Source organism: Borreliella japonica (genome assembly GCF_900099615.1).
GTDB classification, from domain to species: domain Bacteria; phylum Spirochaetota; class Spirochaetia; order Borreliales; family Borreliaceae; genus Borreliella; species Borreliella japonica.
In genome coordinates this window covers 57672-115342 of the sequence record NZ_FMTE01000004.1, presented here as the reverse complement: position 1 = coordinate 115342, position 57671 = coordinate 57672, and the positions used below count along the sequence as shown (strand labels likewise).

The 57671-nt window shown below is 29.1% G+C and carries 53 protein-coding genes (2 of these 53 cut by a window edge); 9 read left to right on the top strand and 44 right to left on the bottom strand.

What is annotated here, in order from left to right; translation table 11 throughout:
- Positions 1-218, bottom strand: partial view of a ribosome small subunit-dependent GTPase A gene (gene rsgA / locus BLO14_RS03800; RefSeq protein ID WP_091973063.1) — the beginning only. Its footprint begins 706 nt before the window's first position; only the first 218 of its 924 coding nucleotides appear in the window; the start codon lies at positions 216-218; its stop codon lies off the left edge, out of view.
- Complete coding sequence (gene murI, locus BLO14_RS03795) at positions 215-997, bottom strand: glutamate racemase (protein WP_091973060.1); 783 nt, start codon at positions 995-997, stop codon at positions 215-217. The genes rsgA and murI overlap by 4 nt, the downstream gene beginning before the upstream one ends.
- 164 nt (positions 998-1161) lie before the next feature.
- On the opposite strand from murI, the gene asnS reads away from it, so the two are divergent.
- Both asnS and BLO14_RS03785 read left to right on the top strand, forming a co-directional pair.
- On the top strand, positions 1162-2550 hold the full coding sequence (gene asnS / locus BLO14_RS03790; protein ID WP_091973057.1) for an asparagine--tRNA ligase: 1389 nt from the start codon (positions 1162-1164) through the stop codon (positions 2548-2550).
- Between the two features lie 21 nt (positions 2551-2571).
- On the top strand, positions 2572-3096 hold the full coding sequence (locus BLO14_RS03785) for a hypothetical protein (protein WP_091973054.1): 525 nt from the start codon (positions 2572-2574) through the stop codon (positions 3094-3096).
- On the opposite strand, the gene BLO14_RS03780 is transcribed toward BLO14_RS03785, so the two are convergent.
- From BLO14_RS03780 to BLO14_RS03750, 7 genes are all read right to left on the bottom strand, one after another.
- Positions 3093-3686 (bottom strand): phosphoribosyltransferase, encoded by a 594-nt coding sequence (locus BLO14_RS03780; RefSeq protein WP_091973053.1) that lies wholly within the window; start codon positions 3684-3686, stop codon positions 3093-3095. The two genes, BLO14_RS03785 and BLO14_RS03780, sit on opposite strands and share 4 nt — an antisense overlap.
- A 182-nt stretch (positions 3687-3868) precedes the next feature.
- Positions 3869-5293 carry a DegQ family serine endoprotease HtrA gene (gene htrA / locus BLO14_RS03775; RefSeq protein WP_091973050.1) on the bottom strand — a complete coding sequence of 475 codons (1425 nt, stop codon included), beginning with the start codon at positions 5291-5293 and terminating at the stop codon, positions 3869-3871.
- A 64-nt stretch (positions 5294-5357) separates the two neighbouring features.
- Positions 5358-6113 (bottom strand): type I methionyl aminopeptidase, encoded by a 756-nt coding sequence (gene map, locus BLO14_RS03770; RefSeq protein ID WP_091973047.1) that lies wholly within the window; start codon positions 6111-6113, stop codon positions 5358-5360.
- Positions 6106-7773 carry a tetratricopeptide repeat protein gene (locus tag BLO14_RS03765; RefSeq protein ID WP_091973044.1) on the bottom strand — a complete coding sequence of 556 codons (1668 nt, stop codon included), beginning with the start codon at positions 7771-7773 and terminating at the stop codon, positions 6106-6108. Before BLO14_RS03765 ends, map begins: the two co-directional genes overlap by 8 nt.
- Positions 7760-8188, bottom strand: coding sequence for a transcription antitermination factor NusB (gene nusB / locus BLO14_RS03760; protein ID WP_091973041.1), 429 nt, complete (start codon positions 8186-8188; stop codon positions 7760-7762). Before nusB ends, BLO14_RS03765 begins: the two co-directional genes overlap by 14 nt.
- Positions 8189-8225: 37 nt before the next feature.
- Positions 8226-9236, bottom strand: coding sequence for a peptidylprolyl isomerase (locus BLO14_RS03755; RefSeq protein ID WP_091973038.1), 1011 nt, complete (start codon positions 9234-9236; stop codon positions 8226-8228).
- 79 nt (positions 9237-9315) lie between these two features.
- Positions 9316-10509, bottom strand: a complete 1194-nt coding sequence (locus BLO14_RS03750) for an acetyl-CoA C-acyltransferase (protein WP_200780498.1) — start codon at positions 10507-10509, stop codon at positions 9316-9318.
- A 141-nt stretch (positions 10510-10650) separates the two neighbouring features.
- On the opposite strand from BLO14_RS03750, the gene BLO14_RS03745 reads away from it, so the two are divergent.
- Positions 10651-12015, top strand: a complete 1365-nt coding sequence (locus BLO14_RS03745; RefSeq protein WP_091973031.1) for a hypothetical protein — start codon at positions 10651-10653, stop codon at positions 12013-12015.
- A 10-nt stretch (positions 12016-12025) separates the two neighbouring features.
- On the opposite strand, the gene dnaB is transcribed toward BLO14_RS03745, so the two are convergent.
- The 6 genes from dnaB to BLO14_RS03715 form a co-directional block, all read right to left on the bottom strand.
- Positions 12026-13393 (bottom strand): replicative DNA helicase, encoded by a 1368-nt coding sequence (gene dnaB / locus BLO14_RS03740; protein ID WP_091973028.1) that lies wholly within the window; start codon positions 13391-13393, stop codon positions 12026-12028.
- A gap of 24 nt (positions 13394-13417) precedes the next feature.
- Entirely contained in the window at positions 13418-13936 is a 519-nt protein-coding gene (rplI, locus tag BLO14_RS03735; RefSeq protein ID WP_091973025.1) for a 50S ribosomal protein L9, read from the bottom strand.
- Between the two features lie 16 nt (positions 13937-13952).
- Complete coding sequence (gene rpsR / locus BLO14_RS03730) at positions 13953-14243, bottom strand: 30S ribosomal protein S18 (protein ID WP_091973022.1); 291 nt, start codon at positions 14241-14243, stop codon at positions 13953-13955.
- 14 nt (positions 14244-14257) lie between these two features.
- Positions 14258-14713 (bottom strand): single-stranded DNA-binding protein, encoded by a 456-nt coding sequence (locus BLO14_RS03725; RefSeq protein ID WP_091973019.1) that lies wholly within the window; start codon positions 14711-14713, stop codon positions 14258-14260.
- Between the two features lie 19 nt (positions 14714-14732).
- The gene (rpsF, locus tag BLO14_RS03720) at positions 14733-15143 is read right to left on the bottom strand and encodes a 30S ribosomal protein S6 (protein ID WP_091973016.1); all 411 of its coding nucleotides are present in this window, start codon (positions 15141-15143) and stop codon (positions 14733-14735) included.
- 142 nt (positions 15144-15285) lie between these two features.
- Positions 15286-16977 (bottom strand): PTS transporter subunit EIIC, encoded by a 1692-nt coding sequence (locus tag BLO14_RS03715; RefSeq protein ID WP_091973013.1) that lies wholly within the window; start codon positions 16975-16977, stop codon positions 15286-15288.
- Between the two features lie 210 nt (positions 16978-17187).
- On the opposite strand from BLO14_RS03715, the gene trhA reads away from it, so the two are divergent.
- Positions 17188-17889 carry a PAQR family membrane homeostasis protein TrhA gene (gene trhA, locus BLO14_RS03710; RefSeq protein ID WP_091973009.1) on the top strand — a complete coding sequence of 234 codons (702 nt, stop codon included), beginning with the start codon at positions 17188-17190 and terminating at the stop codon, positions 17887-17889.
- Here the strand turns inward: trhA and rseP are convergent.
- The 16 genes from rseP to BLO14_RS03630 all read right to left on the bottom strand — a co-directional run bounded on the left by rseP (position 17886) and on the right by BLO14_RS03630 (position 33473).
- Positions 17886-19187 carry an RIP metalloprotease RseP gene (gene rseP, locus BLO14_RS03705; protein ID WP_091973006.1) on the bottom strand — a complete coding sequence of 434 codons (1302 nt, stop codon included), beginning with the start codon at positions 19185-19187 and terminating at the stop codon, positions 17886-17888. The genes trhA and rseP overlap by 4 nt on opposite strands.
- A 21-nt stretch (positions 19188-19208) precedes the next feature.
- Complete coding sequence (locus BLO14_RS03700; protein WP_200780512.1) at positions 19209-20054, bottom strand: phosphatidate cytidylyltransferase; 846 nt, start codon at positions 20052-20054, stop codon at positions 19209-19211.
- A 1-nt stretch (position 20055) separates the two neighbouring features.
- Positions 20056-20748 (bottom strand): polyprenyl diphosphate synthase, encoded by a 693-nt coding sequence (gene uppS, locus BLO14_RS03695; protein WP_091973003.1) that lies wholly within the window; start codon positions 20746-20748, stop codon positions 20056-20058.
- Positions 20749-20752: 4 nt separating this feature from the next.
- Positions 20753-21307, bottom strand: a complete 555-nt coding sequence (frr, locus tag BLO14_RS03690; RefSeq protein WP_091973000.1) for a ribosome recycling factor — start codon at positions 21305-21307, stop codon at positions 20753-20755.
- A gap of 37 nt (positions 21308-21344) precedes the next feature.
- Entirely contained in the window at positions 21345-22184 is an 840-nt protein-coding gene (tsf, locus tag BLO14_RS03685; protein ID WP_091972996.1) for a translation elongation factor Ts, read from the bottom strand.
- Positions 22181-22969, bottom strand: a complete 789-nt coding sequence (rpsB, locus tag BLO14_RS03680) for a 30S ribosomal protein S2 (protein WP_091972993.1) — start codon at positions 22967-22969, stop codon at positions 22181-22183. Before rpsB ends, tsf begins: the two co-directional genes overlap by 4 nt.
- A 188-nt stretch (positions 22970-23157) precedes the next feature.
- Positions 23158-23436, bottom strand: coding sequence for a hypothetical protein (locus BLO14_RS03675; protein WP_091972990.1), 279 nt, complete (start codon positions 23434-23436; stop codon positions 23158-23160).
- A 19-nt stretch (positions 23437-23455) separates the two neighbouring features.
- The gene (locus tag BLO14_RS03670; RefSeq protein ID WP_091973296.1) at positions 23456-24151 is read right to left on the bottom strand and encodes a hypothetical protein; all 696 of its coding nucleotides are present in this window, start codon (positions 24149-24151) and stop codon (positions 23456-23458) included.
- Between the two features lie 87 nt (positions 24152-24238).
- Positions 24239-24850, bottom strand: coding sequence for a tetratricopeptide repeat protein (locus BLO14_RS03665; RefSeq protein WP_091972987.1), 612 nt, complete (start codon positions 24848-24850; stop codon positions 24239-24241).
- Complete coding sequence (locus tag BLO14_RS03660) at positions 24850-26505, bottom strand: 30S ribosomal protein S1 (protein ID WP_091972984.1); 1656 nt, start codon at positions 26503-26505, stop codon at positions 24850-24852. The genes BLO14_RS03665 and BLO14_RS03660 overlap by 1 nt, the downstream gene beginning before the upstream one ends.
- Before the next feature lie 2 nt (positions 26506-26507).
- Positions 26508-27173: a (d)CMP kinase gene (gene cmk, locus BLO14_RS03655; RefSeq protein ID WP_091972982.1), complete on the bottom strand. Its 666-nt coding sequence runs from the start codon at positions 27171-27173 to the stop codon at positions 26508-26510.
- A complete protein-coding gene (locus tag BLO14_RS03650; RefSeq protein WP_091972979.1) occupies positions 27157-27906 on the bottom strand; it encodes a pseudouridine synthase in 750 nt (249 codons plus the stop codon). Before BLO14_RS03650 ends, cmk begins: the two co-directional genes overlap by 17 nt.
- Complete coding sequence (locus BLO14_RS03645; RefSeq protein ID WP_091972976.1) at positions 27893-28660, bottom strand: hypothetical protein; 768 nt, start codon at positions 28658-28660, stop codon at positions 27893-27895. Before BLO14_RS03645 ends, BLO14_RS03650 begins: the two co-directional genes overlap by 14 nt.
- A gap of 12 nt (positions 28661-28672) precedes the next feature.
- Positions 28673-29776 (bottom strand): recombinase RecA, encoded by a 1104-nt coding sequence (gene recA, locus BLO14_RS03640; protein WP_091972973.1) that lies wholly within the window; start codon positions 29774-29776, stop codon positions 28673-28675.
- A 13-nt stretch (positions 29777-29789) separates the two neighbouring features.
- On the bottom strand, positions 29790-32492 hold the full coding sequence (greA, locus tag BLO14_RS03635) for a transcription elongation factor GreA (protein ID WP_091972971.1): 2703 nt from the start codon (positions 32490-32492) through the stop codon (positions 29790-29792).
- Between the two features lie 36 nt (positions 32493-32528).
- Entirely contained in the window at positions 32529-33473 is a 945-nt protein-coding gene (locus BLO14_RS03630; protein WP_091972968.1) for a tetratricopeptide repeat protein, read from the bottom strand.
- Between the two features lie 183 nt (positions 33474-33656).
- Between BLO14_RS03630 and BLO14_RS03625 the strand changes: the two genes are divergently transcribed.
- Positions 33657-34784, top strand: a complete 1128-nt coding sequence (locus BLO14_RS03625) for a tetratricopeptide repeat protein (RefSeq protein WP_091972965.1) — start codon at positions 33657-33659, stop codon at positions 34782-34784.
- A 46-nt stretch (positions 34785-34830) separates the two neighbouring features.
- Here BLO14_RS03625 and hisS read toward each other — a convergent pair whose 3' ends face one another.
- On the bottom strand, positions 34831-36204 hold the full coding sequence (hisS, locus tag BLO14_RS03620; protein ID WP_091972963.1) for a histidine--tRNA ligase: 1374 nt from the start codon (positions 36202-36204) through the stop codon (positions 34831-34833).
- A 129-nt stretch (positions 36205-36333) separates the two neighbouring features.
- Between hisS and BLO14_RS03615 the strand changes: the two genes are divergently transcribed.
- Positions 36334-38223, top strand: a complete 1890-nt coding sequence (locus tag BLO14_RS03615; RefSeq protein WP_091972960.1) for a penicillin-binding protein — start codon at positions 36334-36336, stop codon at positions 38221-38223.
- Here the strand turns inward: BLO14_RS03615 and BLO14_RS03610 are convergent, their stop codons facing one another.
- From BLO14_RS03610 to BLO14_RS03590, 5 genes are all read right to left on the bottom strand, one after another.
- Positions 38224-40116 (bottom strand): AMP-binding protein, encoded by a 1893-nt coding sequence (locus BLO14_RS03610; RefSeq protein WP_091972957.1) that lies wholly within the window; start codon positions 40114-40116, stop codon positions 38224-38226.
- Positions 40117-40533: 417 nt separating this feature from the next.
- Positions 40534-40842: a PG0541 family transporter-associated protein gene (locus BLO14_RS03605; protein ID WP_091972954.1), complete on the bottom strand. Its 309-nt coding sequence runs from the start codon at positions 40840-40842 to the stop codon at positions 40534-40536.
- Position 40843: 1 nt separating this feature from the next.
- Entirely contained in the window at positions 40844-44053 is a 3210-nt protein-coding gene (locus BLO14_RS03600) for an efflux RND transporter permease subunit (protein ID WP_091972951.1), read from the bottom strand.
- 18 nt (positions 44054-44071) lie between these two features.
- Positions 44072-45019, bottom strand: a complete 948-nt coding sequence (locus BLO14_RS03595; RefSeq protein WP_091972948.1) for an efflux RND transporter periplasmic adaptor subunit — start codon at positions 45017-45019, stop codon at positions 44072-44074.
- 11 nt (positions 45020-45030) lie between these two features.
- Positions 45031-46266 carry a TolC family protein gene (locus BLO14_RS03590; protein ID WP_091972944.1) on the bottom strand — a complete coding sequence of 412 codons (1236 nt, stop codon included), beginning with the start codon at positions 46264-46266 and terminating at the stop codon, positions 45031-45033.
- A 158-nt stretch (positions 46267-46424) separates the two neighbouring features.
- Between BLO14_RS03590 and yidD the strand changes: the two genes are divergently transcribed.
- Complete coding sequence (yidD, locus tag BLO14_RS06220) at positions 46425-46715, top strand: membrane protein insertion efficiency factor YidD (protein WP_091972941.1); 291 nt, start codon at positions 46425-46427, stop codon at positions 46713-46715.
- Here the strand turns inward: yidD and BLO14_RS03580 are convergent.
- From BLO14_RS03580 to fliD, 5 genes are all read right to left on the bottom strand, one after another.
- On the bottom strand, positions 46704-47579 hold the full coding sequence (locus BLO14_RS03580; protein WP_091972938.1) for a glycine betaine ABC transporter substrate-binding protein: 876 nt from the start codon (positions 47577-47579) through the stop codon (positions 46704-46706). The two genes, yidD and BLO14_RS03580, sit on opposite strands and share 12 nt — an antisense overlap.
- A 14-nt stretch (positions 47580-47593) precedes the next feature.
- Positions 47594-48493 (bottom strand): ABC transporter permease, encoded by a 900-nt coding sequence (locus BLO14_RS03575; RefSeq protein ID WP_091972936.1) that lies wholly within the window; start codon positions 48491-48493, stop codon positions 47594-47596.
- 6 nt (positions 48494-48499) lie between these two features.
- On the bottom strand, positions 48500-49618 hold the full coding sequence (locus tag BLO14_RS03570; protein ID WP_091972933.1) for a glycine betaine/L-proline ABC transporter ATP-binding protein: 1119 nt from the start codon (positions 49616-49618) through the stop codon (positions 48500-48502).
- A gap of 152 nt (positions 49619-49770) precedes the next feature.
- Complete coding sequence (gene flaB / locus BLO14_RS03565; protein WP_091972930.1) at positions 49771-50781, bottom strand: flagellin FlaB; 1011 nt, start codon at positions 50779-50781, stop codon at positions 49771-49773.
- Between the two features lie 125 nt (positions 50782-50906).
- Complete coding sequence (fliD, locus tag BLO14_RS03560) at positions 50907-52904, bottom strand: flagellar filament capping protein FliD (protein ID WP_091972927.1); 1998 nt, start codon at positions 52902-52904, stop codon at positions 50907-50909.
- A gap of 164 nt (positions 52905-53068) precedes the next feature.
- Here fliD and nagA point away from each other — a divergent pair, with 164 nt between their 5' ends.
- Both nagA and nagB read left to right on the top strand, forming a co-directional pair.
- Positions 53069-54274 (top strand): N-acetylglucosamine-6-phosphate deacetylase, encoded by a 1206-nt coding sequence (gene nagA / locus BLO14_RS03555; RefSeq protein ID WP_091972924.1) that lies wholly within the window; start codon positions 53069-53071, stop codon positions 54272-54274.
- 26 nt (positions 54275-54300) lie between these two features.
- Entirely contained in the window at positions 54301-55107 is an 807-nt protein-coding gene (gene nagB, locus BLO14_RS03550; protein WP_091972922.1) for a glucosamine-6-phosphate deaminase, read from the top strand.
- Between the two features lie 60 nt (positions 55108-55167).
- Here the strand turns inward: nagB and BLO14_RS03545 are convergent, their stop codons facing one another.
- Both BLO14_RS03545 and secA read right to left on the bottom strand, forming a co-directional pair.
- Positions 55168-55779, bottom strand: coding sequence for a superoxide dismutase (locus BLO14_RS03545; protein ID WP_091972920.1), 612 nt, complete (start codon positions 55777-55779; stop codon positions 55168-55170).
- A 14-nt stretch (positions 55780-55793) separates the two neighbouring features.
- Positions 55794-57671: the 3' portion of a preprotein translocase subunit SecA gene (secA, locus tag BLO14_RS03540; RefSeq protein ID WP_091973294.1), read on the bottom strand. It continues 822 nt past the right edge of the window; 1878 of the gene's 2700 nt are visible here — the last part of the coding sequence; its start codon lies beyond the right edge, outside the window — the gene reads right to left on this strand; the stop codon is at positions 55794-55796.

Below are 57671 nucleotides of genomic sequence, written 5' to 3'. Positions count from 1 at the left end.
ATATTTTTTCTACTTAGTCGCTTATCAATATATACCTTACGAGAGCCATAAATATACCCTAAGACTATATCTCCCGGAACTAAAGGACTATACTCCTTACAACCCGTTTCTAATACCTTACCCTTAAAAACTCCTTCATAAATTAATTTACTGCCAAGTTCTAAAATAGAATATATATTGTTAACTCCCCAAATAACTTCAAATTCAAGATAATTCAAATTATCGTTCCTTTAAAGTGGAGATTATATTTTTTGCAAAAATTTTGATAAAAAGTCAAATTTTCATTTCCAGTTAAATAAAACTCATCTACGAAATCAACATCATTTTTATGATAATTACATTTATATTCAGAAAAATTCATTAATCTAATAAGACTTTGTGTCACCAATTCACGATTCTCATAAACAGGAATTTCTAAAAAATCTTCTATCATTGTCTTAAGATGCAAATAATGCGTGCATCCAAGAAAAACAATCTCTCTATCGGTGTTTACAACTTCAAACTTTAAAGCTTCCAAACATCTAAGAGCATCTTTTCTGTACTTATTTCCATATTCAACAAAATTAACAAGCTCTCCAGCAGCTTTAACAATTAAATCATCATGCATATTTACTTGATCCTTAACAAATTTACTTTCAATCGTAGTATTTGTCGCAATCAAAAGAACTCTTTTTAAAGCAAGATCTGAAACTGAACTTACCTCTGGCAAAGTATAGACTACTGGAAAAACAAAATTTAATTTATTGTATACGCTAACAGAAATCGTATTGCAAGCCAAAATTAATGCACCAATATTGTAAATTTTTTTAAATTTCTCAATTAAAAACAAAACTGCTTCTAAAAGATATTCAGAACTTTTCTCTCCATAAGGAAAATTTTTATTATCGGCAACATAAACATACTGACACCCTTCTATTTTACTTTTAATATATTTAAAATAAGAAAGTCCCCCTATTCCTGAATCAAAAACAATTATTACTTCTTTGAAATTTTTCATTACAAAATAATAATCACCCCTAAAAGGTAAAGTATAAATATTAACAAAGTTAATTTCAAGAATTAAAACAATAAAAATTGATAGAATGTTTTTTAAAAAAAAAGTTTTAAGCTATAATAAAATTGATTTAGCAATATTAATAAATATTTAGGATGATAAATAAAATGTTTGCAAGCATTAAAGATATTTTAAAAAATCCAATTTTAAACAGCAATGTTACAATAAACGGCTGGATTAGAACTAAAAGAAGTAATGGCAAGATTGGATTTATAGAAATTAATGATGGCTCAACGCTTAAAGGAATGCAAGCCATAATAAACGAAGAAGAAAATCAATTTGATGAAAAAGATCTAAAAAAACTAACAACAGGAGCAAGCATATCATTAACAGGTCTACTAGTAGAGAGTCCTGCAAAAGGACAAAATTATGAAATAAAAACACATAGTTTTCATATAATCGGAGAAACAGATCCAAAAACTTACCCATTACAAAAAAAAAGACATACTTTTGAGTTTTTAAGAGAAATACCTCATTTAAGAATAAGGACCAATACATTTGGAGCTATTGCTAGAGTAAGAAATAAAATTTCATACAAAATTCATGAATATTTCCAAAAAAATGGATTTTTTTATATCAATACACCAATAATTACATCAAATGATGGGGAAGGTGCTGGAGAAATGTTTAGAGTTTCCACACTAAAATTCAATGAATCAAACAATTCGCTTAGCAACATTGATTTTAAAAATGATTTTTTTGGAAAAGAAGCTTTTCTCTCTGTCACTGGTCAATTGCACGGGGAAGCATATGCAATGGCTTTATCTAAAATATATACATTCGGCCCAACATTTCGAGCAGAAAATTCCAACACCACACGTCACGCCTCAGAATTTTGGATGATAGAACCAGAAATGGCTTTTTGCAAGCTTAACGACAATATTATCCTAGCAGAAGATCTCTTAAAATATATTTTAAGTTCAATTTTAAACGAATGCTCACAAGATATGGATTTTTTAGAAAATTACATTGAAAAAGGCTTAATTAAAAAACTAGAAAACGTGATAAATTCAAAATTTGAAGTTATCACCTATACCAAAGCAATTGAAATTCTTGAAAGCTCAAAAAAAAATTTTGAAATAAAACCTTGCTGGGGAATAGATTTGCAAACAGATCACGAAAGATACTTAACAGAAGAGACTTTTAAAAAACCAGTGGTGATTATTGATTATCCAAAAAATTTCAAAGCATTTTACATGAAAATAAACAAAGACAATAAAACTGTCAAAGGAATGGACATACTTGTTCCAAGAATTGGAGAGATTATAGGAGGAAGCGAAAGAGAAGATGACTTGCAAAAATTAGAAAATAGAATAAAAGAATTAAACCTAAGCATTGAACATCTAGACTGGTATCTTGATTTAAGAAAATTTGGTTCTACTCCTCATTCTGGCTTTGGACTTGGACTTGAAAGATTAGTGCAATACTCAACAGGAATATCTAATATAAGGGATTCAATACCCTTCCCAAGAACTCCTAAAAATCTTTATTTTTAATCAGAAAAAAGGAACCGTAAAATGAGATTAACAAAATTCTACAAATTAATACTACTCCTTCTTTTTGCAACAAGATTATTTTCAGCAAAAGATGAAAAATTAAACAATAATAAATTAGAATTATTTTCGAACGTAGAAAAAAAAATAAAAAAAAATTCTAAGCCTTACGATTCAAGTTCAAACTTTAAGAAGACTAAAAAAGAATCAATTTTGAAAAAAGATACAAAAGATGAAAAAAATATAAATTCCAGCATATACATACAAAAATCAAAAAAAATTAATTACCCTAACGGAAATTTAAGTAATAATATCAATCAAAAAACTACAGATGATAGAAATTTCACAACAAATCATTATGTTAAAGTTTATCCTAGCTATAAAAATGATAACTTTGAAACAATTAAAAATACTATTAAATTCCCAGTTAAAACCGAAAAAACTCATGCGCTAATCGGTCCAATATTAAAAGATAATCTGGGAATTATAATTAAAATGTTAAAAACAAAAGGATTCAATTTAATAGAATATATAAAGGACAATAATTAAGATTTATTTTTTGACAAAAATTTGAAAATCTCATTAAGCTCATCATCTATATATTCAAAACTATTCTTATATTCACTTTCATTTAATCCTGTCAGTTCATGATTTCCATAATGAATCCAAGTATTTAGTTCTTCTTGATTGGAATATTTATTAACATAATAATCAGGAATATAATCTACAAACCCATGATCCTTGTAATCGTAAACTGCTATTTTAACATTTTTACTCTCTATACCCTTTTTTAAAACCTCGCCTCTCAAATAAACAATAGTACGACCAGTATCAAAAATATCATCAACAAATAAAACTTTATCGCCTGCCCTTAAATATTTTGGATCATAAGTCCAGCCATCTATCATTATCTTTTTTTGCTCATTGAAAATATCATAAGATCTAGCAACAACAGCAGCATATAAAAGGGGTTTATCTAATTTTACAAATTTAAAAAATTCGCTAATAATATTACCAAGATAGGCTCCCCCTCTCAAAGAGACATACATAATATCTGGAATAAATCCATCTTTATAAATTTTATAAGCAAGCTTAAACCCATTAATTCTTATCTCTTCATAAGAAATATATTTTTTCATAATTTAAACTTATTCCTTCCTAACAAAAATAAATTTTATTTAATCAAAATATTTTACTTGCAAATTAACACCATAAATATTTATATAAAATAAAAAAATTACAATCTAAAACAAAACTTAGCAAATTATACATAAAACAAAAAGAAGGCTAAGATCAGATCTTAGCCCAAAACTAAAATTTACTAAAACGAAACATCAAAAGAATCGTTTCCTCTTAAAATTTTATAAGTATTTTTTCCAATCTTGAGAGCATCATAAAATTCTCTTAAATTAGAAACACTTTTTGAATTTACAGAAAGAATTACATCTCCCGATTTCATCTTAATATTTGATGCTAAATTTTTATCAATATAATCAACAACAACACCTTTAATCCAATTTCTTAAATTAAGCTGAGCTTTAATGTCCTCAACTAATGGATATACAACAAAACCTGGAAACATTTTTGAAGAAGAAAGTTCTTTATCCTTAGGTCTAACAGCAAGAATAATTTCAATATTTTTTTTGACATTGCCTCTTAAAATTTCTACATCTACTTTCTCTCCAGCATAAAAATCACTAATATATGATGTGACATCTTGAAAAACACTCATAGGAACCCCATTAACCTTCACAATAATGTCTCCTGCTCTAAGCCCCGACTTAACAGCAGGCGAACCTGGATAAAGAGAGGCAATAATTGCAGATGAAACATCATTATCTTCAACCCCCAAGCTTTTTAGCACTTCAGAATCTTTTGTCTTTAGCGGATAAAAAGAAATCCCAAGCCATGCTGATTCAATTTTTTTACCTTTAAGGAAAAAATCTACAGTACCTTTAATATTGTTAACAGGAATTGCAAAACCTAATCCAATATTTCCACCAGAATTTGAAGCTATCCAAGCATTAATCCCAATAACTTCACCTTTTATATTTACAAGAGGACCGCCTGAATTACCTCTATTGATTGCAGCATCGGTTTGAATAAATAAATTCCTTGATTGCAAATTAGGATTTGCAGAGCGCTGCAATCCACTTACAATACCTGCTGTAACCGTAAAACTAAATTGAAAAGGACTACCCACTGCCATAACCCAATCGCCTATTTCAAGCTTATCACTATCCCCAAGATCAGCTACTTTGATAGTTGCGTCATCACTTTCAAAGCTAATAAGCGCAATATCTTTTTTTTCATCTTTGCCAATTAACTTAGCCTTGTGCTTTTTCTTATCATAAGATATAACTTCAAGTTCAATTGCCTTATCTACTACATGACTATTTGTAATCACATAAAATAACGATTTTTTTTGAGAATCTCTACCAATTATTACTCCAGACCCTGCCCAATTACTTTTTCTCTCAGTATCAAACTCTGGCATATCAAAAAAGAAAAATGGAATAGGAAAACTCTGCTTAACCACCCCTGTTACATGAACTTCTACAGACGACGGTAAAATTTTCTTGGAAACTTCCCTAAAAGAATCTTGTAAAGCTTGTACTGTATTACCTTTTTCTTCTGCAAAAACAATGTTACTTCTGCTAGAATCTAAATAATGAATTCCAATAAAAAATCCAATACCCAAAGCCAAAAAACTGAGAATAAATCCAGAAAAAAACTTTTTTTCCACTTTTATAACCTCCATATAATTACTTAATTTATAAATTAATATTTTAATTTGATTAATTTAAAATTTAAACTTCACTTAAAATTAAAGGCAATCCATCAACAACAGCAACTGTATGTTCAAAATGCGCAGAATAACTAAGATCAGATGCAAAAACAGTCCAACCATCATTTTTTATTGAAACCTTATGCCCCTTTAAGTTTACCATAGGCTCAATAGCTAAAACCATACCCTCTTGAATTCTAATGTTTTTAAAAAAAGGAGCATAATAATTTGGAACACTTGGCTCTTCGTGAAGTTGAAACCCAACACCATGCCCCGTATATTCTCTAACTATTCCAAAACCAAATGGTTTTATATAATCTTCTATTGCTTTTGATATATTTAAAATTCTATTTCCTACTTTCATCTCAGCAATACCTTTGTAAAGAGAAGTATTTGTAACTTCTAAAAGTTTATCAATACTAGAATCCACACTACCCACTTTAAAAGTTTTTGCCATATCACTATAAAACCCATCAAGAATAACTCCACAATCAATACTAATAATATCCCCGTCAGCTAGTTTTCTTTTCCCGGGAATACCGTGAATAACTTCTTCATTAACAGATGCACAAATAGTACCCGTAAATCCATGATATCCTTTAAAAGCAGGTTTAGCTCCATTTTTAATAATAAAATCATAGGCTATCAAATCAAGTTCCTTGGTGCTAATACCAGGAACAATATTTCTCTCAACTTCTAATAAAGTAAGCGCTAACAAACTAGCTGAAGCTTTTATTTTTTTAATCTCATCTTTAGATTTCAATCTTAGTTTAGTCAAAATTCAACTTCCTTTCTTCAAGTGTATCTACCATGTTTTTATAAAGCCTTCCTTCATCAGTTTCATAAAAAGAATAAGAAGCTAAAATAGATTCTTTGCCTTTTTCCATTTTTCCCAAATAAAGATAATTGATTCCTTGTTTTAAGTAGATTTTCGATACAAACTCACTCTCATAATGAGTAATAGCATCTTTATCGTAAAAACTACTAGGCAACAAAGATATTCCTTTATTAAAATATCCTTCTGCTTCTTTATAATTTTTCTCAGAAAAGCTTAAAACTCCAAGATTATAATAAATTCCAAACATATATTTTTGAGATTTATTGTCAAAAATTACCCTTTTTGAACCAATAAAATCTCTTTTAAGGAAATAATAATAAAATTTATAAAAATCATACCAATCTTGTTTATTTTCATAAAAATTATAAATTTTAAAAAATAAATCTAAATCCTTTAAATCTGAATAAAGCAACAAATTCCAAGCCAAAAATTGAGCAATACTAGAATTGTACTCTGTCTTGTAAAATAGTCGCCATAAATAAGATTTTTTTGCCTCATACTCAGAATCTGCATAATTTAATGCAAAATAAATTTTAAAAAATAAAGGATCTTCCTTATAATTAGCTATAATTTCATTAGCCTTAAAATAATTTTTAATTCTAAAGTATATATTTGCTAAATAATAATTTATTATCTTATTGTCTTTAAACACTTCACTAGCCTTATTTAAATAAGAAATTGCTCTTTTAAAATCATTCTCATTATTAGCTATAAGTGCAAGATTCAAATATACAAGAACATTATAATCGGGAAATTTTGTATAAAGCTTTAAATATTCATTCTTAGAATTCTTAATATCTCCTTTTTTAAAATAAGCATCAGCAAGCAAAAAAAGCAAAGCGGGGTCATCTCCATTTTCAATGGACTTAAGATTGGAAATTGTAAAATCTAAATCATTAAGACTGTACGAAATATATGCAAGCTCTTTGAAAAAGTTTTTGTCTTCTTTAATTTTAAAAAGTATACGCTTAGCAGCATCCATGTTTTTTTTCTCTATATATAAAAGCATTGCATTTACTAAAAATGCGTTATTTTTAAGATTTAAACCTATCTCTTCAAAAACACGAGCATCCTTTTCTCTGTAAATTTTATCAATAAATTTTCTAAAATCTAAAACCTTATTATCTGCACTTAAATTTTTCAGAAAAACTTCTTCATAAAGACCCCAATATTCTTCACTATTTAAAAGATATTGATTTGCAATTCTATAAGCATCTTTTAAAAATCCAACTTTAAGCTTAGAATAAACTTCTAAAGCTCTTAGTTTCAAATTGCCTGGTAAAACTTTAACACTAAAATTTACTATATCTCCCATAAGATGGAAGTCGCCTGTATTTAAAGCCCAAACCTTGGCTCTTTTAATAAGAGCTAGCCATTTAAATTCATTATTAGCATAATACGATGAAAATAGTATTGCTTTTTTAGCATCCGAAAATTTTTTTTTATCGATATAAAAATCAATTTCTACAATAAGCTTGCTAAAATCTTTCTCGCCTTTTAAGAAATATAAAATGTTAGGATTGAAATAGAAATAAAAACCACCTAAAAAACTCAATAATAAAAATAATAAAATGAATATTAAAGTTTTATTTTTTTTCAATACAATTCTCCATATTTTTCAACAAAGCATCAAGTATGCCATTTATAAATTTGTAAGAATTTTTACTGCCATATTTCTTGGCAATCAAAATCAACTCATCAATTACAGCACGACTTGAATTTTCAAAATTTTGAAATTTCAAAGAATAAACGCCCATTCTAAGTATTGCAAGATCAACCTTGTCCATTCGATCTAAAGACCAATTCCAAGAAATATTCCTAATCAAGCTATCAATATGCTCTAAATTATTAAAAGTACCATTTACCAAAGAAGAGTAAAATGACCTAACAGATTCATTTTCTATATCCAATCCTTTATCTTCAATATTGAAAATATCAAAAATATCGTCCATTGCACTTTGATTAATGTCAATACTATAAATCTTTTGAAAAGCCAAAACTCTAACTTCATGCATTAAATCCATACCAAAATTATATAAACAAAAATATGTTTTATTTTAGACTAGAATCCAAGATTTGTATATTTGCAGACTTATTAAGCTTGCCATACACATCTTGCTGCACTTGAACAACAATTTGCTGTTGCTGAACATTAACCATGTTATTTCTTATTGCATCTTTGACAATCAAATCTGTAGTAGGAGATACTTTATCATTCAAGCCCAAAAATCTTTGAGCATATTTTTCTGTAACTTTAATAATATGAAACCCTTCCTTTGAAGCAATAGGAGAAGATATATCGCCCTTATTAAAATTAAAAACCTCTTTTATAAAATCAGCTCCAAGAAGATTTTGAGCATTTTGATCGTCTCTTGACAAAAAGCCAAGATCGCCATTTTTGGCTTTAGAAGACTCATCATTAGAATATTTTCTTACAGCTTCTTCAAAAGTAATTTTTTTTGATCTTATTTGGCTTAAAATATTTCTTGCTTGATCTAAAACATCTGATCTTTTTTTATCCTTAGTAGAAAAAAATACATGACTAACTCTTGAAATATCTGGATTTACAAATCTAGTTTTATTAGCCTCATAATACTCAATAATTTCTTTCTCGCTAGGAGTTTTAACCTCAGAAAATTTAGGCTGAGCTTGCTTTAAAACAAGTTTTTGGGAAGACAAAGATCTTTTCATTGAAGACAAAAGCTCGTTCCAATTTGTACCTTGTTTTTCTATCATCTGCTTGATTTGCTCATCAGTAAGATTTAAAAGTCCAAATTGAGTTCTAATTGTTTGCATGACCTCATCATCTGAAATTTCAATTCCTTGCTTTAAAGCCTCTTGACTAAAAAGAACATCTGCTATTAAAACTTGCAAAACTTGCTTTTTCTCAGCATTAGTCAAATCTCGACCTTGAGTCTTTTTAAATATATCAACCTTAGAATCAAAACTGGTTTTAGTAATAATTTCATTTTTATATAAATTAATAATAGCAATAGGAGTATTTTGAGCAAAAGAGTTGATCCCCATAGTTCCCAATATTACCAAAAATAAAAAACTCTTCATAACATAACCTCTTATTAAAGAATCACTTACCCACTAATTTAACAAAATTTTACATTTAAATCTAGCTAATAAAACATTTTCATCTATACAAAAAACTAGAAATTCCTTGTCCACCGCCAACACAAACAGACGCTATTCCTTTTGTTTTATTCTTAATTTTCATAGAACGAGAAAGTGTTAATAAAATTCTTGAACCACTAACTGCAAACGGATGCCCCAAAGCAATAGCACCACCATTTACATTAATAATATCGCTAGTTATATTGTATTTTTTAAACAAGGCTTTTTCAATACTTAATGCTTGAGCCGCAAATGCTTCATTTATTTCAATCAAATCTATTTCACTAGGGTTTAAACTTAATTTACTAATAATGCCTTCAATAGCCATATAAGCTCCAAAACCCATATAAAGCGGATCAAGCCCCACACTTTTAAATCCCCCAATATAAGCTAATGGTCTTACCCCTAAGCTTTTTACTTTCTCTTCACTTGCTAAAATTAAAAAACAAGCCCCATCATTTAAACTAGAAGAATTTCCAGCGGTTACCGTGCCTGATTCTTTAAAAACAGGATTAAGGGATGCCAGTTTATTTAGAGTTAAATTATCTCTTATTTCCTCATCACTTGAGACAACTATACTAGAATTAGTCTTTTTGTCAAAAACAGTCAAAGGATAAATTTCATCTTCAAAATATCCAAGTTCTCTTGCCTTTAATGCCTTTACATGAGAATTATATGCAAATTCATCTTGCATCTCTCTCGTTATTCCATATTTTTCTGAAAGATTTTCTGCTGTAAGTCCCATGGAAATAAAATTTAGAGAATCTATTAAAGCATCTTTTTGAATTGAATCTTCAAGTCCAAAATTACCAAATTTAAGACCGCCAAATCTAATCTTCCTGGGTAATAAATAAGGAGAATTAGTTAGATCTTCTACTCCTCCGGCTAAAACAATATCATTGTTTCCAAGAACAATAGAATTAAATGCAAGCTCCAAAGCCTTAAGGCCAGAACCACAAACTTTATTAACGCTAAACGCGGGCACAGTATTGCCTAAACTAGACTTTAAAGCAATTTGCCTTGCAATATTTTGACCAAGTCCTGAAGATATTACATTCCCAATAATGACCTCATCCACTTCACATAACCTATTTCTTTCAAGCAAAGCTTTTACAACTTTTGAAGATTCATCAATAATGTCCAAACCCCTAAAAGAACCTCCGAACTTGGTATTGGGTGTTCGAAGTCCATCAATAATAGCTACCTTTTTCATCAAAACCACTCCTAAAGCCTTAGTAAACTTCATTGAATTATACAATATAATAGCTCGCTATAAAAACTAAGTTTATTAAATAAAAATAAATCATTTAGCCTGAATTGCTTAATAAATAAACTAAAATGTTATAATCTTAAAATGCACTTTAAAAAAATAATTTTCATAGTATTTATAATTTCTACTTTAAAAGCTTATTCTTATAATTATGCAATCCAATACAAAAATGAAGGTATTGACAAATACTATTTTGAAATACTAAATGATGGATTTGGATTTTCATTAAGCGATTTTTTTGATGATTTAAGAAGCGGTTCTCTAATTTTTACCTATGCTTCTAAATACAATTTTATAATGAATTTAGAAGCACACATGTTAACTTTTAGAGGCTATAAAGACTCACCAAAATCTTTAATTAGCAGAACAGACTTAATTGAAATAGGTTTTATGTATTACTTTCCAATCTTATTGCTAATTAATGGAAAAAATTTTGGAGAAATAGATTTAGGAGTTGGAATTAAAAACTTATTATTTGGAGACTGGGGGGGGCGCTTAACACAAGGTATAATACACCTCATTTTAAATCAACACCGTCCAATTCCAAGTATAAAAAGCTACGATAGCTACAATTACAGAGGATTTTTAAGCTTTGCTATAAATTACTCATACATGAATTTTTTAAATTTAGAAAATTATATAGATTTATCTTATTTTGCAGATTATTTTATCAAAAACAGTATTGGAATTACCTTAAAAAATGAAAATATTGGATTTGATATAAAACTTTACACCCAAATTCAAAATCAAATTAAAAGCCTTAAAACATATTCAAAAATACAAGAAGCAGAAACGGGAATTGGAATAAATTATAAACTTTACTCTAAAAACTTTTTCATAACAAACAATTTAAACATTAAAAATTTTTCAACCAAAGAAAATTTCTTAAGCGTTGGAGGATTTGGAATAATCATTACGCCTGAAGAATACACAAAAATATCGGAATTGAAAAATGAATTTAATATTTTAAGTAATAATTTTTACTTTGGATTTGATATCATGATTCCATTTAAAATAAGAAATTCAATATTTTATAAAATAAATGAAAATATTAACTATTACTTTTCAATAGAAACAAATTATTACACCAATTATAATGAAACTAATAGCTTTACAAATCGATTGTCATCGGGCATCATGTATGAATTTTTACCCCAAAATACATTCAATCCTTATCTCATTTCGGGATTATTTTTTGCCTATAATCAAAACAACCAAGATATTAAAAACATCTTCAGGCCAATAAGAATAAACAACATTATTCAAGGTGGAATTGAAAATGAATTTGGATTCTTGTTCAAAATGCTAAAATACCATAACACAGAATATATTTTCAAAATATATTCAAAAATCAGTTATGTCCCTCTAGCTTATAATCTAAATGAAAAAAAATTAGAAAAACATTCTATTAACTTTAATTATTTAGGAATTGGGATAGTTATTAAATAGCAACATTAAATTAATACTGATGGTCTTTATTAACAAACTTAGTAATGTGTGGTAAAAATAATATGTCCGCCCTACCTGTAGGGCCATTTCTATGTTTTGCTACAATGACCTTAGTTTCTATTGGCTCTATCTCAGCAGAAGACTCAAATTTAAAATCTTTATCTCTATGAAGTAAAATTACAATATCAGCATCTTGCTCTAATGCTCCTGATTCTCTTAGGCTAGCAAGATTAGGTTCACGCCCCTCTGTATCTCTTGTAAGCTGAGATAACGCAATAATAGGAATCTCAAGTTCTCTAGCAAGCTCTTTAAGAGATTTGCTAATCGAAGCAACTTGTTCATGCCTTGGAAGATTTTTTGTTTCAAAAGAAATCAGACTGATATAATCAACAAATATTATATCTATACCATAAAATCGCTTAAGCTTTCGAGCTTGAGTTGCTAAAGTTAGCAAGCTAATATTAGGAGTATCTTCAATATAAAGCTCAGAATCACTAATATCATTTACAATATCATTTAATGATTTTATCTCTTGTCCAGATAAAATGCTATTTTGAACTTTAAAGCTATCAATACAAGATTGAGACGATATTATTCTTTTTATTAAAGCATCCGCTGTCATTTCAAGAGAAAAAAATCCTACTTTTTTCTTTCCTTCTTTTCTCAATGCTATAGCAGACGCAATATTTAAAGCAAAAGCCGTTTTACCAATGCTAGGACGAGCTCCAACTATAATAAAATCACTGTTTCTAAACCCCCCAATAAGAGAATCAACCTTTCTAAAACCACTTGGAATGCCAAAATTTGCTTCCTTTTTCTTCATGCTACGTTCATATATCTCATTATGAACACGTTCTGCAATAACTTTAGCATGATAGAGGTTTTTACTAGAATAATCTAACTCAATTGAAAGAATCTTTTGCTGAGATTCTTCAACAATTTCATTAATAGTTTTTGTAGAATCATTTATATAGTCATTAAGCTCTTTAGACACATTTAAAATGCTTCTACGAACACTCTGTTCTTTTACAATTTTGGCATAAACATTTATAGTTCTATCTGTTGGCAAATAAACTGAAAGTGAATCTAAATAATCTGGCAAATTGATTAAATCTTTTTTAACCAAAAGCTGTGTTTTTGAAACATGCTTAGATACTTCTTCAAAAACAGTAATGGGATCAATATTTTCCCTTTTTTCATAAAGCGAAACCATTGCTTTGAAAATCAGCTTATGAGTTTCATTGTAAAAATCATCAGCTCTTACATGAAAAGCAATTTGCTCTAACTTATCTGAATTATAAAATATACTAGAAATTACCGCTTTTTCTGCACCATCATTAAAAAGAAGTGCAGAATTTGAAAAAGCTGCTAAAGCCACAAACTACACCTCGCCTCTTTCAGCTTACTCATCTACTTTATTTAACTTTTTATTTAAAGACTCTTTATTATCTTGCTTTTTTTCTTCCTCTTGCTTTTTTTCTTTTTTTATTTCTACTTTAATAATAGAGCTAATGCCTTCATAAAGCTTAATTGTCGCATCATAAGTTCCAAAAGTCTTTAAAGTTCCACGATGTATATCTATTTTTTTCCTCTCTATATCAAAACCAAGTTTAAAAAGTTCATCAGCAATATTCGAACTGTTAATACTATGAAATAACTTACCAGAATCATTAGATTTCATAAAAAATTCCAATCTAACAAGATCAAGCTTAGATTTCAGTTCGTTGGCAACTTGTTTTTTTGCTTCTTGCTTTTTTAATATTGATCTTCTTTTTTGATTAAAAATCTCCACATTATGTTTATTTGAAAAAACTGCAAAACCTTGGGGCAGCAAATAATTTCTTGCAAATCCATCCTTTACTTCTACAATATCCCCTTCTCTTCCAAGATTAACAAAATCTTCTTTTAAAATCACCTTCATAATTACCTCTAAACAACTATTTTTTCACAAAAGGCAACAACGCCATATATCTTGCCCGTTTAACTTCTAATGCCAAACGCCTTTGATGCTTAGCAGAAGTTCCAGTAATTCTTTTAGGTAAAATTTTACCTTGCTCGGTAATAAACTTTTTAAGAAAATCAAAATCTTTATAATCAGGATGTTTGCCAGAATCACAAAATTTACATGACTTTCTCTTAAAAAACCTGAAATTTGAATTTTTTTTAAAACCGTCCTGCTGATTTTCAAATCTTGAATCTCTTTGATTTGCATCTCTATCTTTATACATAAACTTAAACTCCATTAAAAAGGTATATCTTCATTAAATTTATCATCAACAATGTCAATATCCTTGATTGCATCTTCTCTTTTATATTTTGTAGAATTATTAATATCTGAATCTTGCATTTGAAAAGTATTAGAACCCAAACCTGAACTAAACATTTGCAAATTATCTACAAATATATTCACCTTACTCCTCTTATCACCCGTATTTCTATCTTGCCAGCTTTCATACTTAAGAGTTCCACTTACCACAACTTGTTTCCCCTTTTTCAAATACTCATTGAGACTTTCGGCTCTTTTTGAAAAAATAACACAATCAAAATATTGTGGATAATCAATCCATTCATCATTTTTCTTCATTTTTCTATTATTAGCTAAAGAAAACCTAAGAATGGCCATTCCACTTTCTGTATAAGAAAGCTCAGAATCTCTTGTAAGTCTGCCAGACAACACCAGTGAATTAATATCAGCCATTTAAAACCCTCTATTTTTCCTAAATATCTGTGCTTTCAGAACCTGTTGGCATTTCAACTTTAGAACCACCTTTAAAACTGTCTTTGTCAATATTATCTCTAAATTCCCTAAAATTTCTTCTTTTAATTTTTCTAGTATTGATCTTTCTAACTATTTTTACCAAAATCATATACCTAAGCAAATTTTTAATTAACTTAAGCTTCGATTCAAATTCTTTTAAATTGGCACCTTCCATACTAAATTCTATTATTTCATAACGACCTCTAGCTTGCTTTTTGATAGGATATTCTAAAGCTCTCTCTCCAATAAAATTGTTAACAATATCAGTTGCACCAAACAATTCTAAAGATTTTTTAACCTCTTCTAAAGAACCTTTATACTCAACTTCTTCACTTTTAAACAAAAAACATGCCTCATATCTTTTAATCATTACTAAAACTCCTCATGGTCCATCGCGTTGCAAAATATGCAACGAAGGTTAGTTAGTAGTATATAAAAGAGAATAATTTTTTTCAACAATAAAAACTTTATTTATAACAAAAAAGAAGATAACTAGAACATGATCTTAGCTCTTAATCTTCTTCTTCGCTAAGCTTATAAGTTTTTCCCGATTTGCCTTGCTTTTCAAGTTTTCTGTCTTCTTTCATTTCAATATAAGTCTTAAAGCCTTTTTTTACATTATCAACTGCAATCATAACGCTAGCTTCAAAAAGACTTTTTGGAGAATAGGTATCAATAGCCTTTTTAATATAATATACATTAGATCCACAAAAGAGCTGCACTTTATTATTAATAAGTCCCATCTTAAGAACTCCAGCCTCTTTAAGTAAATCATTGTCAACAAGCTCAGTATTAACAACATCTACATGCAATCTTGTAGAACAAGCATTAAGCTTTGTAATATTATCAAATCCACCAAGACCTTGAATTAAAAGATGAGCAATCCCAAGACTCTCTAGCTTGCCTTCTTGACCTTCAAAAAATGGATCGTCTGCAACAAATATCTGAAAATCAAAATATCTATAAAGCCAACTAAAAGTAAAATAATAAAGGATAAAAAAGACTACTCCTAAAGGTAATACACTAATCCAATTTGTCTTAGAATTCCCTTGAAGAATTCCAAACATAAAAAAATCCAAAAATCCCGTAGAAAAGGTATTGCCAATCGTAACATCAAAAAAATTAGCAATCAATAATGCAAATCCTGAATAAATAGCGTGAACAAAATAAAGCAAAGGCGCTGTGAAAATAAATAAAAATTCTAAAGGTTCAGTTATTCCTGTCAAAAAAGCTGTCAAGGCCCCAGAAAAAAGAAGTGCTGCAACCTTGCTCTTATCTTCATGAACAATGCCCTTGTAAACCCCTAATGCAGCTCCAGGAAGCCCGAACATAATAGAAAGATAAAATCCACTACCAATCTTAGCAAAACCTGATGAAAATTTAATAAGTGATGGATCTAATAACTGAGCATAAAATATATTCTTAAGACCTCTAAAAGTATTGCCATTGATTGTCTCCACCCCCCCTAAAGAAGTAAACTCGAAAGGAAAAGATAAAATAGAATGCAACCCCAAAGGCAATAACAACCTATTTAAAAATCCATAAAGAAAACTGCCAAAATATTCAAATCTAAAAACAAGCATACCCAAAGATGCAATCAACTTATCAAAACTTGACCAAGCCAAACAAAAAAATATAGCCAAAATAACACAAAAAGGCATAATCATTAATATAGGAACAAAATGGCACTCTGAAAAAAAAATAAAAGGCTTTGGCAGCTTTATATTATAAAATTTGTTATGCAAATAACCAACTAAAAGCCCTACTGCTAGAGAACCTGCAATTCCCGTATTTAAAGTTTGAACGCCAAGAAAATTTATACGCCCCATAGAAGACATTGTATCTGCTTCAACAAGTCCTGAGAAAGTTTCAATAAAATAATTTTCAGTAATATTGAACGTCAAATAACCAACAAGTCCTCCTAAAGCAGCTGTTCCCTGACCCATTCTTGCAACTCCAATAGAAATTCCAATAGAAAAAATTAAAGGCATATTGAGAAGAATAGCATTGCCTATAGCCTTCATTAAACCTATAACATCTTGAAAAAAAAATTTATCAACGTAAACAATATTAGAAGGATTTGAAAATACAGAGCCAATACCAATTAATAAGCATGAAACTGGTAAAATAGAAATAGGCACTCGTAGTGCTTTAGAAAATTTTTGCAAACTTGAAAAGTTAATTATTTTAATAAAATTAATCATGCTAAGCCTCTCCAATGCTAATTTCAGCAAACACTATTTATTATAAAGCTTTTTTACAAAAAAAAAACTTTACTTATAAAAGAAGCCAAATAAATAATAAGATTGGATAAGTCAAGTAAGATTTAATTTGATCTTGAGAAAAACTTACAATTAAAGTAATGTATTATATATTTTTTTATAAACAAAAAATGATCAAACGGAGGCAAAATTGTGATTACAGAAAACAAACTTAAAAATTACTCATTAAGCGATGCTAATACAAGTAAAATACCGAAAAATGAGCTTTTTAGCTCTATATCGCATCTTTTTGGAATTATTTTGTCTATAATCGGAACAACAATCCTTATTACAATATCTGCTCTTAAGAAAAAAGATCTACATATGATTGTATTCTTTATTTACGGATTTTCAATGACTCTATTATATACAATGAGCACTCTTTACCATATATTTCCCAAAGGAAGCAAAATAAAAAGAATCTTTAGAAAATTTGATCATATTTCAATATTTATTCTAATAGCGGGAACATATACTCCTGCATGTGCAATCCTTGTACCAAACAAATCAGGCCTAATAATATTATGTACAGTCTGGGGTCTAGCTACAATCGGAATCATTTTCAAAGCAGTATTCACAAATAGCCCTGGATGGTTTAATGGATTTATATTTATAACCATGGGGTGGATCATTCTTTTTAAAATTAAGCCCATTTACGAGTCCCTTAAAGGAAAAGGATTTTTTTGGCTAGTTTTTGGTGGAATTGTATATACAATAGGCGGAATAGTGTATATATTGAGTAAAAAATTCAATCCAGCAATTAATATGAAAATGCATGATGTATTTCATATATTAATAATAATCGCATCAGTATCTCACTTTTGGCTTATGCTAAAATACATTTCTAATTTTTAATTTAATATATGTAAAAACCCTTTCAAATCATTAAAAAGGCCTAAGCCAAAAAGAAACAGCGCTAAAAAAATGCCAAAGCTATAAAAAGAATAAATGGTCTTGGCCTTAAATCTTTTCCCGCGTAAAAGTTCAATAAAACTTATAAAAATTTGTCCCCCATCAAAAACAGGTATTACAATAAAAAACAAATTCATACCAGCAAGAATTAAACTCAAGACAGAAATGCTATTAATCCAATACAATAGCCCCAAAGAATAAGATGAAGAGAGAATACCCACAATCCCAACAGGACCTGACACACTCTTAGAAGTATTTAAAAAATTTGTTATCAATAAGAAAATAGAATACAAAATATCTTGCAAAGTATTTACAATCTTAAAAAAAGAATTTTTAACAGCACTTGAAACATTTTCTACTTTAATTATTCTTTTTAAAGGTGATAAAAAATATATGCCAATCACTTTATTTCTATCTTGAAATACTAATTTTGAAGAAAAAATTTCTCCATCCCTAACAAACTTAATCTCCACAACATCTGAATTTAAATTCTTAAGCAAATCGTCTAAATCTCTTTTATTTTTCAAAAGAATATTATCAATGCTAATTATTTTGTCCCCCGATTTCATTCCCGCAATCTTAGCAGGCGAATTTAAAACCACATCTGCTATCACAAGATCAATCCAAGGACCAATTTCTTTTAAAAAATCTTGCAAACTAACAATCTCTTCAAAAGTAATATTTTCTTTTTCCCTTAAAACATCAAACGTAACTGTGGATTTTTCCTCTGGAATAATATTTCTCAAATCAGAGAAATATTCAATTTTCTTATTATTAACCTTTAATATAACATCACCATCTCTAAATTTATCTTTTAAAAAAGAATTTTTATTTAAAATACTAATCTTTGAAGAATGATCAAAGTATATAACACCCATCATGCTTATAAAAATGAAAACAATAAATGAAAAAATCAAATTAAATAAAGGCCCTGCAAAATATATTAAAATTTTTTTAAAATGTGAAATTCCAAACAAAGAATCTTTATCTGCTTCTAATTCCTTATTTGCCTTAAGTTCCTTTTCTAAATGATCAAATCCTTTAAGCTTGCAATATCCCCCTAAAAGGATTGGAGAAAGTCTATACTCAGTATTATTAATTTTAAACTTTAATATGCTAGGACCTATACCCACGGAAAAAACTTCAACCTTAACTTTAAAAAGTTTAGCAAATAAAAAATGCCCTAGCTCATGAATAAATATTATAAAACTAAGAGCTAGTACACTAAAAAGAATATACATAATTCCCTCCAAAAAAAATCATCAAGATATGTATAAATAAAATATTGGGCCCGTCAAAAGAAAGGAGTCAATCGAGTCAAGAGCACCACCTCTACCAGGAATGATTTTTCCAGAATCTTTTACTCCGGCACTTCGTTTTAATCCAGATTCAAACAAATCACCAATAATGGTAAAAACTCCAATCAAAATACCGAAAATAATAGATTCTCCGTAGCTTAAATTTATTAATTTAAAAACTACCGCAAATATAGCAGTAAACACAGAAAACAAAATACCCCCAAGAAAACCCATTAATGTTTTATTCGGACTAATAATAGTAGGACGATAGCTGTTTTTTCCTAAAAAATAGCCAAAAAGATATGCAAAAGTATCGTTTCCACTCACCATAGCAAAAAGTATTAACATTAAAAATGGAGCCTTGGGTAAAGTCGTAATAGAGACTGTAAAAGACATTAATACCCCGGGATATATAAGTATAAAAAGTATTGACGTTGCTTGAGACAAAAAGTTTCCAATCTCATGTTCTTTAATAAACACTAAATTAACAATCCAATTACTAAACACTAACGCTATAACCAAGTAATATACTACATTAATGCCTAAATAAAAAACATTAAAATGAATATAAGTTAAAATTGGAGGAACAAACCCTAAAAAAAAAGATAATATGCCTGAAAGTCCTGACGATTTGTATTTTAATAAATCATTAACTTCTTTTGCTGCAAAACCACTAAATATAAAAATTAAAATATTGAGAAATAAATAATTTTTAAAATCTAAAAATATTAAAAATAAAATTAAAGGAACAAAAAATAGAAATGTTCCCAACCTTGCAAAAAAAGCGAATCTCTTAACCTTACTCAACAAATCATCTCCCGAAATTTCTTCCTCTAAATTTAAAACATTCCAAATCCTTACTATACCTATTGTCATAATATTCAGGCCACAAAACATTTGAAAAAATTAATTCAGAATAAGCAATCCTCCATAAGAAAAAATTACTTATTCTAATATTTCCACCTGTACGTATCAAAAGATCGAGATCGGGCAGTTCTGGATTGTCCAAAAAATTAGAAAAAGTATTCTCGTCTAAAGATTCTAAATCAAAATCACTTGAAACAAATTTCCTAACAGCTCGAAGTATTTCATTGCGACCCCCATAATTGATTGCTAAATTTAAAATAAGGTTGTTAAAATTTTTAGAAAAGCTAGTAGAATCTTTTATCGAGCTTTTTACTTCTTCACTTAAAGACTCAACATCTCCTGAAACTACTATTTTTATTCCATTCTTTTTGTAAAAATTAAATTCAGCCCTCAAGTAATTAGCAATTAAAACCATTAAACTTTCTATTTCACGACCATCCCTTTTCCAATTCTCAGTAGAAAATACATAAAAGGATAAATACTTGATACCTACTTTTAAAGAATGCTTAACTATTTCTTTTGCCCTTTTAAGCCCCTCTTTATAACCTTCCAAAGAAGATAATCCCTTGCCTAAAGCCCACCTTCTATTACCATCCATGATAATTCCAACATGAATTGGAAAAGAACCTTTATTCATGGTTTTAAACTTCCATTATTTCTTGAATCTTAGATTCTAAAATCGTATCTATCCTTTTAATATAAATATCTGTAGATTTCTGAATATCATCTAAAATTCTTTTTAAACTGTCCTCTGTAATTTCCGATTCTTTTTCTTGCTTTTTAACCTTATTGTTTAAGTCCTGTCGTATATTTCTAGTTGAAATTTTATGTTCCTCTGCTATCTTTTTAGCATGCTTTACAATATCTTGTCGCCTTTCACTAGTTAAAGCTGGAACTTTGATTCTAATAACCGAACCATCACTTGAAGGGTTCATAGAAAGATCCGAATTAAGTATGGCTTGTTCTATTTTATTTAAGATGGTTTTATCCCAAGGTTGAATAACAACAAGTCTTGCTTCAGGAATTCTAATACTTGACACCTGGGTTATAGGTGTTCTTTGACCATGGTATTGAATAAAAATTTTATCAAAAATATTACTACTAATTCTACCTGTTCTTAATGCTTTATATTCACTATCAAGTGATAAAAGAACCTTGCTCATCTTTTCATCTAGAAAAGCCTTATAATCTTCCATATAAACTCCTCCTTACTGATAAAAAGTAGTAAATTATTTACCCTATTCTTAAATACTTAAACTCAACTATTTCTATCTTGCTTGAAATTGCTTTTGAAATCTCTTCCAACATTTCCCTAACAGTGATTTTATCATTTTTTACAAAACTTTGTTCAAGAAGAGAAATTTCAGCAAGATGTTTTTTTATTTTTCCAGCAACTATACCCTTGACTATACTTTCTGACTTATCACTAAACTCTAATTGTTTGGTAAATATCTCTTCCTGCTCTTTAATATAATTTGGACAAACATCATCATTTCTCAAATAAATAGGAGCAAACGCAGCCACATGCAAAGCTAAATCCATAGCAAAACTTTGCAACATTTTATCTTCAGTTTTAGAAAAATCATCTACTTTTAATTTAACCAAAACACCTATCTTAGATTGTTCACCATGCAAATAAATTTTTACAAATTCATTAGATTGAATTTCAGTAATAAAAATTTTTTTAACTTGAATATTTTCTTTTATTGTAGCTGCTAGATTTTTAAGCTCTGACTCTTGAGAAGTAGTTAAAGAATTTCTTCCGCTTTCTACCAATTCCTTAATTAAAGAATTCCCCAAATTAACAAAATTATGGTTTAAAGCAACAAAATCTGTCTCACAAGAAACAAGCAAAAGTCCGGCATGAATATTGTTCGAATATGAGAATACTCTACCTTCTTTTGCATCTCGATCAAGCCTTTTTTCAGCAGACGCAATTCCCATTTCTCTAAGTTTTTTTTTAGCCAACTCAAAGTCTCCGCCAGCAGCAGACAAAGCTTTTTTACAATCTCCAAAACCAGCATTGGTTTCTTCTCGAAGCTTTTTTACATCCTGAGGACTAATAATGCTCATAAATTATTCTCCCCTTTTTCAATAGAATCACTTTTATCATTTTTAATTTCAATTTCTTTCATCAAATCTTCTTCATTTAAATTTTCAATTATTTGAATACCAACTTCTTTATCACTTTCCAAAATAGCATCGGATATTATTTTTGTAAACAAAGCAACAGAACGAATAGCATCATCATTACCAGGAATTGGACAATCAATAACATCTGGATTACAATTTGTATCAACCACAGAAATAATGGGAATTTTTAATTTTCTAGCCTCATTAATAGCTATTTGCTCTCGCTTAGGATCAATGATGAAAATAGCACCAGGAAGTGTTTCCATATCTTTAATACCTGTTAAATTTTTAGCTAATTTTAATTTTTCACGATTAAGCTGCGAGATCTCTTTCTTACTTATCATGTCAAAAGTTCCATCAATTTCCATCTTTTCTAGCTTTTTCAATTTTTGAACAGATTTTCTAATTGTATTAAAATTAGAAAGCATACCCCCAAGCCATCTATTGTTTACATATGGCATATCACTTCTTCTTGCTTCTTGTTCGATTATCTCGCTAGCTTGCTTTTTAGTTCCAACAAAAAGTACCTTTTTACCATCTTTTATCACCCTTTGAACAAGCTCATAAGAATCTTTAATACCCTGCAAAGTTTTTTGAAGATCTAAAATATGTATTTCATTTCTCTCAGAAAAAATAAATCTTTTCATTCTAGGATCAAGTCTTTTCACCTGATGACCAAAATGAACTCCGGCCTCCAACAAGCTCTTCATCGTAATAATTGCCAAATCAACCTCCTATTATCCTTCTCTTTTACTCACTATGACAGCACATAGCGGAAATTATCCCTTCTTTTATAAGAATATAATAAAACAATCCAATTAATAAGTCCACTACATTGAAAATAAACATCATTATCTTTGATAAAATTATTAAAAGCTAAGATGATATCTGATTTTTTTAAAAAATCATTCTCTTACAAATCGTTCTTATTTCTTTCAGAGAATTTAATCAAACCTATTAAAATAACTGACCCCAAAATAGGAAATAAATAAAGAATAAGATCTATTCGTCTTTCATAATAATCAGAATAGAAAAAAGGAACAAAAAACAAAAATACAATGCCGCCTAAAAAACTTATTAAATAAACTACTAAAAACTTGAAATTCAATATGTTTAAAAACATAACAAAAAAGCTTACCAAAAAAGAAATAATAATGTTTGTTAAAATCAAATGAGAAAAAAATACTATCATGCTCCTCCCTTAAAATTAACTAGTTAGATAAACTAAATCCTGACAAATCTCCAAGATCAATAAGAACACTATAAGCATCGTCAACAACGTTGCCTACACCCATAACAAAAATTGCCAAATTATATTTAGGAGCAATATCTTTTGTAAAAAAATCATCATTTATATGTTTTAAATCCATTGGTCTTTTCTCTTTGTCTAAAAAATCAGACTTTTTAATAGATTTTGAAAAACCTATATATTCCCCTTTATCAATGTAGGATCTATATATGTTTGTCTTCTCAAGAAGAACAGGGGACGAAGAAGTGTTTCCATTTCTTACAATAATAAAAGCCTCGCCGGGAACATCTTTTCTTAATTCTTCAAAATTTATTTCAAAATACAAAGGCAATTTGTTATCAACCCATTCTTTATTTAATTTAAAAACAGGCTTACCCGAATAAATAGTAGAACTCAAATTTATTTTATAAAATCCTCTATTATTAAATTCACTAACATTATCAAAAACACCTTTTAAGGCTTCAAAATCTCTTTCTACGCTTTTTTGAAAACTATTTATATGATAATTAGCACCTTCTGGATAAAACTTGTAGTATATATCAAAACCCCTTAAATTTCCAGCCACTTGATCGGAAAAGTAACTTGCTGGCAAAAAAAAGGCTAAAGAATCTCTTGAAATTCGATTATCAATTTTTTCAGGCGGAGGAAGTATTAAAATATTGTCAAGACCACATCCAAAAAAGCCTAAACAAAATGCAAAATATAAGATAAAAAAAATTATAAAACCTCCTATCAAAAATACAAATTAATTTTGCCTAAGTTCTAAAATTTTATTATTTGCTATATTTATATATAAATTATTTTCATAAGGAAATTTGATAATCTCTTCATACACTTTCACAGCAAGATCTTTATCTTTCTCCTCAATCAATATTGCCTTACTCAAAAGAGCCCTTACCTTTAAAAAGTCTAAACTAGTACTATTAATAAGATTCTCATAAACCAATAAAGCATCTTCTTTTAATCCCATTTTTTCATAAACCGCAGCTTTATTAATAAAAGCAATTTCACTTTCAATACCTTTTGCCTTAATAACAATATCTAAATCCTTAATAGCCTCGTCATACTGTGCTTGACTTTGCAAATAAAAAGCTCTGGCCAAATAAAACCTTGGAATAAAGTAAGATGAAATTTCTTTTTCCTTTGAAATAAGCTCCTTTATCCTAAGAAATATTTTTTCCCTCTCTTTTGTATCATTTTCTTTTAAATAATTATTTAAATCCTTTTCAAGATTTTCTACTATTTCTCCACCACTCTTTACATAATCTTTGCCTAAAGAATTATAAAAAACAACAATAACAGATGCAAACATAAAAATAATAACAATAAATAAAACTAAAAAATTATTCCTAGTCATTATTCATCCCTCTTTAGCAAATTTTCAAATGGCTTATAAGATTCGTCATCATTGCCCTTAAATAAATAAGAAGAAATCTCCTCTCTTGATCTTTGATTCTCATACTCTCTATAAGAGAGCAACACCGATCTGTCTTTAGAATCAATATTTGTTATTACCACTTTAAGCTTATCTCCAATGCTTAATTTTTCAAAAGTTTCTAAACTAGATTCTTTTGTATCTCCTAGTTGAATTTTGCTAATAAATCCCATTATTTTATTATAAACTCTTACTTGAAAGCCTTTTGACTTTTTTTCTACAATCTCAACCTCAATAGCATCACCTTTTTTGTAACTTTTAGAGAAATCTTCCCAAGGACTCTCTTCTAACTGTTTGATTCCCAATCTAACATTTCTCTTTCGTCTGTCAACCTCAAGCACTTTTCCATTCACTAAATCCCCTATCTTGAAATATTTTTCAGGATCAATCTCTTCAAGCCAAGAAATATCAAACTTACTCACATAAGCATCTATACCTTCTTCAATATTTACAAAAGCGCCTGTTTTCGTAATATTAGTAACAACACCTTGAATAACTCTTCCAATAGGATATCTCTCAGTTAATCTCTCCCAAGGATTCTCATTGATCTGTTTAATACCCAGCGATATTTTTTGATTTTCTTTGTCTATTTCTAAAATCTTAACTTCCACTATCTGACCAAGTTTTATTAATTCTTGAGGACTTTTTATTACCCTTATCCAAGAAAAATTACTTATATGTAAAAATCCTGACAATTCGCTATCAAGCTCAATAACAGCTCCAAAGGGTAAAATTTTTACAACTTTCCCTTTTACAATGCTATCAATTTTATATTTAACTTCTACAGAATCCCAAGGATTTGCTTTTAAAGCCTTAAGAGATAATTCCATTTTACCTGTTTGTGGATTTATCTTAATAATTTTCAATTTTAACTTATCGCCAACTCTAACAAAATCTTCAATATTTTCAACTTGATTAAAGGCAATATTTCTTTTATGCAAAATTCCTGTAACAAAATTTTTAATTCTTATAATAGCACCATACTCTGTAATACGATCAACCACCCCATCAACTACATCTTCTTCATTGTAAGAACTTACTAACTCTATTCTCTTAGCAAGATCTCTTTCTCTTTCTAAAGTTCGCCTATCAAGAATAAGTCTCAAACCATCTGATTCGCTTGCTTCAAGAATATAAAATTCAACAATAAAACCTCTTTTTAATTTCTCATCCTTGGATTTAGAGCTCAAATAAAAAGGCATAAAGCCAGAAACATTTTCATTAATTTGAATCTTATAACCATTTGAAAGCTCAGCTAACACTTTACCTTTAATTACTTTTTTATTTTGAATATATTCAGCTACTTTATCTTGAAAATTTAAAGAATCAAGCTTTTCAACGCTTAAAATCAAACCCAATTCTCCACCTATTCTTACAACAATTGCTTCAAGTTTATCACCAATTTTGGGAACATCTTCAAATTCTTCAATCTTGATAAAACCTTCAGATTTATAACCTATATCTACTAGAACATAATCCTTCATAATGTTAACAATCGTCCCAGAAACACGGCTTCCAAGTTCTACTCTTTCAAGTACCTTTAAATAATTTTCTTGTAAATCTTTTTGATTTTCCATTCTCACCTCTCTCTTACTTTTTTCAAATTAAACTTTTCTATTATAATATTACATACATCGTCTAATCCTTTGTAGCTTGTATCAAGGTAAAAAACCCCTTTTGATAATTTTAACTTACCATATTGTTTTCTCTTGTCAACATCATCTCTTATTTTAAGAGTACGCTCTAATTCTTCTAAAGTTTCATTTCCATTTCTTTGCTTATACCGCCTTAAAGCTCGAACTTTAACAGAAGCATCAAGATATATTTTGAATTCGGATTCTGGAAAAACAACAGTAGTAATATCTCTACCTTCTATTATATAATTATCATCGCTAAATTTAACAACCTCTCTTAATTTTTTATTCACAATATTTCTTATTCCAACATAAGAAGAATAAAAAGAAACTTGAAAATCAATCTTATCGTTTAAAATTTGATTTTCAACATTCTCTCCATTAAGAAAAAAGCTAGAATCATTAAAACTTATATCATTCTCAAGGGTCAAATTTAAAAGTCTATTCTCACTAATAAAATCGCAACTATTCATAAGAGATCTTTGGGCAATTAAAGTTATTATCCTGTAAAGATAACCAGAACTGATAAATTTATATCCCAGTTTTATACCAAGCTCTCTTGCAATTGAACTTTTTCCTGATGCTGAAGGTCCATCAATTGCTATTATCATTTGACCTCTCCAGTCTGGATTTTAACCTATTTATTTTAACCAAAGGAACAATTTTTACTTGACCTTCCCTTAAACTATCCAAATTAATATTGCCAATTCTAATTCTATGAATTTTTTTTAAAAAAATATTTTTGCTTAAAAACACTTTTCTTATTTCCCTATTTTTCCCTTCGTCTAAAATCAATCTAGCAGAATTTTTATTTAAAATTTCATAAGATTTTAATTTAAAAAAATCTTTTTCTACCTTTATACCCGATTTAAAAGAAATAAGCAAATTTTCATCAATATCTTTTTTTGATTCAATAATATATTCTCTTTCAACTTTTAGCCTTGGATGAATAATATCATTTGCAAATTTACCATCATTAGTGAATAACAAAAGTCCAGAACTTTTAAAATCAAGCCTGCCAATTGAAAATACACGCTCTTTAAATAAAGGCTGAACCAAAGATATTGCTAACCTTCTTCCATTAACATCAAAATTGGAACATAAATAATTTCTAGGCTTATTAAGAGCCAGATAAATTCTACTCTTGCTTTGAAAGTCTTTAAAAACATAAATCTGCTTCTTATAAATTATTCTGTCTCCTAAAGATACCTTATCCCCAAGCTTAGCAATAGAGCCATTAACTCTTACAAGCTTTTTTCTTATCAACTCTTCACAAAATCTTCTTGATCCTACTCCCTTTTCAGCTAAAAATACATGAACTCTGGGGGACTTAAGTGCAATCATTAATTTTACAACCTCGATACAATACTAACTTATTATTCAGATATCCTAAATTTATAATATTAAGCATTTTACACTCAAGAGATACCAAAAAATAAGAAAATCTCTCAAAAGAATAATTGTCAGCATTAAAATCTAAAAGAGAATCAAAAATTATGCTATTCTCTTTATTTAATATAGAAATAATTTTCATTTTTTTCTCAAAAATTTTCAATTCATATTTATTGCAAGCAACTTTAAGCTTCTTATTACGCAAAAAACTTTTATTAACAACTTTTTCCTTCAATTCACTAGACTTTTTCTTTAAATTTTTCTTTTTATTATTATCATTAGCAATAACACTACTATTTTTAACAAAATTACCACTATCGCCAAAAATAAAATCTTCAATCATTTTTGAGTCATATAATTTAAAATTCTTTATTTGATTTAATTGTAAATTTTCATTTTCTCTATTCTTGTTATAACCTATTAACCTTTCCACAACTTTACGCTCAGCTTTATCCTTGTATTCAAGCTTAAATGGGAATAAAATTTGAGTTTTCCAATAAAACAAATTATTAGCAAGATAAAAAAAATCAATCAATCCCCTAATACTTATATTAAGGTCGTTTGAAGCAACTATAAATTCTTCGATTATTTGATTTAACCTCAAAGTTCTTAAAACGCGTCTATTTACATTAACATATTCAAAAAAAAGCTCTATTCCGCCTGTAAAATTATCAAGATTTATAGAGTAACTACTTAATTCTGACATTTAAAACTTTCCCTACTGCTTGAATTCATCTTCCTTGAATTCAATAGAATTGATATCCTCTTCTTGAACAAAATTATTAAAAATTATTTTTCTAAGCCTCTTATCTAAATCATTTGCAAGTTCTACTTCTTTACTAAGATACTCAATAACGCTCTCTCTCCCCTGTCCAATCTTATTATCTCCTAATGAATACCAAGAACCTGTTTTTTGTATTAAATTATGCTTAATAGCAGCATCTAAAATGCCAGCTTCTCTAGAAATACCTTTCCCAAAGTAAATTACCAATTCTACCTTACGAAAAGGTGGAGCAACCTTATTCTTCACAATCTTAACTCTAATCTTATTGCCAATAACATCATCACTTGAGCCCGATCTAGTTACTTGTTCTATTTTTCGAACTTCAAGCCTAATAGATGAATAAAACTTTAAAGCGTTCCCACCAGTAGTAGTCTCAGGATTTCCAAACATAATACCAATCCTCATTCTTATTTGATTAATAAACATAATACAAGTATCAGATTTAGAAAGTATACCTGTAATCTTTCTAAGAGCCTTGCTCATTAACCTTGCTTGAAGACCAATCTGAGAATCGCCCATTTCTCCATCTATCTCTAATTTTGGGGTTAAAGCTGCTACAGAATCAACTACAATTAAATCAATACCACCACTTCTGATTAAATGCTCGGCAATCTCAAGAGCTTGCTCACCAGTATCGGGTTGACTAAGCCAAAGTTCTTCAACATTAACTCCCAAAGCCCTTGCATAAATGGGATCAAGAGCATGCTCAGCGTCAATAAAAGCAGCTATGCCCCCTTCTTTTTGCACCTCAGCAATCGCTTGAAGAGTTAAAGTAGTCTTGCCAGACGACTCAGGACCAAATATTTCTATTATGCGCCCCCTAGGATATCCACCAATGCCGAGAGCTTCATCCAATACAATAGATCCGCTCGACATACTATTTATGCCTTTTCCGACAGGAGATTCTCCCATCTTAATAAGACTTCCTTTTCCAAAAGTTTTTTCTATTTGAATTCTTGCAAGCTCAACAGCTTCCTCTTTGCTTGCTCTCTCCATACTAACAATAATTTTTTCTCTTTTTCCCTTTAACTTTGACATTCTTAAATTTTTCCTAGCTAAATTTTATGGGTTCTATTTTCTTTACAAAATATCTAAAATTGGTATTATTTATAATAAAATTAAGACTATCTCCTTCCTTAGAATCAAGCAAATTTTCTCCAAAAGGTGATTTATATGAAATAATACCTTCATCGGGATTTGACTCCCAAGGCCCAAGTATCAAATAAGATTCATCTTTACCCGTAATTTCATTTAAAATAACCACCTTAGTTCCAAAACCAACAATAGAACTTTGAAGGTCTTTAGTGTCTATAACTTTTGCATTCTCTATTTCCAACATTAAGGAGTTTAATCTTTTTGTCAAAAACTGTTGTTTTTCCTTAGCAGAATGATATTCAGCATTTTCTTTTAAATCTCCAAGTTCACGAGCTTTACCAATCTCTTTCGAATTTTCTGGAATTTCAACTTCCTTTAAATACTTGAGCTCTTTTTGCTTTTTATTTAAAGAACTTAGTATAGTTAAAAATCCAATTTCCATTCTCTCTCCTGCAAGCTGAATCTTTTCATCTTCAAACTCAACAGAATCAAATAATTGCCTTATTATAGATTTAATCTCTAAAAGATCTTTAGGAGGAAAATCTTTTACATAAAAACAAGTCATATAAACTCTCTTTGCAAGTTCTTCATCTCTTACACTCTCTAAAACCGATTTAAGATATCCATCTTTAACTAAAAGATTAATTACCATTTTATAAATTCTTTTACTTGCAACAGAATTATTTTTATTATTAATTTTAATAACACTGTCTGTTAAAATTTTAATCAAATTAGCCAAAAGATCGGAATCTGAATAACTCAATTCAATAAAATAGGTTTTGCAGTGCTTCAAAATCCAAATATAAGCATCCTTATAGATTTTATAATTTTTTATAACATAATTAAATAATTTTTCCACTTCTCTGGGATCTTCCTTGTAAAGCGATTCAACCAATTTCTTATTAACAGAATGGGGAAAAAGTTCCTTATAATACAAAATCCAATTACTAAGTTCTCTTTTGATTAAAACAACCAATTCTTTTTTAATTTCTGCATTCAAAATTGAATCAAAAAGATCTACTATTCCTTTTGAATACTCCTTTAAAAGAGATTCTAAATTAACATCTTTTTCTATATTAACTTTTGATGACAATTCTTCAGAAAAATTACCCAAAGATTTAAGAATAACGTAAGAACTTATAACATGATGATCAACCTTTGTAAAATTGTTAACATAAATTAAAAAATAGTTAAGCATCTCTTCTTCAATATGCAAATCCTTAACAATTCCTTTAACATTACAATAGTTTATAAATATCTCGTATCTTTTATAAAAATCTTTCTCAATCTTAAATTTATCATACATTTTTTCATTTAAATTGGAAGATCTCTCATTATATATATAACAATCAAGCTTACCAGAATCCATAACAAAATGGGGATTGTCCTTTAAGATTTGCTTTGCTTTCAAGCTCCATGAATTCCATGAACTTTGAGTCATCAAGCTTGGCACCAACTCTTTTTTTATTCCCTTTAAATCAATAGCTTTATAGCTTTTTATAATAACTTTTATAGCCCACTCAATATCTTTTTTTACTCTATCTGCAAGCTCCTCTTTAGGCGTTATAGCCTTTAATACCCTAATATCCTCTCTACTAAGAGGAGAAAGAGCCGACATCGCCATATCAAAACCAATAAAATGACCTCTTTTGGAAACAAAATCAACCGTAATACCATGATCATTTACATCCCTTACTATTCCAACAGACCAAGTCTGGTGATAAACAAAATTACCCTTTGCAAAAAACAAATATTTTTCAAAGTCTGAGTACACCTCAACAAAATTTTTATCTAAGTTTTCAATATCAGACTTTACAAGATAATCCTCAATATTCTTTACATCTTTATATCTTTCTCTTAAAAATTTAACTAAATTTTCTCTTGCCTTATAATTTTTATTGTCAAGCTTTAAAATACCTTTTAAAATTTCTATTGTCTCGTCAATATTATCAGTCAAAGAATAATGATCAAATAAATCTTCATAAAGAACTATGGCTTTTTTAAATCCAAGATCTTTTTCAATCTTTTGTAAAATAAGCAAAAAAGAATCAAAATCATCTGAAACATAATGAATAAGCTTTGCCCATACTTCTCTAATTCCTGACATTTGTTTTTTATCGATAAAACGATAAATAGCTTTTCTAAAATAAAAAATTGATTTTTGCAAATCAATAGTTTCATAATAAGTAGCAAGTTGCCTTACAAACACAGTGTCGTCAATATCTGCTTCAACAATTCTAGTCCAAATGCTTGGAAGCTTATCATTTTCATTGTTTTGGGCATATATTTTTGCAAGAGTATAAAGAGCATGCTTATTTTCTGAAATAAAAAGCATTTCATTGCATATATGCTCAACAAGAGCCCATTTTAAGTTTTGAGAAAATAAATCAATAACAGCAAGCAAATTCATGTCATTTAAAGGCCTCCTGCTATATATGAGCATTCCAGAAATATAAAGACCTGCTATACTTTTTTTAACATCTTTTAAATGCCTGCCGCAAATATCAAGCACATCCTCTGTTAACCCCTCATCGATTATATTATCTATCAAATCATCCAATTCTTTTATTTTAGCAAGAGAATAATTACTAACAACTATTCTTGTCCACTTATCTTCTTGTAAAATACTATCTAATTTATCTATGGTAACATTAGACATTAAACTCTCCTAATATCGATTTTTAGCATCAAGCAACTAATTTACATACTGTTGATAAATTCCCAAGTCTATTTCTTTTATGTATAACAAAATCTCATCAATACGTGCTCTATCTTCTTTTATCCTTACATAATGATCAATAAGCCAAAAATACTTATTAATAAGCCTTGGAAGTAATATGCTCTCATTTATTGATCTATAAGACTTTTCTTTAAGTTCATTGCGCAAATTGTAAACAGACTGCTTCAGCTGTCCAAGCTCTATAGGTCTTAATTCTCTTTTAACATTAAAAACACCATTAAGAGAGCCATAAACAGGAATCCATTCTTTTATAAGATCATCTGAAATATTTCTGTCAGACTTAATAAGATCAATTAATCTTAAAATCATATCGGACTCAAGAGAATATATATCTATCTTTTGAGGATTGATAAAAAAAGCTTCTCTGAATAAGACTTTAGCCTCTTTAATTTCATCAACCAGCGCATAAGAATCGGCAAGCTCTGCAACAACATCTGAATTTTCCTTAGCATTTCCCAATATTTGCAAAAAGACATTAATTGCTCTCTCGTAATTTCCCATACCCTTATAAGACTTAGCAATTTTTATTAAAAGGTCCAAATTTTCTGGATGCAGTTTGTATATGTTTTTATATATGTAAAGACAAGTCTGAAACACAAAATATTTTATAGAATTACGACCTTGCAAAAAATTACAACCCATCTTTTTCAAATATCGTCCTGCAAAATTATTCCACTCTCTTATTAAAAATTCTGCCTTTTCATAATCTTGTCCTATTCTATCAAGGCTTTCAACCTGACCATTCCAATACACAGAACTTTTCAAAGCCGTTAAAATCTCAATATTATCAAAATCAAGAGAATGAGCTTCTTCAGATTTTACTAAAGCTTCTTTAAAATTGCCTTTTCTAAAATCTAAATAAATCTCTTTAATCAATTCAACGATTCTTTCTGATGACACATCCCCACCATTTTAAAAATATATACAACCACCCCGTTACACTTTATATAATTATATCATTTATCAATTTTTAGTCAAACAAGAAATTAAGGCAAAATAACAATATTCTATTTATTATTCTTTCAAAAGAAAATCTTATATTATAATATTAAAAAGAAAATTGTGGGGTCAAATTCTAGCTATATGGAACCTAATAAAATTATTAACAAGGCTATTTATTACTATAATTCAAAAAAATATTCACAAGCAATAAAGCTCTTAGAAAAAGAAATTTTTTTCTACAAAAATTACTATTTATATCACTATGTCTTAGGAATGTCTTACCTTCGTATTGGAAATCTCGGCAATGCTCAAACATATCTTAAAAAAGCTTACACTTTAAATCCTAGTGAATCAAACATAAAACAAGCTATTGCTATACTTTTAGCAAGCCAAGGTAAAGAAGAAAAAGCTATTCAAATATGGCTTAAAATGATAGAAGAAAATCAAGAAGTAGATCAATCAGAGCTATCTCTTGAAATTATCCGAAAAAATCCTATCAAAGGATCTATTTTTTTAAAAAATAGCAACCTATATGAGAAATTGTTTCCGATAATCAAGGCAATACCCGATAAAAATTTAAAAAAAATAATCATAATAATTGCCATTGGGGGAATTGTACTTATTTCAATCTTAGCAATCTATTTTATTTTTTATGAACAAAAAACAACAACATCTGCAAATCGAAGAGAAGAAATAAACAAAAATTTAAACAACATTGCCGCTTACATTGACGACATTAAAATAAATAACAAAGAAAAAATAAAAAACGAAGAAGGCCAATTTATATTAATACTAACCAGCGACGAAATTAAAAATTCTTTTGAAAAAATTAAAATTTATTTAAAAACAGGAAAAGATAATTTTGCAAGAATAGAAATAAATAAAATATTAAACTCAAACGCATCAGAATCCATAAAACTAAAAGCCAAAAACCTTGCAAGTTTTATCTCAAGGCCAGATTTTATTAGCTTTAATGAATATTTAAACTTAAAAGATATTAAGAAAGATCCATCAATCTATTCAAACGTATATGTAAAATGGGAAGGGGTAGTAAATAATGTCGAAAAAAAAGACAACATAATTCAGTTTGACTTTTATGTGGGATACAACAAAAATGTACTCTTAGGAATTATCCCAACAAAAACAACCTTTGATATTGATATTGATTTTAAAGACAATGTTGAAATACTTGGACAAATAGAATTCAAAAATAACAAACTTACCTTAAACGCAATCACAATTAGAAAAATAGATAGAAACGAAAATTAATCTTAATATCTTTGTCAAAATTTTTAAAGACAATCAAAATTCAAGATTAAAAAGGAGTGCACAGCAACTTTTCATTACATTTGATAATATTTATTGACTCTTCAAAAGAAAGTAGCAACTCTTCTTTTTTTGTCAAATCTCTTACTTTCATTTTATTTTCTTTATATTCTTCTTGACCAACAAAAACTAAAAATCTTATCTCTTTGCTTAAAGCATATTCTATTTGTTCTTTAATATTTTTACCATTTTTATTTTTAAAATAGACTTCACAAGAAATATTTTTAACCTTAGAATAATCATGATTTCTAAACCTAGTAGCAAGTTCATAATAATAATTTTGCAAAGCACTATCTAGGTTTACAATTAGAACCTTAGATCTAGCCTTGGTGACAAATATTTTAACATAACTAAACTTTTCAAGATCAATTATGTCCTTTATTCTATCAACGCCGAAAGATCCCCCAACTCCTGAAATTTTTTGAATAGAGTTTGAGAACGAAGAAACCAAATTATCATATCTTCCTCCACTGCAAACACTTCCCATACCACTACCAAACACCTCAGATTCAAAAACAATCCCTGTATAATAATCAAGCCCACGTGATATTTTAAGATTCAAGTTAAAAGAATCTTGAATTTTCAATAAACTAAGGTGACTAAAAACATCTTCTACTCTTTTAACAGAATCGTTGTCACCCAAAATACTTCTTAAGGCCTGTATTTTATCTTTAAAAGTACCTTGCAAGTTTACTAAACTCAAGATTGAATCTACTGCTTCCTTTTCGATCTTAAGAAGCAACGCCTCTTTAACCTTGTCAATTCCTATTTTATCTATTTTATCAATATTTCTTAAAATAAAAAGAGATTCTTCTTTAATTCCCAACTTTTCAAAAAAAGAATTTAATATGCCAAGATGAGAATAATGAATAATAAATTTTTTATTAATGCCTTCTATAAAATTCAAAAAAATCTCTTCAAGTCCATAATACACAACAGAAAGAATTTCCGCATCGCCTCTAAAACTGTCTTCTCCGACTATATCAAAATCGAATTGCATAAATTCTCTGTATCTACCCTTTTGAGAATTTTCTCCTCTAAAAACTTTTCCAAATTGAGAACGTCTGAAAGGAAATTTCAAATCAGAAATATTTGTAGCAACAAATCTGGCAAAAGGAACGGTTAAATCAAATCGCATGGAAACATCTCTGCCTCCATTATCTTTAAACCTATAAATTTGCTTTTCAGTCTCATCACCACTCTTTTTTAAAAGCAACTCTGAATATTCAAGAACCGGCGTATCTATTAAATCAAAATTATAAGAATTAAGAACGCTAAATATCTGCTTAACAATATGAATTCGAATCAAAGAATCTTTAGGCAAATAATCTTTAAAGCCTTTTAAAGTTTTAACATCCGTCATATTATACCCTCTGCTATATAGTAATCTACTTTTTCAGAATATAATAACATATAATAATATAGATGCAAAAAAAAATGAATAATTTTTTGTTTCATATGGCCATAAATAAATTTAAGAGGACCACAATTCATGACCAAAAGAATACTTAATAACAAGTATCGAGCAAAGACAATACTAACAATATTCTTGGGCATAACTTTGCTAACTATTTACAAATACTTCACGTTAATGGTCTTTAATAACAGCGCAGATAACATGATACCTTTAAAATCAAACGATATTGTCAAAAGAGGAACAATTTATGATAGAAATGGCAAACCAATAGCATTCTCTTCGAAGTCCTACTCAATAGGAACAAATCCTCAAAAAATAGAAAATATTGTCAGCACGTCTGAAACTCTTGGCGCAATACTCCAAATTGATTCAAGAATTTTAAAAGAAAGGCTTTCTTCCAATAAAGGATTTTTATATATAAAAAGAAAAATAAAAAGGGAAGAATCAGATTTAATAAAAAGAATTCAAGCTGAAGGCAGGCTCTCAAACATTGCTTTATATCCCGATTACACAAGAATTTATCCTTTTCGTCATACCACAAGTAATATTACTGGCTTTGTAGGAACAGATAATCTTGGCCTTGAAGGCATTGAATTTTCTCTAAATAGCATATTAGGAAAAAATAAAACAAAACAACAATTTTTAAATGAAGAATTAGAAACAAATAACATCTACTTAACAATAGATATGAATATACAACAAGGTGTTAGCAAAATAGCTGAAAAATACTTTAAAGAAAATAATCCTGAAAGTTTAATTACTTTGGTAATGAACTCTCAAAATGGAGAAATATTGTCTATGGTTCAATTTCCTCAATACGATGCAAACTTTTATTCTGAATATCCTGAAGAAATACGAAAAAACCTTTCTTCATCGTTAACCTATGAGCCTGGAAGCATTAATAAAATTTTTACAGTTGCAATAATATTAGAAAGTGGAAAGTTAAATCTAGAAGAAAAATTTTTAGACAATGGAATATATCAAAAACAATTTCCATCAGGAGAAAAAATTACAATCAAAACATTAAATCCTCCCTATAAACACATCGACTCTACAGAGATTTTAATTTATTCATCAAATGTAGGAATAGCTTATATTACCGAGAAGGTTAACAATGAATACTTCTATAAAAAACTTTTGGATTTTGGATTTGGGGAAAAAGTTGGATTTCCATTTCCCGGAGAAACAAAAGGGCTATTAAATCATTATTCAAAATGGTCAGGGCGCAGTAAAGCTACAATTGGATTTGGGCAAGAAATAGGAGTGTCTGCAGTTCAAATATTACAAGCTGCAAGCGTACTAAGCAACAATGGAATAATGTTAAAACCTAGAATAATAAAAAAAATAAGCAACAACAAAGGAGAAAGTATTAAAGAATTTGGTAAAGAAGAAATAAAAAGAACAATATCCAAGAGTTCAGCACAAAAAGTTTTAAAAATGATGAGAGAAGTTGTAAACAAAGGTGGAATTCCAAATCTTAAAATTAAAAATCTTGACATTTCTGCAAAAAGCGGAACATCTCAGGCTATTGACAGAAAAACCGGAAAATACTCAGAAAAAGACTATACATCCTCTATTTTGGCAATATATCCTACAGAACAACCAAAATATATTATTTATATTGTATACAGATACCCAAAAAAAATAATATATGGAACAAGAATAGCAGCTCCAATGGCAAAAGAAATAATAGAATTTATTGAATACCAACAAAATACAAACGTATATAAAAAAATCAAAATGCCATCAAAAATTAAGATTCCTAAAATCACCACTAATGATAAAAACAACGCATATTTGCCAAATTTTATCAACCTTTCCAAAAGAGAAGCAATAGACATACTAAAATACTATAAAAATACTATGAAAATAAAAATAAATGGCAACGGATTTGTTTACAAGCAAAGTACACCCCCCAATACAAAATTAGAAGATATAGAAGAGCTTGAACTGCATTTAAAATAATCAGGTAAATAAATTTTTAATTTCATTTTTATAAAAATTTAAAATATAGTTTCGCTTAATGTCCATTTTAATCGATATTTCTTTGCCAACTTCAAATGGTTTTTCTAAAAGAGCAAACTTTAATATCTGCTCAAAAGGCTTAAATCCATTAGCCCTATTGATTAATTTTTTTATTTCATCATTTATAGCCTTAAGAACAATATTATTTGCAATAATTTGACGTCTATTATTAGCATCAAAAATTTTTTGTCCAATACTTTCTAGATATTTATTTATTTCTTCAAAATTTGGAAGAATAAGGGCTCCTAAAAATTTCTGATCTTGCCCTACAACAACCGCTTTTTCTATTAATATTGATTCTTCAAGCTTAATCTCAATTGGAGCAGGCTCAACATTCTCTCCGTTATTCAAAACAATCGTATCTTTTTCTCGACCAATAATTTGAACAACATTGTCCTTAGATAATTTTGCAATATCACCTGTGTTTAAAAAACCATCAGAACCAATAATTCTGCAAGTTGCTTCTTTATCCTTGTAATACCCAAGCATTACTTGAGGGCCTTTTACAAACAAAATTCCTTTTCCAGGCTTTTTAAGTTTATTCCCATCAGCATCTCTAATCTCAGCAACAGTTCCAGGTAAAATTTTACCACAAGTTCCAATAATCACTTTTTTATACTTATTAGAAGCAACTCCGGGTGAAGTTTCTGTCAATCCATAAGCATTAGCAAGCTCAATACCAATTGAATTAAAAAATCTAACAACAGATAAAGGCATACTACCACCACCAGTAATTCCAACAACAAAATTATTACCTAAGATTTTATTTATTTTATTAAAAATCAAAATATTTCCCAAAACTTTAAAAGGAAATAAGCAGATTAAACCTAACATTCCCAAAATTTTCTTTATAGGGGAAAATAAACTAAACCCATTGTCCGGATAAAGCCCCATTACAGCCCTATAGCAAATATCACTAAGAAATGCCAATTTTATAAAAAAATGAAAAATTATCCTAGAAACAAACGGCTTCTTAGAAACTTCTTTGTAAATATTTTGCCTTATTGCAATCCAAAGCCTGGGAACAGCTGCAATATAATGAGGATTAATATTCCTAATATCATCAAGCATTGCTCTTGGAACAATAGTAGAAAATAGACAAACCATACCCTTGAGAAAAATATTATAAGAAAAAGATCTTTGAAAGGAATGCCAAATTGGCAAAATACACATAAATATTTGACCCACTTGCGTATCAACCATTAAACTAAAACTAGAAACCTGATAAAGAAGATTAGCATGACTGAGCATTACCCCCTTTGGATGACCTGTTGTTCCAGAAGTATATATTATCGTTGCCATATCATTAGGATCAACTTTACTTGCAATGTCAATAATTTCTGAATCTTTTCTTAAATTATCTCCAAATAAAATACAATCGTTATAGGTATAAATTTCAAAATCACCATATTTTAGTATATCTTCTTTGTTCAAATTTTCAATAATAATAAATATCGGTTTTACTGTAAATTGGATTTGAACAAACATATCAAGAAGATTTAAATTTTCTAAAATAACTACACCTGGAAGAACAGAATTAAAAATAATTTCAGCTTCAAAAAGTGTAACATCAGAACCTTTTGGAATATCGACAGCACCCAAAGATAAAATTGCAAAATCTATCACGGACCACTCGGCTCTATTCTCAGAACAAATAAATATTTTATCTTGATACTTAACATTGATTGACTTTAAAAAGGAAGCAAGCTTTAAAACATTGTTTTTTAAGTCGCCATAAGTAACATGGGCATATCCACTGCAAAATTTATATACTTGAGCAATTTTATCCTTTTGTTGATCAGCTACCTCAAAGAATGCCTTTGCTATTGACATATAATCCTCCTTTTAACAAAATTAATATGGTTTATTATATCATTATTAACCATAAATTCATAAAATTATTTATAAAGCCTCCTACTGCAAAAACATACAGAAAGCCAATAAGAATAAAAACCTAAAAAATCGCAAAAAAATTTACAAAATATTTAACAAAAAAAAATAATTTAAAATCTAAGAGTAAATTTCTGTTTTAACATTTTTGAAAGTAATATTTTTTTCTCAAAATATCTAAAACACTAAATATCATTGAATTATTTTTGTTTATCAATTTAAAACAAAATGTCCACATAACCCATCAACATAAATTTGATCGCCTATCTGCAACATTTTTAAAAATTATATTTTTATGCCCAAATCTTAAAACATAATTTTTATTATCCAAAACAATAAGTGAAATTCCACTCTTAAAAATTAATTTCTCAAAATAAAAAAATTAATCCCCTCTGTAGGGTAAGAGCGATTTAAATCATCTACAATATCCTTCAATCTATTAACAATAGATTTATTGGAAGTATAAATAATCAGAATAAAATTTTCTTCAGGCCAAACACCATTGCCATGCTTTTCCCCTTTCTTACCTTTTCCATAAACATTTTCTATCTTAGAATAATATACAGACTCTCCTAACTCTTGCTCTATTTTTTCCATACATTCAAAAATATCAAGCTCTAAAGATAAGTTGGAAATTATTTCAATCCTATACCTATAAAATTTAGCCATATCAATCCTCATCTTCTTCAAATAGATTATCATAACTACTTTTAGTTGAATCATTAATTTTGGATGATTCAACATCTACATTAAACGACACTCTTTTAAACTTAGATTTAAAACTTGAAACAATATTGGAAAAAATTTCAAAAAGCATGGGAATAAAAAATAAAGTAAGAAATGTACTAGCTGTCATTCCGCCAATAAAAGTGAATGCAATTGGTTTTAGAAGTTCATTCCCACTCCCACTAGAAAATGCCATCGGAATAAGCCCTATTACTGAAGTCAAAGAAGACATTAAAATTGGTCTAAACCTTGAACGGCAAGATTCAATAATTGCTTCTCTTAGACCAAATCCCCTCTTGACCAATAAACCGGTATAATCTACAAGAACAATTCCCGTATTTACCACAACACCAACAAGCATAAGCATCCCAATTGCAGCAAAAATAGAAAGTTTTTCTCCTGCAAGAAAATGTATAAGCACAACCCCTATTGCCGTTAAAGGAATTGTAAAAATAACAATAAAGGGTTTTAAAAAAGATTCAAATTGAGAAGCCATAATGCCAAACACAGCAATAATAGCCATAATAATGATTATTTTAAACTGATTCATGATATTTGAAAATTCATTATACTCTCCTTCAACCTTAAGCACTGTGCCCTCTTTATGAGGAACTTTATTGTTAATAAAATCTATAACTTTTGCAGTTACTTGGGTTAAATTATCATTTGGAGAAATACCTGCATTAAGATAAATAGTTAAAGCTTGATTTTCTCTGTAAATAGATTCGGCTTTATTGGTTTTTTCAAAGGTAGCTATTGATGAAAAAGGAATTTTAACTCCAGATGAATTTGTAATAAATATCTTTTCCAAATCTTTTAAACTTTTAACATCCATTCTATCAAGCTTAAGAACAATATCATAATTAAGCCCATCCTCTACATATTGCCCAGCAACAACACCATTAATATTGGCTTTCAACTCATTTAAAATGGCATTCATGTCAATACCATAATTGTAAGCTAGCTCTCTGTCTATCTCAACACCAATTTGAAGTTGAGAATCATTTATACTAAGCCTTGGATTTACAAGTTCGGGAATTTCTTTTTTTAACATGGAGACTAAAATTTTTCCATAATCTTTTATATATTCGAAATCATTCGCTGAAATTTTAATTTTAATAGAATCTCCACCACCTAAAGCATTACCGCTGGAAGGCTCAATATTAAATTCGGGATAAAGATTCCCAATACGACTTATAATTTTATACTTAATAGCATCGTAATCTATGCTTTCGATTAACTTATCTCTTGACTCTTCTTTAAGAGGAAACAATACGTTAAAAGTTATTCTGTCAGCATTCAAAGTAGAAATAATACTTTTATATCCTTTAGCTTCGTTTTTTACAATTTCTAAAAATCTATTAGAATAAAATTTTGCATATTCCAAATTAGTTTTATGAGGAAAATTTAAATTAATAACAATAGAATTATCTTTTCCTCTATCAAAAGTTGTCACATCTAGCAACAATCCTAAAAACAAACTACCAATAAAACTAAAAAAAACAATCAATCCAAAAATCAATTTGTGATTTAAAACTATATTTAATAAATTGATATACAAAAATTCTAAAAAATAATAAACACCAGCAAAAAAAGCATCAATTTTCTTAATAAAAGCACTCTTAATATTTTTTTGGAAGCTTGTGTATAAACCGACATAATGGCTTGATAAAACGGGAACCAAAAAAATAGCAACCAAAAGAGAAACTCCTAAAGAAATAACAATTGTAAATGAAAAGTCTTTAAAAAAATCTCCATATACCCCAAGTTCTGATTTGAAAATAAGAAATGGACCAAAAACACAAATGGAAGTAAAAGTTGAAGACGTAATAGGCAACATCATCTCTTGGGCTCCAAGGATAGAAGATGAAATAAGCTTTGCTCCTTTTTGCCTATATTTATATATATTGTCTATTACAACAATTGAACAGTCAACAACCATTCCAACTCCAAGTGCAAGACCTGCAAGACTCATAATATTAATAGAAACATCTACAAAATACATTAAACAAAAGGTCAGAATAATTGCTATTGGAATAGAAATTCCAATAATTATTGTGGCTCTAAAGCTTCTTAAAAAGAAAAAAATAACAAATATTGCAAGCATAGCCCCAAAATAGGCTGAATTTACAACCGTTGAAATAGACGCTTTAATAAAATCAGTACTATCAGAAGCAATTTCCAATCTCATATCTTTGGGCATAGATAATTTCAATTTTGCTATTTCACTCATAACAACATTAGAAACTGCAATAGAATTGGCATCACTACGTTTTTGAACCGATAAAGAAATTGAAGGCAACCCATTATATTCAACATATTCTGACAAATCTTCAAAATCGGTTTTAATATTAGCAATATCTTTAAGTTTTATCTCAATAGCAGATGAATTTATGCCGGAAGAAACATCGGGTATCTTGTAAGCTATGACTACATTACCAATCTCTTCAATTGATTTAAATTTTCCAGACACTTGAACCAAATATTCTAAGTTGTTCTCTAATATATTACCAGCTGAAAGTTCAAAATTTTGAGATGCTATAATCGAAGATATTCTTGACAAAGAAAGTCCATAAGACTCTAATCTGTTTTGAGAAACTTCAATTAAAACACGTTTTTTACTCCCGCCATTAACAGTAACAATTGCAACTCCATCAAGCCTTTCAAGCTCAGGTTTAATAATCTCATCAGCATATCTTTTAAGCTCAGAAACTGGCCTTACAGAATTAATAACAATTTCCATTACAGGAATATTTTTAAGATTATATCTGAAAATTCTGGGTGTTTGTGATTCACTGGGTAATGAAGATTTTGCCAATTCAAGAGCATCTCGAATTTCATTTAAAGCCAAATCTAAATCGGTTCCATGATAAAATTCAAGCGAAACGGTACTATTTTCTTTAGAAGAAACGCTATATATATTTTTCAAATTCTTTACCGAACTCAAGCCACTCTCAAGAACTCTAGAAACACTCTCTTCAACTTCTTTAGGAGAAGCACCGGGATAAACAGTATTAATGCTTATTTGGGGAATATCAATTCCGGGTAAAAGGTCTACTTTCAATCTTGAAAAGGTATATAAACTCATCATCATTAACAATGAAAATAAAATCAACATTGTTATTGGTTTGCCAACTATTCTCTTTACCAACATAACAAATCTCCTAATAAATTAAATATTGCTTTCAGCTGAAAGACCCTCTTTTGTATCTACCAAATTTATTAGAGCTCCATTAGAAAGAGCAGACATACCTTCTACTACAACTAAATCATTTTCTTCAACCTCGCCCGAAAGAGCTACAATGTTATCTATCTCAAAAAGTACCGTAACAGGCAACATTTGAACACTTTTACCCTCTAAATCAAGTTTAAATACAAATTTCTTACCTTCTCTCTCGACAACAGCCTCTCTTGGAATCTTAATTACATCTTTAAAACGCTTAGTAATAAGTTTGATTTTAGAAAACATGCCAATAATCAGTTTATCCAAATTACTACCAATAGGTGTAAGATATACCTCAATAGCACGGCTTTTAGAATCTAAAACAGGAGATATCTCTGAAACTTTAGCTTTAAACTTTTCATTAGGATAAGCTCCAACCTCAATAATAGCATCATTTCCAACTTTAATATTTGAAATGTATTTCTCAGACACATAAGTTAAAATTTGCTTTGTATCTATCCTTCCTACTACTGCTATGCTGGACTGAGAATTAACTGTTTCGCCAATTTTTTTTCTAATATTTAAAATATATCCTGAAATTGGCGCTCTTACTGGATTTTTTAAATATACAGAACCGGGTCTTGAAGGATCAAGAGTTGCGACTATTTGCCCCTTTTGAACATAAGCTCCAAGTTTTATTCTCAAAGAAGTTATTTTGCCCGCGGTATCTGGAAAAATATCTGCCTTAACTTTTGTATCTATATCTCCATTTAAAGACAAATAATCGCTCAAAATTCCCTTTTTAACTTTTATGGCAATTACTGGGAATCTATAAGAACTTTCTTCCTCCTTGTCAATATTTTTGTCATCAGGCTTGTTATTACTTACACACGCAACTAAAACTAAAACTAAAAAATATTTTTTTAAAAATAAGTTAATATTAAAAATCAAATTCATAAAAACACCTCTTAATCTAATGAATTTATTAAATTCTTATATTCAAGTATAGAATTGGAATAATTCAATTTATCTTCAATGAACTTCAAATCGCTCTGCTTATAAACAAGCTCAATATCATTCAATTTAGAAAGATCTATTACTCCGGAATTAAAAGCATTAAATGCCATTTGATAATTTTTATTAGCTAATTCTACATTAATTTTAGAAGCATCAAGAATCGTTTTATACCTTCTGATATCCTTTCTTTTTTGCACAATACTAGATTTTAAATTTCTAATTTTATCTTCAATATTGTTTTGCAGTATTTTTAGTTGGTAGTTGTTATCTTGTATTTTTGTAAAACTCTTTGAAAATGGAAATATTTCAGTTAAACCATAATTTAAACTAAAAGATGCTGAAAATCCACCTGAAAAACCTTTGGAATTTTCATGAAATGATCTATAAGGAGAATAAGAAAATGACAAAGAAATGCTTGGCAAAAAAGTATCTAGCCAAAGCGAACCGATAATCTGTTCTGTCATTTTTAAGCGCATATTTAACTCCTTAATTTCTAATGATTCGTTAAAATTTAATTCTTCATTAAATAAGGAAAAATCTATTGTCTTGTCTGACAATTCTCCAATAATTTCAAAATCTTGATCCGGATCTAATCCTATTAATAATTTGAAAATTTCTTTTGATTTTTCAAAGTTAATAATCTGGCCATCTAAATCTGGTTGAGATTTTTTATACTTAAGCTGTGCATCAAGGAAATCTATTTCTGATATTAGTCCATTATTGTAAGCAATTCTGGCTTGTTCAAATTTAAGTTTACTATTTTGTATTTGACTCTCAAAAACTTTCAAAGTACTCTTTAAAGCTATCAATTGATTGTAAGATTTAAGAACATTTAATTTAATATTACGAACAGCACTCTCCCTTTCTATTTTTGCATTTTCATACTCTAGCATAACAAGTTCTATTCTCTTTAAAACAGAAGGCGATAAAGAAAGACTAATCCCAACTCCCAACCCCAAGCCCCAATAATCTCTCTCAAATTCACTAGAATCAGAAGGATTTCTACTAAATGTAGAGCTAAGATTAACATCTGGAACAAAAATATTCCATGCATTGTTTTTATAAAGTCTTTTTATATTTTCTTTGTATCTAGCATTTTCTGAATCTAAACTACTTTCTAATGCCATATCTACAGCCTGTTTAGGTGATATTTGAATAATTTCAGCAAAAGAAAAAGAGACAGTCATAAAAATTAAAAAAATTTTTTTAATTTAAAGCCCCCTTTATAATAAAAATTAAACTTTAAATTTATAAAACTTAAATGCTATTTATTTTAAAGTTATAAAATCTAATTATTATTTTTAATTCATTTGATTAATCATTATATTATAATACAATTCTAAATATGAACATTTTCAAAATTTTCTTTATCTTAAATTATACGCTTATTTTTTTAATAAAAATTTACCAATACACTTTATCTAGACTATTTGGATTACAATGCATATACCAACCTACCTGCTCAAAATATTCAATTGAATGCCTTAAAAAATACAATTTTCTAACAGCTTTAATATTAATGACACTAAGAATAATAAGATGTAATGCATTATTCAAAGGAGGAAACGATTTTATTCCTAAATACAATCCTATTTCAACATCTTTAAAAGAATTTCAAAAAAGATTAATCAAATAAAGCCTTATATTTTTCCGGGACCCACATCTTCACAATTTCTTTATTATTCTCAACAAATTCAACTGCATTGCGATACTCTTTGCCTGGCTCTTTATCATTTCTATCCATTAAAGGTAATATTAAATCATCATTCCAATAAAAATGATCAAAAACATAATATGCATCAAGATCATCATCTTCAAGACCAAGCCTAACAAGAGTATGCACACTCTCAACTCCCCCCATAATTAAATCAGGATCATCAAGAAACTTAATATCATACCTAGAAAAAGCCCAATGGGGCTTCCACAAAGGAACTAATACCCACTCGTTTCTCTTTATTGAAGAATCCAAACTTGCTAACATAACACTCTCGCTTGAAGGAACTAGCTCATACTCTTTACTTAATCCATAATAATCAAGCGCTTGTTCTGTAACAATCTGAGTTCCAGCACCAGCATCTATGCCAATCATTTTGTTCTTAAACTTATCCCCTTTACCTTTAAGCTCGCTAATGCTAAAAATTGGAACATAACTTGGCACTACAAACCCCTGAATGGTTCCTTCATAATTTGCTCCAAGATCGACAAATTTTGTTTTCAGCTTTTCGTAATAAAATTTATCAGCTGTAGGAAGCCAAGAAGATACCGTGCCATCTACTTTTCCCGATGCTAAGTATTGATACATTACAGATGTGGTAACTGAAAATATTTCTGCATTGTAGCCCATTTTCTCAAAAATAACCTTTAATACATTTGTAGCTGCTGTTTCTCCGCCCCAATTCACATATCCAATTTTTACCGATTTTAAATCCTTTGAAATCTTCTTTTCATCACAAGAAAAAAAAATAAGAAAAATACAAAATCCAATGAATAATTTATACATAAAATATCCCCCATTTATTTATTATACATTTCCAAAAATCTTTTAAATTTATTCTCTTTCTTTCCCCCATAATGATCTGTATTCAAATAGCTAAATTTAATAAAGATAGATTGCATAATCCTATCTAAAACAATAGCTATAATAACAACTGCTAATCCAGATATTAAACCCTCACCAAAATTCAATCTTTCAATAGAGTAAATCACAGTTCTGCCTAAGCCAGACGATCCAACCATTGCAGCAATTACTATCATAGATATCGCCATCATTATTGACTGATTAATACCTTCGATTATACTCTGAAGAGAAAGGGGAAGCTGAACCTGCAAAAGAATACGCAAATTACTACTTCCAAAAGACTTGGCAGCTTCTATTACCTCATCTGAAACTTGGACAATTCCTAACCTTGTATATCTAATAACAGGAGGCATAGCAAAAATTATTGTAGCAAAAATAGCAGAAGCTGTGCCCATTCCAAAAAAAGGAATAGCGGGAATCAAGTAAATAAACGGGGGCATAGCTTGCATTAAATCTAGAATGGGTTTTAAAAAAACATAAAATCTTGGGAAATATCCCCCAAAAATACCTATGGGAATTCCCAAAATAACAGAAACAAATACAGAAACAAATATAATAGCTATTGTATCCATTGAAGCTTCCCAAAGATTAAAATACAAAATAAAAAAGAATCCAGGCAAAATTAAAAATACCAATCTCTTTTTCAAGAAAATAAAACTTAGCAAGCATACAGTCAAAATAAAAAGAACGGGATTAACAAAAAGAAATAATTTTTTTAAATTCTCATATAAAAAAATTATACTTTTAGAAAAACCTACCCCATCAGAAATTGAAAAATTATCAACCAAAAAATCAAAAAAATTATCTATTTTTAATATAAAAAAATCTTTACTCATAAATTTCTATCTTGACAATAGATCGGAAATTTCATTTAAATTAATATATCCGACAATAGCTTCCTTTTTTTTTATTATTAAATAATCTTGCCTATTCAAGTATCCAACAATTTTTTTTATCTCATCATTTAGCTCCAAATTCAAAGATACAAGATTATCATATCTTTTATTAAGAGCTTTATCATATAAGCTAAAACTTTCACCTTGATGCTTAATAATAACATTTAAACCATTATCACTGCCAGAGTTTAAATCAAAATCATCTTTTAAAATATCTTTTATTTTTAAAATATTTAAAACAGGTAAATTTTTGATAAAATGAGATATAAAATCTGTACTAGGATTGGCTAAAATTTCCAAAGGCTTGCCAACTTGAATAATTTCTCCATCTCTCATAAAAGCGATTCTATGTCCCAATTTAAAAGCTTCAATTAAATCGTGAGTAATAAACACAACTGTTTTTTTAAGCTTAGCCACTAGCCTTAAAAGCTCTTCCTGCATTTCTCCTTTAATTAATGGATCAAGAGCCGAAAAAGCCTCATCCATTAAAAGAATATCTGGATTAACAACCAATGCTCTTGCTATTCCAACTCTTTGCTTCATTCCTCCAGAAAGTTCATTAATGTACTTATATTTCGAATCTTCTAGCCCTACAAGATTTAATACCTCAATAGCACGTTCTTCTCTGATCTTCCTGGGGATGTGCTTGACTTCAAGTCCATAAGTAACGTTTCTCAATACATTCATGTGGGGGAAAAGTCCGAAGTTTTGAAAAACCATTGCAAATTTATCTTTTCTTAAATTAGAAAGATCTTTGCGATTTATTGTATTCATTTCCATGTTATTTACCAAAATAGATCCCGAATCTATTTTGTAAATACCATTTAAGCACCTGACCAAAGTAGACTTGCCACAACCTGACATACCCATAATAACTAAAATTTCATTTTCATAAACATCAAGATTAATATTGGCATTTGCAATAAAAATAGAAGATTCTTTGTAAATTTGCATTCTATCTTTACCATCTTCATAATCTTTTATAGCTCGACTTATCTGCTTTTTGTCAAAATAATAAGAAAATACTTTATAACAATCTTTAATTCTAACAGTAGCCCTATCCAAAGCAAACTCCTCAATAAGTCCGAATTATGCTTCATAACATGTCATTATAAATTATACTAAAATTATTAAATTTTTTACCGATCCGAAATAAAAAAACAAAAGATCCTTTAAAGGATCTTTTGTTAATAATTTGTACTAATTAAATTAAAATTTTACCTAAGCAATGACAAAACATATTGAGGAACTTGATTAGCCTGTGCAATCATTGCCATTGCAGATTGTGTTAAAATGCTATTAGTTGTAGCAGCTACAACCTCATCTGTCATTGTAGCATCTTTTATTTGAGCATAAGATGCTTTTAGATTTTCAATGGCATACTCAGTACTATTCTTTATAGATTCAAGTCTATTTTGGAAAGCACCTAAATTTGCTCTTTGATCACTTACCATTCTAATAGCATTTTCTATTTTAGCAAGTGATGTATTAGCATCAACTGTAGTTGTAACATTAACAGGAGAATTAACTCCACCTTGAGAAGGTGCTGTAGCAGGTGCTGGCTGTTGAGCTCCTTCCTGTTGAATGCCTTCTTGAACAGGCGCAGCCTGAGCAGTTTGAGCTCCCTCACCAGAAAATAAATTTGCAACATTAGCTGCATAAATATTTACAGCAATCGCTTCATCTTGATTTGCTCCCACATGAACTCTTAAAGTCCAAGAAGCTTGGGATCCTGAAAGTGACGCTGGAGTGTTAATTTTTGCAGGTTGCATTCCGAGTTCTTCAGCTGTTTTTACATTTTGGGAAGCAGATTTGTTTGACAACATGTGCATTTGGTTATATTGGGCTTGATCAGCAATTCTATTAATTTCGTCTGTAAGCTGTTCTATTTCAATTTGTATAGAACCTCTATCTGAGTCTGAATATGTGCCGTTACCTGATTGAACTGCTAATTCTTTCATTCTTACTAAAACTTTTTCTACTTCATTCAAATTTCCCTCTGTTGTCTGAATAAAATTGATAGCTTTTGAGGTATTTCTAGAAGCTTGGGACAAACCTCTTATTTGAGCATTAATTTTGCCAGAAACTGCCATCCCAGCAGCATCATCAGAAGCTCGATTGATTCTGTACCCACTAGAAAGCTTCTCTTGAGTTTTACTAAGATTAGCAGCATTAATGCCATTATTTCTTGAAGCATTAATAGCTGATGTATTATGATTTATAATCATATATCATTCCTCCATGATAAAATTTAATTATTTATTTTTGGCAAATCCTTTTGCCTTTTAAAAAGAATAGCACAAAAAATTAAAAAAAAGAAACTCGCATAACAATAGCATTAAAATAATTACTATTATCTATTTCTTTGATTAAAATCAAAAGCCTTTAATGTATTTTCTTGATCTTTCATACGCTTAACGGTAAAATCCAAGGTATTAAGCTCGCCTTCTACTTTTCTTTCTCTATCATCGTACTTCTTTTTATAATCTTCAACTTTATTTTTTTGATTAACAATTTTCAAGTCGTAATTTTTTATTTTATTATAAATAACTCCTCCAGAAGTCACAAGAGGCGACAAACAATCCCCTAGCATTTTAGCAATCCCATTATCGTATACTCTGTCACCATTAAGATCAAATAAAAAAAGTTCTCTAACATTATCAATGTTATTGCGAATTGATTCATCAAACTTTTTCTCATCAAGTCTTAAATATCTAGAAAGCCCACCAGAAGAAGAAATGGAATTAGTAAACACGCCCATCTGATTAATTATTGAAAAACTAGGATCACTAGTAACATAAGGCTTAAAAATTATTGATTCTAATCTGGACTTAAGATTTTTTAATAAAAATTCAGACCTTAGAATACCTAAATTTTTATAAGCCTCTTCTTTTTGAGATTCAGTAAGATAAGTCAACTCTTCAACTATATTAGACTTTTGATTACCAAGTTGATCTTCATTGGAGCTTACAATATTAATCTCAGCAAGAACCTCATTATAAGCACCAATAAAATCCAAAAGAACTCTCTTAATCCCTTCGTAATCGGGTTCAATTTTAGCCTCAACCGTATCACTTGAAGCTTTTTTTAAACTTAATGTCACATTTGGAACTAAATCATTAATAACATTTGAATCTCTCTCAACATCTACTCCATCAAATTTAATTTTTGCATTCTCAGCAAAACTTTTGGCATTTATTGGCAAATAACCGTCTCTATTTTTTGGATCAAAAACTTCGACATTGCTAATCACAACTACCTTATTATTTGCTTTATTTTCAATATTTATTTCTTCTAAATTAGAAAAAGCTCCAATATCAATTTCAACTTCTTCAAAGTTATTTGAAATATTTACTGGAGGAAGCTCCAAAGAACCTTCCTTGCTAGATATTTTAAACATATTCATTTGAATATATTTTTTTTCCAAAGGAGTTTTTAAATCAGATCCAAGGTCAACTACACTATCTTCACTGTCAACTTTTGCATCCTTAAATGTAGCCTCTCCGGGATTAAAAATAATCTTACTATCAGACTCTTCTAAACCTGTATCAAAATACTTAACTTCAAATTTAATTTTACTCCTAGATGTAATTTCAATATCTTCAGGAATTTCAATCGACACTTCTGAAAGCGGATTTAAAACAAGGCTATTGTTCTCAAAAGCAAGTCTATTATTACTACTAAATTGATTTACAACAATTTCTGAAAGGTCAGGATTAAAATTGGTTTTCAGTTCACTTAAAATGCCAATTTGCTTGGCAAAAGATAATCCTTCTCCTTTGATAACAAGTTTATTTTCTTTACCTTCCTTTAAGGATTGCAAAATAAAACGACTATTCCCATTTTTATCACTTTTCACTATTTTTGCAGATAAAAAACCCTTTCCCTTGTTATTAATATCCTTAACAAGTAAATCAATGTTACCATTACTTTTTACATCAATTTCTTTCTTGCCAACTAAAAATATATAATCTCCTTCCGGAATTGTAACTTTTTTAGGATCAAAATTTGAAGACAAAAACACATCAGCTGATGCTATTTGATCAATAATCAATTTGTGAATCTCATTCTTGGATCCATATCGAGTGGATAAGGTTAAAATTTCGCTATTACTAGAATTCCCTGACATTAGATTAAAAGGGCTGTTAAGTGAAGTAATCTCTTTTGCAAGAGAATTTAAAGTAGAAATTTTCCTATTGATTAACTGCCAAGCACTTTTTTCTTGCTCTAAAGATTCAAGTTTCTTAAAAGAAGAATCAATTTTAGCTTTATCGGGTTTAAGCATGGATTCACGAATTTCTTTAGTATTATATTTACTCTCAAGCCCTGGAACAAAAAATCCTGATGCCATAATAATGTCCTTTACGGGATATTATATCATTAATAAAATTTAAAATAAAATATAATAAATTTAAAAAACATAAATTTTTAACTATCTAAACACTTTAAAATAAAAAAAATAAACATTAAAAAAGACTAATGTTTATAGTAAAATAAATTAAAAGGAGCATGAAAATGCCAAATTTTTGCTTATTCAATTCAAAATCTGTTTTAACTGGAATTGACAAACTGGATAATTCAGCAGTCCTGATTAAAGATAATAAAATTTTTGATATTGTAACATCTGATAGACTTAAAAAAATGGATCTTGAAGAATACCAAATGATTGATACAAAAGGCAATTATATAACTCCTGGTCTTTACGACAATCATATTCATGGATTTCACGGCCATGGAACAGACAAGTGTTCAACAGAGTCAATACTTAAAATGTCAGAACATTTAGCACAATACGGCGTAGTAGGATTTTTGCCAACTCTTTATCCAAGACCTATAGACGAAATGGTTCAAACAATAAAAGCTTGCACAGCAGCAATTGGCAAAGAAAAGGGAGCTAAAATTCTAGGACTTCACCTTGAAGGGCCATTTTTTTCCCCGGAAAAAAGAGGGGCACATCCTGTTTCTTATCTTCACGAACCTAGCATTAAAGTTATGCAAAAACTAATAGATGCAGCTGGTGGAGTATTTACAGGTTCAAACGGAAGAAAAAAAACACACATAAGCACGATGACTGTTGCTCCCGAGCTTAAAGGCATGAGAGAGCTTGCAATATTTTGCCTTGAAAACAATATAAACCTTCAAGCGGGACACACAAACGCAAAATACGAAAATATGATCGAAGGATTTCAAGTTGGAATACTCCACACAACCCATTTTTTCAACGCAATGTCAAAACTTGACCACAGAAATCCAAATGCAATAGGAGCAGTACTAATACACGGAGATGTTTCTTGTGAAATTATTGCAGATGGTCATCACATACACCCAAAATTAGTTTTAATGCTTAGAAAACTTAAAGATATAAGTAAAATAGTTCTTGTCACTGACGGACTTACTCCAAATTTTCAAACTTCCGGAAAACTAATTGCAAACGGAGATGAGGTTTATATTGCAGAAGATGGATTATTCCACAGCGTGAAAAGCAACACAATAGCTGGATCAGCACTTACAATGATACAAGGTCTTAAAAATTTAGTAGAATTTGGCTACAGCTTGAGTGATGCTGTTCAAGCAAGTTCCTACAACCCAACAAGAATCCTAAACATTGAGAAAAAGGGGTTAATATGTCATGGATATGATGCAAACATAAATGTCTTAGATAAAGATTTTAATTTAAAGTTAACAATGATAGAATCTAGAATAATTTTTAATAATCTCTAATTTTAACCCATTTTAAGGAGATCACAATGAGATTAATAATCAGACCCACATATAAAGAAATATCAAAGTGGGCGGCTAATCATGTAGCACAAAAAATTAAAGAATTTTCTCCAACAAAAACAAAGCCATTTGTTCTTGGGCTTCCAACAGGAAGCTCCCCAATCGGCATGTACAAAAGTTTAATTGAATTGAATAAAAGTGAAAAAATTTCATTTCAAAATGTCATAACTTTTAACATGGATGAATATATAGGAATTGAAAAAAATCATCCTGAAAGTTACCATTCATTTATGTGGAAAAATTTTTTTTCTCACATTGATATTAAAAAAGAAAACATAAATATACTAAATGGAAATGCTTTAAATCTCAAAAAAGAATGTGAAGAATATGAAAAAAAAATCAAATCTTTTGGAGGTATCATGCTTTTTGTAGGTGGAATCGGGCCTGATGGTCACATTGCTTTTAACGAACCGGGTTCCTCCTTAACATCAAGAACAAGAATTAAAACTTTAACTCAAGATACAATCATTGCTAATTCAAGATTTTTTGAAGGCAATGTGAACAAAGTTCCCAAAAGCGCTCTAACTGTTGGAATTGGAACAATTATGGATTCACAAGAAATTTTAATAATAGTAAACGGACATAACAAAGCAAGAGCATTAAAGCATGCTATTGAAAAAGGGGTTAATCATATGTGGACAATTAGCGCACTTCAATTACATAAAAATGCAATCATAGTATCTGACAAAGATGCAACTTATGAATTAAAAGTTGGAACAGTAGAATACTTTAATGACATAGAAAAGGAAAACTTTAATAATGATTTAAAATAAATTGCTCAAAGAGTCAGAATTTTATTCTAACTCTAAAATTAAAAATCTTTATAAAAAAAACTAATTGTTAACTTCGGTGTAAATTTTTGAAACTTCTTCCCAATTTAAAGCCTTTAAAAATGCATCAACATATTCAATTCTTCTATTTTGATATTTAAGATAATAGGCGTGCTCCCAAACATCAATACCTAAAATCGGTTTATAAGACTTCATTAAAGGACTATCCTGATTAGGCATTGAAATCGCTTTAAGACCACTATCAGGACACAACACTAACCATGCCCAACCACTTCCGAAAATTTTCATTGCAGTATCTTTCAAGATAGACTTAAGAGCATCCAAGCTTCCAAAGGTTATATTAACATCATTTTCAAACTTTTCCAAAAGATTACTCTTGTTGCCTGGTTTTAAAGTTCTAAAATATAGAGTATGGTTCGAATAGCCCCCAGCATTATTTCTTATTAAAGTTTGAAATTCATCTGGGAAATCATGAATATTTTTCAATATGTTTGATACGTCTTTTAAATGACTTTTTCCCATTTTTTCAAAAATAGAATTCAAATTCATTACAAAACCATTATGATGCTTGCTATGATGAATTTCCATAGTTTTAGCATCAATATAAGGCTCAACAGCATCATAATCATAACCAAGTTCTGGTAGTTTAAACATAAAAACCTCCTGTTCTAGCTTTTACCGTGACAATTTTTATATTTCTTTCCACTTCCACAATAACAAGGCTCATTTCTACCTATTTTAGGGGAACTTCTAATCACTTGAACATTAGAAACGCTTTTATTTTCATTAATAACAATTCCTGAAAGTTCTTTATGAATTGAATTAACATTCTTAGACTTCTTTACTGACTTAAAATCAGAAGAATGGTTATCCAATTTTAGTTGCAAAACACGTCTTATGGTAGAAACTTTAATATCTTTAATAAGTTCACTAAATATTAAAAACCCTTCTTCTTTGTATTCCGTAATTGGATTTTTATTAGCATAAGATCTTAAATATACAGCCTCCCTTAAAGAGTCCAAATTTGCAAGATGCTCTTGAAATTTAAAATCAATATTTTTCAAATATTCATATCTTAAAAATCCATTAAAAAGTTCCTTACCAATCAAACTTTCTTTCTCATCTAAATTTGCCTTTGCTATTTGCATTAGCTTAGCCTTTAAATCAATAGAATTGATATTTTCAATAGAACCAAGACTCTCGAGCATATAGGCAAAAATTAAATTTATTTCATTTAAAAAAACATTTGAAACTACACTACTTTTTGTTCCCTCAAGCAAAAAACTAAGATATTCTTCTAAGGCAATAAGAATACGGTCCTTAATAGCTGTATCTTCAAGAATAGAATTTCTCTGAGCGTAAATAAAATCTCTCTGTTTTGTAATAACATCATCATACTCTAACAAATGTTTTCTAATTTCAAAATTTCTGTCCTCTACTCTTTTTTGGGCATTAATCAAAGATTTAGTCAAAAGAGAATGTGTAATAGGCTCCCCCGTTGCCATTCCAAGCTTACCCATTAATGACCTTAAATTGTCTCCGGCAAAAAGACGCATTAAATCGTCTTCAAGCGACACATAAAATCTTGAACGACCAGGATCACCTTGTCTTCCGCTACGCCCACGAAGCTGATTATCTATTCGTCTTGATTCGTGGCGTTCACTACCAATAACATAAAGACCTCCAAGACTTTTAACCTCATTATAGTCTTTTAGGTAATTTTCCCTTTCATTCTTAACAGCTTCTTGAAATTCTTCAAGACTTACATTGGTCCCAATTTTTTTTCTAACCCTGTGTTCAATATTACCTCCAAGTTTAATATCCGTACCACGACCAGCCATATTTGTTGCTATTGTAACCGCATGTTTTGCCCCAGCTTCAGCAATAATAAATGCTTCTCGAGAATGATTTTTTGCATTAAGAACTTCATGTTTAATCCCTCTATTTTTAAACATAGCTGATAAAATTTCAGATTTTTCAATAGAAACAGTTCCCACTAAAACCGGTTGCCCCTTCTTGTAAGTTTTATAAACCTCATCTGTAATCGCATTAAACTTAAATTCTTCCGTATAATAAATGGTATCATCCTCATCTATTCGTGCTAACAATCTATTTGTTGGAACTACAACTACATCAAGATTATATATTTTATGAAATTCCTTAGCTTCTGTATCGGCTGTACCTGTCATACCAGAAATTTTATCAAACATTCTAAATAAATTTTGAAAAGTAATAGTTGCCATGGTCTTATTTTCATTAGCAACTCTAACTCCCTCTTTAGCCTCAATAGCTTGATGAAGTCCATCAGAATATCTTCGCCCTGTTAAAACTCGACCAGTAAATTCGTCTACAATCTCAACCCCAGAATCACCAACAATATATTCTCTATCTTTTAAAAAAAGCAAATGGGCTTTCAAGGCTTGAGTCATATAATGAACATAATTAAAATTTGAATCGGTATACATAGACCCACTAATAATGCCTTTGGAAACTAAAAGCTGTTCAAGATTATTAAGTCCTTTAGCGGTAAAAGAAATTCTTTTAGC

What these genes read in the sequence shown, in the direction of transcription:
- murI (WP_091973060.1), bottom strand. Translation starts at nt 997, where the DNA reads ATGAAAAATTTCAAAGAAGTAATAATTGTTTTTGATTCAGGAATAGGG.
- asnS (WP_091973057.1), top strand. Translation starts at nt 1,162, where the DNA reads ATGTTTGCAAGCATTAAAGATATTTTAAAAAATCCAATTTTAAACAGC.
- BLO14_RS03785 (WP_091973054.1), top strand. Translation starts at nt 2,572, where the DNA reads ATGAGATTAACAAAATTCTACAAATTAATACTACTCCTTCTTTTTGCA.
- BLO14_RS03780 (WP_091973053.1), bottom strand. Translation starts at nt 3,686, where the DNA reads ATGAAAAAATATATTTCTTATGAAGAGATAAGAATTAATGGGTTTAAG.
- nusB (WP_091973041.1), bottom strand. Translation starts at nt 8,188, where the DNA reads ATGCATGAAGTTAGAGTTTTGGCTTTTCAAAAGATTTATAGTATTGAC.
- BLO14_RS03755 (WP_091973038.1), bottom strand. Translation starts at nt 9,236, where the DNA reads ATGAAGAGTTTTTTATTTTTGGTAATATTGGGAACTATGGGGATCAAC.
- BLO14_RS03750 (WP_200780498.1), bottom strand. Translation starts at nt 10,509, where the DNA reads ATGAAAAAGGTAGCTATTATTGATGGACTTCGAACACCCAATACCAAG.
- BLO14_RS03745 (WP_091973031.1), top strand. Translation starts at nt 10,651, where the DNA reads ATGCACTTTAAAAAAATAATTTTCATAGTATTTATAATTTCTACTTTA.
- rplI (WP_091973025.1), bottom strand. Translation starts at nt 13,936, where the DNA reads ATGAAGGTGATTTTAAAAGAAGATTTTGTTAATCTTGGAAGAGAAGGG.
- rpsR (WP_091973022.1), bottom strand. Translation starts at nt 14,243, where the DNA reads ATGTATAAAGATAGAGATGCAAATCAAAGAGATTCAAGATTTGAAAAT.
- BLO14_RS03725 (WP_091973019.1), bottom strand. Translation starts at nt 14,713, where the DNA reads ATGGCTGATATTAATTCACTGGTGTTGTCTGGCAGACTTACAAGAGAT.
- rpsF (WP_091973016.1), bottom strand. Translation starts at nt 15,143, where the DNA reads ATGATTAAAAGATATGAGGCATGTTTTTTGTTTAAAAGTGAAGAAGTT.
- BLO14_RS03715 (WP_091973013.1), bottom strand. Translation starts at nt 16,977, where the DNA reads ATGATTAATTTTATTAAAATAATTAACTTTTCAAGTTTGCAAAAATTT.
- rseP (WP_091973006.1), bottom strand. Translation starts at nt 19,187, where the DNA reads ATGTATATTCTTTTTAGTGTACTAGCTCTTAGTTTTATAATATTTATT.
- uppS (WP_091973003.1), bottom strand. Translation starts at nt 20,748, where the DNA reads ATGAATAAAGGTTCTTTTCCAATTCATGTTGGAATTATCATGGATGGT.
- frr (WP_091973000.1), bottom strand. Translation starts at nt 21,307, where the DNA reads ATGGAAGATTATAAGGCTTTTCTAGATGAAAAGATGAGCAAGGTTCTT.
- tsf (WP_091972996.1), bottom strand. Translation starts at nt 22,184, where the DNA reads ATGAGCATTATTAGTCCTCAGGATGTAAAAAAGCTTCGAGAAGAAACC.
- BLO14_RS03675 (WP_091972990.1), bottom strand. Translation starts at nt 23,436, where the DNA reads ATGATAGTATTTTTTTCTCATTTGATTTTAACAAACATTATTATTTCT.
- BLO14_RS03665 (WP_091972987.1), bottom strand. Translation starts at nt 24,850, where the DNA reads ATGACTAGGAATAATTTTTTAGTTTTATTTATTGTTATTATTTTTATG.
- BLO14_RS03660 (WP_091972984.1), bottom strand. Translation starts at nt 26,505, where the DNA reads ATGGAAAATCAAAAAGATTTACAAGAAAATTATTTAAAGGTACTTGAA.
- cmk (WP_091972982.1), bottom strand. Translation starts at nt 27,173, where the DNA reads ATGATAATAGCAATTGATGGACCTTCAGCATCAGGAAAAAGTTCAATT.
- BLO14_RS03650 (WP_091972979.1), bottom strand. Translation starts at nt 27,906, where the DNA reads ATGATTGCACTTAAGTCCCCCAGAGTTCATGTATTTTTAGCTGAAAAG.
- BLO14_RS03645 (WP_091972976.1), bottom strand. Translation starts at nt 28,660, where the DNA reads ATGTCAGAATTAAGTAGTTACTCTATAAATCTTGATAATTTTACAGGC.
- recA (WP_091972973.1), bottom strand. Translation starts at nt 29,776, where the DNA reads ATGTCAAAGTTAAAGGGAAAAAGAGAAAAAATTATTGTTAGTATGGAG.
- greA (WP_091972971.1), bottom strand. Translation starts at nt 32,492, where the DNA reads ATGTCTAATGTTACCATAGATAAATTAGATAGTATTTTACAAGAAGAT.
- BLO14_RS03625 (WP_091972965.1), top strand. Translation starts at nt 33,657, where the DNA reads ATGGAACCTAATAAAATTATTAACAAGGCTATTTATTACTATAATTCA.
- hisS (WP_091972963.1), bottom strand. Translation starts at nt 36,204, where the DNA reads ATGACGGATGTTAAAACTTTAAAAGGCTTTAAAGATTATTTGCCTAAA.
- BLO14_RS03615 (WP_091972960.1), top strand. Translation starts at nt 36,334, where the DNA reads ATGACCAAAAGAATACTTAATAACAAGTATCGAGCAAAGACAATACTA.
- BLO14_RS03610 (WP_091972957.1), bottom strand. Translation starts at nt 40,116, where the DNA reads ATGTCAATAGCAAAGGCATTCTTTGAGGTAGCTGATCAACAAAAGGAT.
- BLO14_RS03605 (WP_091972954.1), bottom strand. Translation starts at nt 40,842, where the DNA reads ATGGCTAAATTTTATAGGTATAGGATTGAAATAATTTCCAACTTATCT.
- BLO14_RS03600 (WP_091972951.1), bottom strand. Translation starts at nt 44,053, where the DNA reads ATGTTGGTAAAGAGAATAGTTGGCAAACCAATAACAATGTTGATTTTA.
- BLO14_RS03595 (WP_091972948.1), bottom strand. Translation starts at nt 45,019, where the DNA reads ATGAATTTGATTTTTAATATTAACTTATTTTTAAAAAAATATTTTTTA.
- BLO14_RS03590 (WP_091972944.1), bottom strand. Translation starts at nt 46,266, where the DNA reads ATGACTGTCTCTTTTTCTTTTGCTGAAATTATTCAAATATCACCTAAA.
- yidD (WP_091972941.1), top strand. Translation starts at nt 46,425, where the DNA reads ATGAACATTTTCAAAATTTTCTTTATCTTAAATTATACGCTTATTTTT.
- BLO14_RS03580 (WP_091972938.1), bottom strand. Translation starts at nt 47,579, where the DNA reads ATGTATAAATTATTCATTGGATTTTGTATTTTTCTTATTTTTTTTTCT.
- BLO14_RS03575 (WP_091972936.1), bottom strand. Translation starts at nt 48,493, where the DNA reads ATGAGTAAAGATTTTTTTATATTAAAAATAGATAATTTTTTTGATTTT.
- flaB (WP_091972930.1), bottom strand. Translation starts at nt 50,781, where the DNA reads ATGATTATAAATCATAATACATCAGCTATTAATGCTTCAAGAAATAAT.
- fliD (WP_091972927.1), bottom strand. Translation starts at nt 52,904, where the DNA reads ATGGCATCAGGATTTTTTGTTCCAGGGCTTGAGAGTAAATATAATACT.
- nagA (WP_091972924.1), top strand. Translation starts at nt 53,069, where the DNA reads ATGCCAAATTTTTGCTTATTCAATTCAAAATCTGTTTTAACTGGAATT.
- nagB (WP_091972922.1), top strand. Translation starts at nt 54,301, where the DNA reads ATGAGATTAATAATCAGACCCACATATAAAGAAATATCAAAGTGGGCG.
- BLO14_RS03545 (WP_091972920.1), bottom strand. Translation starts at nt 55,779, where the DNA reads ATGTTTAAACTACCAGAACTTGGTTATGATTATGATGCTGTTGAGCCT.